The organism is Mycoplasma sp. CSL7475-4, from assembly GCF_024834065.1.
In the GTDB taxonomy this organism is placed as follows: domain Bacteria; phylum Bacillota_I; class Bacilli_A; order Mycoplasmatales; family Metamycoplasmataceae; genus Mycoplasmopsis.
In genome coordinates this window covers 1-57671 of the sequence record NZ_JANUYA010000002.1, presented here as the reverse complement: position 1 = coordinate 57671, position 57671 = coordinate 1, and the positions used below count along the sequence as shown (strand labels likewise).

Sequence of the window (57671 nt, the reverse complement as noted above, 5' to 3'; positions counted from 1 at the left end):
TACGGGAGTGCTTTACATTACAGACTGTGGCAGCTTTAACCCCGAACAGTTAGATCTTGAATTATTAGCAAAAACGAAGCTGTTTTTGATTGAAAGCAACCACCCCCACGACTTAGACCCTTCAAATTTTAAATTCGCAGTGCAAACAAGCAACCAGGGGCACTTTAACAATAAGCAAGCCGAAAAACTCGTTGAATATATCGAACAAGAACTGGGGCGAGATATAAAATCCCAAGTGGTGTGAATACATTCTTCCGCGGGCTTTTTTGATGAACTACAACAATGCGACAAATACGGCAAACGCTTAAAGGCTCAGGCCTTGGAATGTGTGGAATTTTAATGGCACAAGAAAAGAAACTGGAAAACCTAATTAAGCGAGAATTTAAAAAAAGTGGAATCGAGTATTTTAAAACAGTGGGTGGGGAATTTCAAATTAAAGGAATGGCCGACTTGTTTGTTTTTCACGATTTCAACACTTACGCCCTAGAACTAAAACACGACATTTTTAAAAACTCGCCCACGTCGACGCAAATATTACAGTCAAAAAAATACGGCGAGCATGTCGTGTGGGTGTTTGTTGATTTCAATAATGTTGACTATGTAATGGAGCAAATAAAACAAAATAACATTAACGCCTTAAAGCACTATGGCAAAATTCAACGCCTGTACTTTTATGAAAAAATTAAAAACAAAGGAAACAAATAGTGAAAGGGATTTACCTAGCATCATACACGGCCGAGCATCCTAACTATAACATTGACTACCAAGACATTAAGTAAGTCCGAGACATTGGTGGCGATATGTTAAGCGTTGATTTAAGCCCTTATGACTTTATTATTGCGACGCCACCGTGTAATTATTACTCACGGGCAAATTATCGCCGAGAAACGAGCGAATATGCTCAAAGAACGAAACACTTATTGCTAGAAATACTTGCGAAATTAAGGGCACAAGATAAACCTTATATCGTCGAGAATGTTATCAATAAGAAATTAATGCGTGAATTTTTACACCATTCCGGCGAGTATTTGTATTTTGTCGGGCGTCATACATACTGAACTAATATCAAACTGGACCAATTCAAACAAGAAAAAGAACCCCTAATTCAGTCCATAGCGTCAAAGAATAGACAAGGGGGTCGGAATGTGTTTTTAATTGTTGAAGAGTTCCTTGACAAAATACACCGGAGAAATTAAATGACTAAACAACTATATCAATATCAAAAAGACGCGATCAATTTAGCCCTGCGACATGAACGTTATTTACTGGCTTTGGATATGGGGTTAGGTAAAACGTTTTGTGCTGCTAATTGATTAGTCAAAGTAAACGAACAACAATGGAATAAGCCCCTTAATTGCGTTATAGTTTGCGACGCCATAAAATTAGACGACTGGGCCAACGAATTGGCTAATATAGGCCTTAAAAACGTCGTAGTCGTCAATACAACAAAAACCCAGAACCGTTTTTTAGAATTTAGTGACATTGAAGCGACTAATTACATAATCAGCTATGGCAAATTATCGAACGCCATACACAAATGACCTGACATTTTAAAAACTCCATTTAACCTAATAATCGACGAGTCGCAATCACTAAAAAATAAAAGCAGCAAACGAACGCAACGCATTATCTCACGTAGTCCTTTTGTCGAGCGTCTGTTGTTATTATCTGGCGACCCCATTTCGACAAGTTATGCAAATTTATGGCCCCAAATGAAGTTATTGCACTGTTTTGTTGATGGTTTTAATTATTGAGATTTTGAGCGTAGTTTTTGCATTGTTGAATTAGGTTATGGCAGTGGGGGTAAATTCCGAAAAATTACAGGTTTTAAAAACGTCGAGCATTTAATGCGAATATTGTATAAGCGTGCTTATTTCTTAAAAACAGAACAAGTGAAAGAATTGCCACAAAAAAGAAGCATAAATTTACCTGTCAAAGCTTCACAAATTTATAGAAGTATGGAAAAAAACGGCTCACTAATTGAGGAGAATTTCGAAGTGCTGGGCGAGTCAATTATTAAACAATACCACGCATTGAGACAATTAGCCAGTGGCGTAGTAAAAGCCGACGACGGTTCCTTCTATCAATTAGACAATTCAAAAGTTGAGATGGTTAAAATTTTAATTGATTCAAGCACTTACAATTTCACCCTGTTTTATAACTATAACAGCGAACTCTGACACATTAAGGAATCGCTTAAAGATTTAGACATTGCCGTCTTTGAGATAAACGGAGAAAAAAACGAACTTAACGACGCACTAAATTGCTCGAAACGTTTTATCTTGCTAATTCATTATCTCAGTGGAGCAAGGGGAGTGGACGGGCTACAATTTAAAGTCTTTAATCAGATATATTATTCGCCCCCTAATAGTGGGGAAATGTTTAGGCAGAGCATAAAGCGAGTGCACCGAATTGGACAATCTCGCCCAGTGACTTATTACTTTTTATATTGTAAAAATTCAATCGAAGAACATATTTATAAATGTTTAAAACAACAAAAAGACTACAGTACGGAATTATTCGAACAATATTTAAACGAAAGGAGAAACTCTTAATGGTTTGCAAATATCAAATTTATTACGATAACGAGACTAATAAATGATGAGCAGTAAAGTCAGAGGACGAACTTTTAGAAAAAACACGTTTTTCATCTATCGCCCTTATTTATGAAATTAAAAACATAAACGACTTTATTCATTTAGACCAGTTGCAGAATCCATTGCACCGCATTCCCGTCAGGGGAACAAGTGGACTACGCAACGACACAATAAAATCACTAGTAAACGAAGGAGGCCAATAATGGCAATAAATTTCAATAAAACATGAGAACAAAGATCGCAAGAAGCCAAAGAAAACACCAACGGCGGCTCAATTGCAGATGGTTCTTATAAAGCAAAAATAAACAACGCAGCGATTATCATGCACCCAATACACAAATGCGAAGTTATCGACATCGATATGGAAGTAATCAGTGAAGGGAGCGAAAAAGGTAAGACAACCACAAAAACTTTATTTATTGACGAAAATTACAAGAATGTAAAGAAAAGAAAATGAGACGAAGCTGTGCTTGTTGAATTATTAGATTCGCAAGGGCTTAAATTTAACGACAACAGAGAATTGTTGATGGCTCTTTATGACTTGCGAAATACAGTCGTTAATTTAAAAATTTCACGTTCGAAAACATTAGGAACAAACGGAAAGCCTTATGTTAATCGCGAAATTAGCCCATTAAATAATGACAACAATATAACCAAAGAGAGCACCCAAAAAAGCGAGCAACCTAAAACCACGCTTGATGATTTAGGCTTTGACGAGTTAATTGACTAGTGGCAAAGCACACTGTTAACTTAGAGCAAACGCTCGAAGCATTCAGAAAAGAGAATTCATTCGCTGAAAATCACAACAGCAAACTAATAAGAGCATTCAGAAATAAAAACGACGAATTTTTCACATTGTACGAATCAATCGAAAACGAGATGGAGCACTGAGCAGAAAGTGGGGCCTTTCGTGGTCGTGAAGTGATGCTGCCTTGTGATGATATAAATCTTTTTGACGGTTTGATTGAAGGCTTAAAACATTCTAATTTTTGAGTTTACTTTCATAAGAATTTTGAGCGTTTAGGCTTGAAGTCGTTGCGTTGTACGTTTTTAAATAACGAAGGTAATACCAACATTTATGAATATCGTGGGGGAGATGATGAAAATTTCGACGTTTATACGTCTTATGCTGTAAATTCTAATGGAGACTTCCACGACGCTGTTATGTGGCAAGAATACCAAAAAAGCGACCTAATAATTACGAACCCACCGTTTTCACAGTTGAAGGACTTTTTGACATTGTTGGAAGGTTTAAAAATTGATTTTTTAATAATCGTTCCACCTACGTTCATGTTGCTTGCTCCGGCGTTACGTAATTTTAAAAATAATGCTTGAAATCTGGGGTATACAAACGTTGCGGCTGAATTTTTTGACGCTCGGAGCATGGAAAACAACAACTTAAAAATTTCAAAAGGTGGACCGCATTGTTATTGATTGACATCGCTAAAATTACAGAAAATTGTAGAACCAAAAAAAAGCAAAAAACCACCAGTCATTGCTTATGATGAATTTCCCGACATTCTCAACTGCGACACCTACGCAATCGCCAAAGAGCAATTATATAAAAACACGAAAGAGCAACTTTATGGCGTGCCGATTACTTCAATAAATCAATACGACTTTCGCGACTTGTTTGAGATTGTGTGTTGTTTTAGCAGATGCATGTGCCAAGATAAAGCACATATGAAAAAAGCCGTAGTAAACGGAAAGGAAAAATTCGGGCGTCTGATTGTAAAAGCAAAATAATAAGGAGAAAAAATGAAAGCAAATATTGAAAAGGTTAAGAATTTACCCCTAGACGTTTGACTTTATGACATTGAAGTCTTTCGGAAATTTTGATGTGTTGTTTTCATTAATGCCAAAACCTACGAAACTAAAATATTCAAAAGCACCCAACGTTTAGCACTTTCGCAATTCGTACAGTTTAAATTAAAGGGAGCCTTCGTTGGTGGTTATAACTCTGTAAATTATGACAATTATGTGCTGCGTGAAATTTTAGGTGGTTATTCAGGTGTTGAGATTACTAATTGAATAATTAACCAACGCCAAAAACCCTGAGAATTTAGCACTATGAAAACCAATCCTAAATTACCGTTTTTTAGTTTTGACTTGATGCAAATGTTGGGAATTGGGCGTGTAAGTTTGAAAAAATACCGTGGCTTTTTAGGTCTTAGCATTGTTGAAAGTCCTGTGCCATTTACATACGAAGGTGAACTAAGCGATGAACAAATAGACGGAGTAATTAATTATTGTGTGAGCGACGTAAAAAGTACTCTGTACTTATTTATTAAATTCGTCGACCAGTTTATTATTAAGTCGCAAATGATAGTGGACAACGGCTTAAATTCGAATATGCTATCCAAGACAATGGCACAAATCACAGCTAAAATTTTCGAGGCTAATAGTTTACTCGTGCCAAGGTATAAACAATACGACTATAAAGCACCCGAAAACGTGAAAATGTTATACGAAAAAGCACTACCACAATTTAACTGACTAATTCAAAAATTAGAGTCCATGACGTTTTACACCGAATTCGACACAGCAAACTATCAACGCAATCAAGTTAATTTTAATATTGAACACAAAGGGCTAATTTATTCGTTTAAGTCTGGGGGCTTGCATGCTGCTAAAAATATAATAATCGACACTGATAGCAATATCGTCAATAAGGACATTGTTAATAACTACCCCCACTTGATCGGACTTTATAATTTTGGCTCTCGTGCTTCGCATAATATGAGCGAGCGAATTATGGACTTTATCGCCCAAAGAAAGCAAGCAAAAAAAGCAAAAGACACAATACGCTCGAATTACTTGAAAGAGTTAGTTGTGCGATCGTTTGGGGCTATGGAGTACAAATTCAACGAATTATGAGACCCACGCCAACGGATGGCAGTATGTTTAACAGGGGAGTTGATAATGTTCTTTTTGGCTGTTAAATTAAGCCAACACGTCGAAATTCTCCAAGTAAATACAGACGGGGTTATGTACCGTTATGAAACCGAGCAACAAAGAGACAAATGCGAAAAAATCGCCCAAGCCTGGGAAAAAATAACCCTGATGACTTTGGAAACGGACACATTCAGCAAGTTATACCAAAAAGACGTTAACAACTACATTTTAGTAGATGCTTTCAACCCTGAGAATAATAAAACCAAAGGGGCAATGGTTAAATATTGAAAAAAACAATTCCACAACCCCGAATTTAACGCCGTGCGAGGAATGGCGAACAATAACTTAACTGTTGTCGATAAAGCCGTCTACCACTATTTTGTCGATAAAATACCACCACGCCAGACAATCGAAAACGAAAAAGACCCCGTGTGCTTTCAGTTTATTTTTGACATTAAAGGCGATTATACGCATGTAATTACAAACGGCAAAATTATCGACGACCATAAAGTTTTTAGGCTATTTTATACAAAACAAGGGGCCCCAGTATTTAAGGCTTACCTTAGAGAAAATGGCGAGTGAAAAAAAGACAAAGTGGCACTAAGTAGCGAACGCTCAACAATTTATAACGAGAAAGTGCTAAACATTGACATAAACACACTGGACCTTGATTTAGATTATTACGAGAATTTAGCCTGGGAGCGTATTTCGTTATTCGAAAATTCGCCAAATTCTCATGCTACTACCTTAAAAACATCATACCCAGGCGAAAGTTATGAATGCGGGCTTTGTGGTGCTTCGCTCGCCGATGAATTAGTCGTCCGGACAATCTACGACGATGAAATGGAAGTGTGCCGGAGTTGTTATTTCAAAATATAAGGAGTAAAAATGGAACAGTTAGACCGTGAGGCGTTAAATAATTTTTTAAGTGAGTCCCGTTTTGTTATTCTAAACGAGCAAAAACAGCCCCTTAAAAGTTTTAAATTAGAAACAAATCGTCACAATTTAGACGAAGTAGTCAGTGAGAATAACTTGGCTATTTTTCTGGATGATGATTGAATTGTGCTAGATATTGACGGTAAAGACAGCCCTTCGGCTGGTGTGAAAATGATGGAAATAATCGACTATTATGGCTGGCAATGCAATGTCATGAAAACCACACGGGGCTATCACTTTTGATTTAAGAAAAGCAAAGACTTAAAAAACATGGTGGACGTTGTGCTGCCGGTTGGGATTCGTGCTGACGTAAAAGTCAGCGGACATAATGCCTTGGCAGTGATAAAACTAGGTGGCAAATTTAGGGAGTGAGTAAGGTTTTACAAAAAAGTCGACAAATTGCCGACAGAACTTACCCCAATAAACGAGTTCATCTTTAAAGATTTAGAAACGCCTATCGGTTTAACGGAAGGGTCAAGACGGAGTAATTTATTCGGTCGAATTACTTTACTTGCACGCTGGTATTGAAGCAAGCAGCGAGTGTATAACCTATTCCACGCCATTAATAAAGTGCTTTTTGCCAAGCCGTTAGAAACTAGCGAATTAGACGGCTTATTCTCGGGAAGTGATAAGTATTTTGACGAGGACAACAGAGTTTTCTATCAAACTGACGAAAAAGGCGACGTTCGTTTAAACCTGTTTGAGGTTGTCGATTATATACTTCGTTTTTATAAAGTTGTTCGTTATAGTGGTAATTTGTTTTTCTTTTCGGAAGAAGAGTCAATTTATAAATTGAAACAAGACAACGAGATTATGCAAATAATAACAAGCTTAATACCTCATACAAAAATGCTGCACATTAAAGAGATTTTGAATCAATTAAGAATCAGCTCACAAATACCGAACAAGGAAATAGAACCTGACGTGGTAGCCTTACAAAATTGTTATTATGATTTAGCACGTTTTCAACGTATTCCCGTAGACCCTTCGCTCTTTGTAATTAATAAGATAAATGTGACTTATGACCCCAGATATCGAAAAGAGCAAAAAATGCAAACAATAAAAAAATTTCTACTTGATTTATGCAGCGGCAACACAACACACATGCAAATTTTGCTGGAGTTTATAGGCTATTCGCTAACCTCAAACACTGACTACCAGAAAAGCCTTTTATTATACGGACAAACAGCAGCCAATGGAAAGAGTACCTTTTTTGAATTATTGTCATATTTTTATGGAATAAAAAACGTAAGTTATTTAGGCTTCGAGGAGTTAAACCGTCGATTTGCTACTAGTGCCTTAATTGATAAAATGGTAAACATCGGGGCAGATATTTCGACTGATTACATAAGCGAGCCCTCAACATTTAAAAAACTAGTAACGGGGGACATTATTAGTGCCGAATTCAAAGGCAAGGACCGGTTCTCGTTTAAGAACAAAGCGAAAATGATTTTCGCAACTAATAAACTACCGGCCACACAAGACAAAAGCAATGGTTTTTTCCGGCGTTTTTTAATTGTGCCTTTTGATAATGAATTTACCAAAGAACGGGGCAATTTAGACCCTAAAATTAAGGACAAACTTTTAACCCCTTCAAACGCTAACGTCTTGTTCTTGATGGCTGTTGATGCATTGAAGGAATTAGCGAAACGTGGAGAATTTACTAAATCTAACAGCGTACAGCAAATACTTAGCGACTATATCGACTCAAATAATAACGTGAATGTTTTTATTCTTAACGACCCCCTATTTACTGACGAGCAAATTCAAGCCGGCGAGAGTTTTATCAATAAGACCGTAGTGGAAAAATATAACGAATATAAACGCTTTTGCCTTGACTTTTCATATAAAGCGTATTCACTGACTAAATTCAGGGAAGAAGTGTTGCTATATTTTAAACCCCTAAAATTAACCACGAGAAAAATGCAAATAAACGACGGTGTTTTTGACACCTTCCAAAAATTAAGGATGGCTATATAAATGAGCAAAGACATTGAATTAAATTATACAGAGCGAGAATTTTGGACTTGATTGCGATATTCAAATAAAACACCGGAGTTAGTTTTCGCACATGAGTATTTTTCCCACCCTGTGGAAATTCTAGTGCAGGAATTTGGCGAAGTAGTTAACGACCCCAAGCAATGGGGGACAAAGTTGAAAAAGATAAGCAACTACAACAACCTTGACATTATCGACAAAGAAACGCTGGAATTAGTTTATCCCATTTTAAAATTTAAGAAGTTTAAAAAGCGTTTTTGACGTGATTACGCTCTGCATAATTGAATAATGTTCCAATCGCATAAAGTTAACGAAATAAAAGCATTAAATAAACACATAAGAACCTACCAAAAGAATTATGCAAACACAAAAATTGAATTTTTAAAGATAAGAGTAAAAAAATGAAAAACACACGATGGCAGATACGAGCCACTGCGTGAAATAATAGACATGGAGACAAAAAATGACACTTAACACTTATAAATACGATTATTTTACTAGTGAGAGCGTTTGAAAAGGACACCCTGACAAAATTTGCGACACTATTAGCGACTCAATCTTAGACGAAATTATCAGAATAGACCGCGGGGCACGTGTTGCTGTTGAAACTTTCGCAACTAATCACTTGATTATCATCGGGGGAGAAATTACCACATACGCAAAAATAGACTACCGTGAAGTAGCATGGACGGTATTGGAAAAATTAGGCTATACTCGTGATGATTTCACAATTCTTGTAAACATAAACACTCAATCACCCGACATTGCTATGGGCGTGGCAAAGCATTTAAACGACACAATTAAGGCCGGAGACCAAGGGATCGTGTTTGGTTATGCTGTTAAAGAGAGCCACAACTTATTGCCATTATCGTCTGAATTCTCACACCACCTTTTGAAAGAATTAGAAAAATTCAAAGAGAACTCAGTCCTTGCGAATTGGTTAAAATATGACGCAAAATCACAGACCACAGTCGAAACAAGTAAAGAAACAGGCGAACAAAGAATTAAACAGGTAGTTATTAGCGTGCAAACAATCAAGAACGCTGACTTAGATACATTGAAGGGCGTATTGCATAAGTATGTAATTGAGCCCACTCTTAAATTTTTCAATGTTGAGCCAACTGACGACTTTGAGTTCTTGCTTAACCCAACGGGAGCGTTTACAATAGGGGGTCCTTTTGCTGATACTGGTTTAACCGGTCGCAAAATTATTGTCGACAGCTATGGTGGACATGCAAGACATGGGGGTGGCTGTTGGTCTGGCAAAGACTTAACAAAAGTGGACCGGAGTGCAGCTTATTATGCTCGTTATGTGGCTAAAAACATAGTCGCCGCTGGTTTGGCTGATAAATTCGAAATTCAACTCAATTATGTTATTGGAGTGGAGGACATTACAGCCTACCACATCGAAACGTTCGGAACTCAGAATGTACCACATAGTGCTATTCATTCAGTAATTAAGCGATTTTTTAACTTCTCAGTTGATAACATTGTTAAATGACTAAGGGGTCAAAATGTAAATTATGCCGATTTTAGTGTTTACGGTCATTTTCAAGAGCACGCACCATGAGAAAAAACTGACAAAGCCGAAAAAATTGCTGAATTTATCGCACTGCACTATTAAAATAACGAGTTACAACGATTTTAAGCACGTTTTAAGGCGTGCTTTTTCTTTTTATATGTATTTTATCGACTTAATTTATTTATACACTTAAAACGCCTTAAATTTAAAATGAAAAAACCAGCTATTTAAAGCTGATTAAATTTCACGAAAAGCCTGTGCGATTTTGGGGTCATTGATTTTGTGACCTTCTTTTTCCACTATTTCTTTAATTTTTTGTACTTTGTCTTTTCGTTTTAGTTCTTTGTTCGTTAATACTTCCCTAATTAAGAGCACAGCGTTAGCACTCAATGGCTGCGACGCTTCTATAAATGCGTTAATTAATTCGGTAATTGCGTACTCGGCTTGTTTTGTGGTATCTCTTTTAAAAATTGAAAAGATAGAGTCGGTTTTATAAATATCAAGTGAGCCCTTTTCGTTTAGTTCTTTCTGGAAAAGTTTTTTGCGTTTGCGATAAAGTATTGTCTCCATAACAACGACTGCCATTTTTCAGATAACAATTATTCAAGCAAAAAACGAAAGAATTAACTGCGTTATGGTTTTAGAGTTCCACTGTTTGGAATAAAATTCGTCAATAATTATTTCAATGGTCGAACCGTCTTTAAACGGCAAAAATAACAAAATTAAACTGATAACAATCATCGCCAACAATGAGAAAGTAAAGACCAAAATTCGTTTATGTGTGCGTTTTAGTTTTTTGTGTTCGATGATGTACTTGTCAAGGTGTGAATAGTCATTACGCTTCATCTTGTTCTCCTTGCTCTAATTCTTTTATTTTTTCACTTAATAATTGTGGGTTAAATTTCGAATTCTTTTGCTTGATATTTTGCTGATTTTGTGCAGCCAATATTTGGCTAATTTGCGAGTACGCTTCTTGGTCAATTAAATTTTCCCTGCGTAGTCTATCAATTGAATTTTCGGCCAATTTTATAGTCACAAACATTGACGCTGACAAAATGTTTAAACTAATAACGATTAATAAAATCATTGAAATATTGAAAAATGTGAATCCTATCACGTTCAGCCTTGCGTTCTCAATAGTATATCTATCGCCAAAGATTTCTCGCAATTTCTCAATGTGCTCAGTTCCAATGTTATGCTCTTGGGCGTATTGCAAAAATTCTTTCCATCTGTCGTCCTTAACTTCTATGTTTTCAACGATAAAAAACACCTTCGCGAATAAGTTATTGCCGTCATCAGCCAACGCTGAAATTAATAAACATATTGACGTTATTAAGGTCAAAATACTTAACGCAATCAGGACGGCTTTTCAGCGATTAGAAAGTCGTTCAATTCATATGTGCATTATTGCTCTTTTTTATCGTTTGAAGTTGGTGCTTGTTTTTGTTTTTCGGCTTCTTTTTTCTTTTTGTGTTCGTCGTATTTGCGTTTGATGTCTTTTAAAGCTTTACGAGGCGAGCACGCAGCCGAAATAAAAGGCACAGTAGCAACGGCTGAAATAACGCCGGCACTCATTAATCATGTTTTTATTTTCATATTTATTTTTTTCCTTTCATCAATTTTAGGTATTGTTTTTGTTCTTTTTTGCTTAATTCTAAATTGTTGTCAATTTTGGCCTGAATTGCTTTAAACAGTTCTACGTCGTTTTTGCTCCTGTTTCTCATGCTTGCGAATCGTGCTGACAAGAAGCGAGGCAATCAATTGACAAAGACATAAAACTCGATTAATAACTCAACACCCATGACAATGTAAGAAATTGCTTTTTCGGTTCTCGTCATTGTGTCAAAAAACGAATAAATGTCTAAATTTTTGATCGCTTCCAATACATTCGGGTCGTCTACGTTTGGCAAGACAAAATAAATACGCTCAGCACTGGCAGAGATGGTGTGCAATATTCATATAATAAACCCAGTTATCATTTCGCCCCCTTTATTAAATTATATATTAATATTGATATATATCTATAATAACTCATAAAGATATACGCCACAATTATCTAGCTGTCACTTGTCGTCGTTAGCGTATAGGCTCCCGTCGTGTTCGTGTTTTAAAATTCCACTGTTTGATATTGAGAAAAATGAGAGCGAAGTGTTCGAGTGTATGTTGCTCGGGTTGCCAGCGTAGGCTATGAAATATAACGAGTTCGAAGTCGTAATTTGCGAGCGTGAAAACATTTGCGAGTGGTTGAATGATTTATTACCTTCATAATGCAGGGTGATAGTTAGCACATAAACAGCATTTTGCCAGTCACGATGGTTTCAATTTTGCAACGCTCCCGTTAAGTCTAGCGTTCCGGCTTCTTTAATGTATCCGCTGCCACGATATACTAATTTAGGTCTAAAACCGGCACTGGCTTTTAGTAGGTCTATTTCGTGCGATAAATTCGTCAGTTGACTTTGCAATTGTCTAGTGGTAGTGCTTAATTCGTTCACGGTTTGGACTTTTCTATCGTATGTTTTTGCTTTTGTTTCTAACTCGGTAATTTTTGTGCCGTGTTGCGTTAGCGTGGTGTTAGCGTTGTCAAAATTATCATACAAGACATTAACGCTGTTTTTGATTTCATTCACGTTTTGGGCACTGATGATTTTAGTTTCGTCGTCGTAATTTTCTAATCTTGAAAAATTTGACTTATTCGGGAAAGTTATTTTGCTCATTTTCGTCTCCATTCTTGCCAAAGTTAAAAAACTCATAAACATATTCGTGCACCATTGCAGCACCTTCGAAATTTTCATCCAGCACCATTTCGGGCACTTGTCCCATTTTTCGGAATGTGTTAGTTAGTGCGTTGCCGATTTCGAAGTCGTAAAATTTTTTCACTTTGCCTGTTTCTTTTTTAAGTCCTAATTTTCAGCGAATGAATGCTCTATTGTTGGCTGTGGTTAATAAATGATTACCCAATTCGCTCACTATTGTTTTCGTATTCTCGCCGTCGGTAAATTTAAAACGCATATGTGTATGCAATAATTCATTCGCTGCGTTGGGGTCGATTCACATTTTAGCCACTGCGTTGGCTCGTTGCTTGTCGTTATTGTTTTGTTCGTATTGATAACCGAAGGGAATGTGTGCGTTTATTTGATAATTGTCTTGGCTAGTTTTAGCGCTGAGTGTGTCGTTATATTCAAAGGCAACATTCCCCAGATTGTCGAGCCATTGGAATTTGGTTGCGTTAGCCTTGGCGTTTCCAGTGTTTAAACTGGTCTGTTTAAGTGTGGCCGATAAATTGAGAGTGTTCTCGGTGACGGTTTTATCTTTTACACTAATGCAAAAATTCAACTCCTCATCTTGTAAAAGCACAACGTTCAAGTTATCGCTTAAATTGTTAAGTGGTAAGGCTTTATACAGCCAAGGGACATTTGAAAGGTTAAACGGTTTTTGGTCGTATTTAAGATTTAAAAATTTAGGCACGTCGTTGTCTAGGACTAAAAATTTAACTATGTTTTGCTCTCTATAAACTAATAAATTGGCTAAATTAATGCGTTGGCTAAGGTTTAAGTTATAAGGCGAATTATTCCCTTGGTAAAGGCCATTAAAGGCGTGTATTCCGTTATTGTGGACGATAAACAAATAAGGGCTGGAATGTTTGTCCTCTCTAATCGCTAATGCGACAGGGTCGTCGTTTTGTTCTAGGTTCGCAATTGTGCCCAGTTCTCTTGGCTCTTGCTCGATGAATGTTCCGTTTTCGTCGAATTTGGAGTTATTGAAAAAGCTGTAAACCTTTCAGTCGTTTTGATTAGTGAAAACAGGCACAGCGATTTCTGCATCTCCCAAAATTGTCCCCTGTGAAGTGTGGTGAATGTTGTCAATTCCTTTATCAACGGCAAAAATTAGACCATTAGGCGATTTATCAAATGTGCTGAATGTCAACTTAAATAAACGGCTTGAGGTTGCTGTTGTGTTTGCTATATTTGCGACAATATCAACGCTCACATTTGTTCTTATTTTAAAACTCTCCAACTCGAAAAAGTGCTTGCGTTTTAGGTCTGCTTTAAAACTTACACGTTTAACAACTTGTCCGGCGAATTTCAAAATTACAACTAACACATTAAAGTCAGAGATCTCGGTTTCGATTTCAAAATTAAAATTTTGTGGGTCTTGTAATCCTAAATTCAAAAGTTCGGCCGGAATGTCTACTCGTTCGTTATAGTGAAAATTGTGGTTAATAAGTGTAAATCTTCGATGGTCTTTTATGTTTCCTACAAAATTAGGGTGCATGCTTGTAATCGCATTAATTAAATGCTTAACCTGTCTAATATCAGCACTCGAGAATCTCGCACCTCCATACCCATAAAATTGGTCCTCAGGCGTTAATCCGTTGCGGTAGGGATTGACCAGTTTAACTATCGGGTCTATAATTTCAATATTTCAATTGAAAGATTTAGTCGTAAATTCAATGTCTTTGGGTTTAAGTTTAAACTTAATAAATTCCCTAAATAATTCGCCGAATTCACCACGCATTCGCTCGTTTGGTTTGGTTGTATCGCCATTAAAAGTTTCAAATGCTTTATGCTCTTTAATTATTGACGAGAAGCCGAAAGTTTGTGAGCCTTGGGAAATACCTAGCACAGCGTTGCCGTAAAACACATTCTCGTTGTTTTCTTTTCTTGTCATTGTTGATATCAGCATTGAATTAAGGTCACTAATTCGCAGGCGTGTATGTGGGTTAAATTGCTCGTCTTGTTTTCCGATATATACAGGCGAATAATGCACCCATTCGTTTTTGTTGTTTGTGATATTGGTATCGATTTGACCGTATCAAAAATAGCCTTGTTGGTCGTGAATAAGCACGTCAACTTTATTCTCATTATTAAAACTTTCCGAGAATGCTACATCCCTAAAATTGTCGAAATTGTAATCAGCAGGGAATAGAGAAGTAAAAAGCACCCGGACTTGCATATCGCTGTCGCTATTTTCGCCGATAAAATTATTAAATTTTACAAGTTGCAGTGTTTCGTTGATTTTACACATTGCAAAAACATAGCCACTTCGTAATTGCACGACTTTTAAAATTTGGGGTAGAATTTTCCCTTTGTTGTCGTCTTTAAAAAATAATTTAATTTTTGCATTCTTTCAGATATTTAACACCACAGCAACGAACGAATAGGTTATTGACTTAAATGTAAAGTTATACACATAGGCAATTCGCTCTTGGTTATAAAAACGATATAGCAATTTTTTAGTCGCTAATGCTTCCATTAAGTTTTCAATTTCGCCCTCGGTTGCTATTTCTGGAAGTTGTTTCACAAACTCCGAAGCGATTAGCGTATTGTTCACGTTTCAATTTTTAGTGTTGATTTCTTGCTTTGCTATTCGATAATCGAATTCAGGCATAAAGTTAGAAAATAATGGATTTCGGTTTTTTGCGTTAAAGATTGAAGGTCTTTCCGCTGGCTTGGAAACCATAAATTTAGCCAGTGAATCGAACCAACTGTTGTTATTTTTGTTTTTTATCATCGTAGACTCCTTTTGCTTGTTATAAAATTAATTTATGAGAAAAAAATATATTTGGTTAATTGTTAGCATTTTGTTAGTATTGTTAACGCTTTCGGCGCTGCTATTATTATCGTCGTCATATTGAAAAATTACGAAGCTTCACAAAAATAAGTGAGACCCGTATTTCGATTACACATACGAAGCTAATAAATTACGCTACGCATTCACTTCGGATGAAATAAAGGCGAATAATTCGGCAGCTGAGTTAATTATTAAATTTGATGAGATGAATTACAATGCCCACGTAGGCGAAAGTAAGGAAAATAATACTGAGTATTTAGAGATGGCTAAGTTATTACAAAATAGTGGCAACTATCTGATATGGTACAAAGCACAACGCATTCAATTCCACAAAGTCTTTATCGGTTTAACGTCAGTGCTTACAATTGCTTTTGCCAGCGGTTCGTCTTATTCAATTTATAAAACAGTTAAATTATTCAAACGCTAAAAACATACCCCAATAACTGCCTTGTTGATAGTTAACAACAGCATCCTGCGTATAAGGTAAATAAGAAGGGAGAAGCCCCAATTTGTCGGGTGCCAAGGTCTCACGATTTAAGACATAACCAACTCACACAATATCTTTATAAAGTTGTTGTAAATGGTTGAAGTCTTTAAATTTAAACAAGGTATCCAAAGTTTCCACGAATAGTGGATTTTTTTTGTACTCTTGCGAATCGTAAAAATTAATTAAGGTGTCGCTGTTTAGTCCATTGCGTAATTGGTAAGTGATATGCACGCCGTTATCACTGCCCCTAAATTTTCCACTGAATGAATAAACAATATAACGGCCGTCGAATTTATCATCGCCAAACATTAAGTCCACACTCTCGCCCAATTCCAGCAACGGCTTAGTTGTTTCAATTTTTAGTTCTTTGCGTGGTTTAGAATTAAGACGCAGTGAATTGTTGGCTTGTTTGAATAGGTCGTTATACGTTGACAAGTCGTTAAATTGTTCCCATTTGTAAATATCGCCCGTGAAGGTGTTGAGATTGTGAATGCGTTGAATCTCTTGCGAGTTGTCTAGTGTGATTGCTTGTTTGGTTTTAGAATAATAAACAATAAACACGCCGACGTTTTCGTGGTTTCACTCAGGATTTAGCACTATCTCACGACTGTCTTGCTCGTAATAACCATGGTAATTTTTCCCTTGACTTTGCTCTCGTTTACTTACTAACTCGAAGGCTTGGGGCTCGTTAGATTTTCCTAAGATATACCAGGTTGACTTTAATTCGTTATTGCTTTCAATGCTACGTCCGAATGGCTTATCAAGTCAAAGCGACGATGTATTCGCCGAAATAATAAAGTGCTGCTGGTTTGGAATGTTGGCAATTACATTATCGCTCTGCAGTCTTACACGGTTAAAATAACCGTCATAATTTTCTTCGACATTTAAGTCCAAAAGTTGCAACTGGTCCCAATTTTGTGGGCTAATTTTTAGCGATTCGTTATTTTGAAAATCATTTTCAGAGGCAAAATTAATCAACAAAGCCCCCGAATTGTCTTGCGTGAAGTATAAAAAGCTGCGAGTCTGTAAGGCGAAAATTTCCTTCAATACAGAATAAGGACTTTTGCTCGTTGTGTCGTAGGCCGATATGTTTGAATTATCGCTGAAATTTACCACCCCTTTTTTAATTTTGCCGTTTTCATTCAGGGCGTTAATAAATAAGTCCAAAGCATCGCCAGGCGATATATCTATAAAACTAATATCAACGGGCGACTTTTTAGAAAGCCACAAACGCACGTCGACAATTTCCAAGCTCTTGTCTTTGATTTTGTAAGGGTTTAGCGAATAACGACCTTGCGAATTAATTAGACCGGTAAAAATTGCCTTATCGCCGGAATATAAAGTTGCTAAGGCGAAAGTGTCAAGGCTTGAAAATTTTGACGAGTATTCGAAGTGCTCGCCCCGCGCTAATTGCTCGCGATGAATGACATTATTAACGATTAACTTGCTGTAATTTGTTGCATGGTATGAAAAACTCAACTCATTAGAAAAAGCCCAGTTATCGTCGCCGTTAATTCGTAGGGTTAAATTCCCCGAAAAGTCTTTTATTCTCATTATGTGTTAATTCTCCCGTTATTGTTTCCGCTGCGTTCGTGCACTTCCTTGCCGTATCTATCCTCTGACATTGAAAAATTGACAACGGTTGGCGCTGATTGTTTGTCTTTCATTGATTCGCCACCTAATGAACTTACGCCACTCAAAGCATTACCAGCCACAACCGACGCCCCAATTAAGCCACCAATGGCAGCCAGAGCACTAACGCCCATCCCGATAGCAATAGGAGCAGCAAAAATACCAGCTTGGGCGATGGCTTTCGATATACCAATACCGACGTTGCCAATAATTGTCGCAATTTTATAAGCTGTAAAAACTCCCAGTGCTAATTTAAGGGCGTTATTAAGTCCCCCAAAAGCGCTGACGATGTTGCTTATTACTTTCATAAAACTAAGGCCCAGTGCTTTTTTAGTATCGTCGACGGCTTTTCGCATTTCTATTTGCGTCCTGATGCTTTTGGGCATTGCTGCTTGTTGCTCTTTAAGTTTTGCGTTGCCGTTGTTTAGTACTCAATTTAGTCTCTCTTGGGCAGTTGCATTTGCTAGTGTGCTTTTTGTGTTTTTGTCTAAATAAACGCCGATGCTTTGCAAAGTAGTGGCACGGCCCGAAGCGATAAATTGAGTTAAGGCGTCGTTAGCAGTATCAGCAGAATAGCCTAATTTTTCGAAATTATCAGTCAAGGTAAACAATCGCTCGCTTTGCTCTTTGCCAAATCCTTGCTCGTTCATATTAGCGAGCAGTCGCATTTTTGCCATATATTCAGCAATTGCTCCGTCAGCTCCTGAGATTAAAAACGAGCCTAATTTAGCAGCGACAAACATTCCCTTAATGCTATTAATTGAGTTTTTAAAACGCTTTTGAATGTTGTCTAAGTCTCGGCTTAAATTTTTTGCTTGTAATTTAATACTTAGGCTTACGTGTCCTGTTGCCATAATTTGTCCTTTCTTGTCATTGCTCGGGCAAACGATTCTAACGCTTGGCTGTGATTAATGTCTGTGTTAACGGTGGGAAGTTGATATGTTCGTTTTAATTGTTTGTATTCAGTGCTTAATTCACTCTCATTCATTCCACGCACACAGATAACTCGCATTAATAAATTTTTTTCATTTAAGCCATTCAAAAGCGATAAAAACTCTTTGCCTTTAAGTTGTAATAACTCGCTCGCTGTAATGTGATAGTCGTGCCGAAAAGCTGCAAGAATTAAGTCAAGGTCATAGAGATAGTCAATTACAGGAATTATTGCTTTTTTTCTTGTGCTTTTTCTACTTCGGCTAAATCTTGTCCCGTTGCTTGTTTGAATCAAAAACTAAACATTTGGTGGACTATCTCGGGCACATGCACGGCCTTAAATTTTTTATTTATAACGTTAATAAAGTTTTCAACGTCTTTGGGTTTTAACATGATGCCTAAAAAATCACGGTCGGCTTTGGAGTTGAGTGATGGAGCTGGGTTTTGAAAGTCCCCGTACGTGTTTATAAAGCGCTGTAATTTGAAAATACTGTGGGCTGTGGTATCTAAGTTAAAACTTAAATTTTTATCAACCACAAACACGTCAGGCTCGTTTCAATTTTCCAATTCGTGCAGTGTAAATTTTGCCATTAGTCTGCAATGTCCTCAACTACTCACGCGTCATCTTGTGGCATAATATCGATTTCGAATTTTAGCAGTGCGTCTGCTCCACCGCTTGGGGCGTGGTTTTTAAAGTTAATTGTCGCCTTTCCTGAAATTTCGACATGGTGGCCGCTTTGTCGACTGATATTTTTAAGCGATAACTTAATGAATTGGTTGTTAGCAGAAGTAACGTCCCCCAATAATAAATTCATTAGGTATTTGTGTGCTTCCTCTTGGTCGTTATAGTCAAAGCTGACGCTTAAAGATTGCGACGCTCCGGTAGTTATTGAAGTGCTGTGCCCTTTATTGTGAAAATAAACACGGTCTTCCTTTTTGGCACTGTAATTGTGTTTTAGTTCGGTTATAAATTTAATAGCTTGGTAGTTTTTTTCACTGTCGCTGTTTCCTGTTGGAATTGTTGCGATTGATAGTGTTGAGTGGTTGTTAGTCTTAAACATTTGTTTTTTCCTTTCTTGTCATTAAAACTTCGATATTAAAAGCGTATTCTTGGCTTTCTTGATTAAAACGGACTGGCTCAATTTGAAATCAATAGTGGGCTCCGTCGTCGTTTTGGAAAACTTGCACAGAATTCATTCACTTTTGCAAAATTTCAAAGCTGGGCGTCTGTCAAGTTGCTTCGCAAATGTTAACAATTGAACGGATGAGTTCTAACTGCTTGCGATGCGATGATTTGTCGCTAATTAAAGCGATTGACAACTTAACACGCTCCAATGTGTCCCCGTAATATCTCGGTGCGTTTTCCACGGTCTCGTTGCTAATAACCAGCCGATTATTAAAGTGGTCGTCCTCGATAATTTGAAAACTAAAAGGGGGCACTTCGGGGTTCTGTGCTTTGATAATGCTATAAAACTCATTCGCTAATTCGTGTGATGTCGTCATTTAGTCCTCCTTGTTTAGTTTGTGGAATTCCGGAACAAATACTTCCCGTGCATATTTTGCAACGTAAGCGTTGTCGTTTTTTATAATGTATTTTTTTGCCTTTGTCAATGCGTTTGCCCTTGTTCCACGTTTTGAAAATTTGTACTTAATTTTTGCCCCGTCTTTATTTTTACGATAGCCCCGAATTATTGAGAAATATATTCCCCGTTGGTAGCCCTTAACATTCGGACTTAATGAAATTGAGGCGTTAATTCCGTCAGTTGTTGACTTGTATGTTTTTACAATTAAGTCTTTAAGTTTGCCGAATTTTCGAGAATGGGCCCCCGTATTCGTGTATTGTTTGCGTTTCGCAAAAGATGAATCGGGCAACATTTGCAAGGTTTTTGCGTTGATTTTGTTTTGCTTGTCTTGTATAAATTCTCGTGATTTTTGCCCCCCAATTACTCGCATAAAGACTTCACGGTTTGCTTTTTGCTCTAACAATTTCCTAAATTCTTGCGTTAGTTCTTTATCATTTTGGATCGTTATTAATGTGTCAAAATCGTTAGCCATTAAGATATAACCATTTCGTAAATTTTTACGTTAATATTTGCGACGTTGAAGTGGTTCTCATTGTCATATATTCCCCCAAGTCATTTCAAAGCAATTTGACCGTCTGAAAAATAAAAGTGGGCCAAAGAAAGCTGAGAAGAAAAGGAAGAAGACGAGCCGCTCGCACCTGTTTTAGGGGCTGAAATTGTCACAATGTTTTTATTGTCAACATCGTCGTTGATTATTTGACTAAATTGATAACGTGTTTCATTTCCATTAATTGTAAGAGTGAGAGCAATTTGGTACAAAGTGTTCACTTTCATAGTTGAAAGAGCTGTAATAGTTTGGTCGTAGCGTGGATTTGCGACGTTTTTCTCGGCTACTTTTCTAAATTCATAACCGATTCGGCGTTGTTTTAATTTATTTATTTCACCGTCGATATATGACTTAATTGCACCTGATAAAAGGTCCCCTTCTTGGTTAATTTTAAGAACTTCCACGTGTTTGTTTAGTTTTCAGTCTTGGAATCCCATATAAACGCTGCCATCCGCGTCGCCCAATCTGATTGACCTATTTTTTTGCGTATTTTTAAAGTCGTAATAATTTGATGCAAGGTTTGAGTTGTTGCGTAAAGTGTCGATGGTAATGGATGAATTACTTCACTCGCTTCACTTATCATAACCACGAATTTCGGACTTGTGCTCGTTTACATAAGCAGCGATATCTTGCTGGCTTGCTTTTTGGTTAAGATCGTCCTTAGTTGCATAAGTGTCTAATTCGTTGCGATTTACTTTATTGTTTAAGTCACTAACATTTGCCTTATTTTCCAATTGAGAAATTGTTGCGTAATTAGACAATTCGAGTGAATTAAATTTATTATCCACATAATCCTTATTTGCTGCGTCGGATTTATTCACAGGCGTTTCTAAGTTGATGGCCCTATGATTTTGAAAATTTAAATCATTAAAGAATAAAGCCGTGGAATCATTGGCGAATGTGACAACGTTTTTGCCGTTTGTTTTGTTTTTGATTGCGAAAGTTGTCCCGTTATTGACTAACTCGTAATTTTGTGAGCCTTTACTAAATAAAAGCGTAGAATCAACACTCCCGTTTCCTGGCGTTAAACTTAAACCACTCAAAATTCTAGCGTTAGCGTTTAAATTGGTCTCGGTTAAATTGTCATCAGGTATTACTGGTATATTTAACTCATCCATTCTATGTTCTAGGGCTACAACTTTGGCGTTGTTTGTCAGTGTTGTTGCTTTGGTATTTTCTAGCGTTTGGGCTTGGGTTTGTAATTCTTGCGATGTGTTATTTTGCAATTCGCTAAATTTTTCCAAAGTTGCGAAAGTTAGCACTTGCTCTTTAAGTTTTGCAATATCTCCCGAATATTCGGCGTTTTTTCGTATGTATTCACTGCTTAATTGATTAAAACGGTTTAGCGTTTCGTTATCAGCTTCCGTGTTTGCTTGGAGGCTTAATTTTAAAGCGTCGATGCTTTGCGTTTGGTCGATATTTAAACTCTCCACACTCGCCAATTTTTTCACTATTTCTTGTTGTTTGTCTGCTTGCGTGCTTTGTAAGGCTTTCACATTTTGTATTTCGCTATTATTCAAACGAATTGAATTTTGTAATTCTTGCGTTTTAGTGTTTAAAGTTGAAGTGGTTGAATTTAAAGCATCGAGCGAAGTCATAATTTGCGTTTTTGATGTCTTTAATTTTGTAATTTCAGCACCGTTCGAATTAATAGAGTTAATCAATTCGGAATGCTTTGTATCGTTGTTTTGTTGATTTTGTTTTATTTGCTCGCTTAAATTGACGCTTTGCATGGTTAAATTATTAATGCTTTGCACATTTTTGTCAATTTTTTTATCTTGTTGGGCACTTTTACTCTCTTGTTTTTTGCCATTTTGAGTTATCAATTCGCCTAGTTGGTCGGCAGTGCTGGTTATTCTCGTTTCCAACTCTTGTGTTTTTTCGCTCTATAAGGGCGTGCTTTTCGTTAGTTGTGTAATTCTCCAACTTTTCCAAAACATTAGCGTTTAGAGTGTTTATTTGCGTTGTAAGGGCTGAATTATCTGCCTTTGTGCTGTTAATTGTTGAAATTGTCTCGGTTAATTCGTTAGTTTTGTCGCTCAATGTGTTTACGGTTTCGTTTATTCGGTTAACATTTTCAACGCTTGCGAATGCTTCCAACTCAGAATGCTTAACATAATCATCTTTTAAACCTATAAGCGTGCCGTCGATTCTATTTACTTGCTCGACTAATTGTTCGTATTCTAAGTCTGTCGAAAACTCTTCCATTTTTTCCAAAAGTTCAGCCTTTAAGTTTTTCAGATATTGCTGTAAGGTATCGTTATAGATTAATTCCTTAGGTTTTGCCACGCTTTTGCGTGTGTTTATTGTTTTAAGGTATTCAATTGCGTCGCTTTGGGTTTCGATTTCACTAATGTATGTTGCTCGTATTTTAGTCTCTTGTCGGTTGTATTGGTCCTTATCAACGCCAACAATTTGATAAAGTTTCCCGTTGCGATAAATAAGGTCAGCTAACTCAATAGTGTGTGAGGTGTTTAATATCTTAATTGACAACGATTCCACGCCCGGGCGTTCGTTAGTGCCTAAACTTAGGTCCTTGTCTTGCATAATTGAGCCAAAGAAAAGAAAATGCACAAATTGACGGGCTCCACTTAAACCATCATCATTGTTTCGAGTGTATTTAATTAGATAAAACGGTTCACGATAATTTCTCGCATTGGTGTGGTTAAGCATATTTTATTCGTCCTCCTAAAATGCGATAAAGCATTCTGTTATCAATGACCGACCCCCCTTGCATATTAACGTCGGGGTTCATAAAGTAAGTAGCAGCTAAATGCAAGACGGCCCTTTTTGTAATAATGTCATAGGCTCAGGGGTGCAACTCTGGCACACGTCCGTTTTCCAGTTTTAATTCGTAATATTGAGTCCAAATATTAACGTGGGCAATGTCGATAAGTTCAAGCAATTCGTTGTCTCGCTCGTTGTCGGTAATTGCTAAGTTAAGTTTTAAAGAATAGAGTCAAAACTCTTGCTGACTTATTTCATTCATGCTCTACCTCCTTTTTTATGAAAAAAGCCGAAGCTTTTTATTTAACTTCGACGTAGCGAGAATTAACGTGTGGGTCTATTAGTTTGATTTCGCCCCGTGTTTGAATAATTTTTACGCTCATATCTTTATCAAGTTCAGAATATGGGTCGCCAGCTACGGTAATACTTAGACCATAAGCCAATAATGAGTCTTTGGCAAAAATTGCTGCGACTTTTTTTCCTTTCTCGATTGTTTTGTCGGTGTAGTCCTCACTGATTAGAATAGGCACTCCCCTGTAAGTTCTTGCAACAGGGTCATAAAGTTTTTTCCGTGCGTCGTCTACTCCATTCGCTCAGTCAATTTCCAAAGCGTTAAGGGTTGCTGGGTGCATTGCAATCACGTATTTATTTAGCACGCCGTCGCCATATTTCGCTATTAAGTCTTTAAATACTACTTCCAAGTCGTCGAATGTGAATTTGTTAGTTGTGGCTGTTGTTCTTTTGGCTTCTAAGGTAAAACCACCGGTATAAGTTGAAGCGTTAAAAGCTGCCGCTGCGTGGGTAAATAATCCAGCATATAAGGCTTGTCTTAGTCCCCTTCAAATTGAGTTTTTAGCGTCTGCAATTTGTGCAGCTCATGCTTCGTCTCCATTTGATAATGCGTTGTTTTGTTTTAGTTTTCAACCGTAGCGTTTTGGGCTTAGTTTCACTTTAAATGTTTGCCCACCAAAGTCAGGAAGTGCTGCCCCTTCAGCTGTTGCTGTCACGCTTTGTTTTGCTGGTACGTAAATTGCTTTACTTACTTCATCAAGTCCCACAAGGTTTAACTTTTGAGTGTATTCGGTAAATTCTGGGAATATTGCGTTGATTTCGGTAAGAATTCCAGGCATTGTAGTTGTTTCGATAAGTGCCAAGCCTTTCAAGTCGCTAGTTGCGTCCAGTGCTCTTTTCTCTAATGTGATATTTTTAGCGATTAGTTCTAATTCTCTACGGTCGCCTTCGGTTAAGTAGTCAATTGACTTGTTAAACATTTTAATTTTGTCGTTATTTGTTAATTTTTGCCCTTTGGCTGCTTTTTGTTTTAAGTTAATAAACTCTTGCTCATTTAATTCAGCGTCTAAATTTTCAGGGTTGTTTTTGCTTGCTAAGGTTGCAATTAAAGCAGAGCGTTCGTTGCGTTCGTGTTTTAAAGTGTCAACGCTTGCTTTTAATTCGCTAATTGTTTTATTTAATTCGTTAATTTGTGCGTTTTGTTTTTCCATTGTTTCAGTTTCCTTTTCTGTTTGTTCTTGCTCGATAATTTGCTCGGTTTCTACAACCGGCTCAATTTGTTGTTCGTTTGTCATTTCGTTATTCCTTTCGTGTCGCTGGATAAACTCATCCAGGGGAGTTGTGTTGTTGTTATCTTGTGAATATACTCGGCATTTATTTTGGGTGAAAAAACCAGCGTAAACAGGGTCAATGCTTAAAAGTCGCCCCTTCGTGTAGATTACTTCATAGTCTAATTCATCGTTGTTTTCGATTTTGTTAAATTTAGTATCCAAACTTTCAAAAATAAACGAATTAGACTCAACAACGCCGTCGGCTATTCATTTCTCCACTTTATTCAATAATTCATTCGTGGGGTCACTTTTTATTTTTGCGATGATAGTGTTGCCGGTTTTCTCTACGCTCATAGATTTATTTTTTGTGCTGGCTAATAAGTACTCAATACTCATTTTATGGTCTAAATATGAATTTATTGATTGGCTGGCTAAATCTTGTTCGCTGTCGAAAGCATCACTGGCAATTTTTTCTCGGTATTTGTTGCCTAGTACGTCAGTATAGATAGGACTCCAACTATCTAGTTGGATAGTCATTTCGATTGTTTTGTCGTCGCTTTCGTTTTTATTAAATTGCGAAAAATAAACGAATTTTTTATTCATTCCCCTCTCCTTTCGTGTTTTTATCTGGTAGCAGGTTAGCACCTAAAATATTAACCGGCGTAAGCGTTCCGTTGGCTAGCAGTTTATCGCCGTCGGGGTGTTTATCAAAGCCGAGTAATTCGCGCACTTCGTTAGGTGTGATAAAACCGTTATTGATTCCACTGGCTGCAAATTCTTGTATGCTCTTGGCGTCGATGCTTAACAAGTCGACAGGCCGGTAGGTTATTTCCTCGTTGTTTTTTGCCAGTGTCTTTGTGATTTCTTGCGTAATGTTAATTAATAACGGTTTTAGCGAGTTATCGACATAAGCACGGTTTAATTCCACGCTACTGTTGTATTTATTAGGGTCATCGATTCCGAGTTTGGCCGGTGGTATTCCTAAACTGGCTGCAAATTCTCGGCCGATGCTATTGCGTGTTTGGTGGTCGATTTGCATATTGACAAGGTCACCAATTTTGCCCACGTCTCATTTTTGGTCTACCACCATTCCAAGGCTTCCCGTTTGTTTTTGTCTATGTATCATCGCCCGAATAGCATTTTCGGCTTCTTGTCTTTGCTCGGCATTTGTGGCGTCACGAATTTTAACGAGTAAGTTATGGCGTAAATCATAAGTCACAGCACGAGCCAGGCTTATTTCGTTTTCTTTTAACTTGGCGATTGTACTTTTGAAAAGCGTGCGAATGTTAAGACTATCAAAGCCAGGAATTAATTCGTAGTCAATTCACACAATTTCGTCGGCGTAAAGTTGTAGGGGTTTTTCACCCTTAACTCATCAAAAAGTTATTCCAGTTTCGCTTTCGTCCTTTTCAACATAATTCGGAAAAATTGGGTAAAGTTCATCAATTGTGCCGGTCTCGGGATTTCTGACTACTAGAATAGGGGCCTTGCCATAAAGCAATAAGTTCCATATTAATGTTTTTTTAAAAATTCAAGGTGTTTGCGTTCTGTTTGGCGTTTGGTTTAAAAGTCTAACAATTTGCGAATTTGCGATCGGTATTTTTTCGCCGTTGCTTGATAGTTTTAAATGTCTAAAATTTACCTTTCCTATATCGTTAGCGATTAACTGGACGGCTCTAACGCAAAGACCATACATTAAAAATTCGGCAGGATTTAAAGGATTAGACAGCGAATTATTACTATAAGAATTTAACGAAAAACTAAAATCCTGATAACGGTCTACATTATCAGCTAAATTTTTCGGTTTGCGTTTAAATATGTTTTTAAAAAGAGACTTAAATTGTCGCATTTTTACCTTTCTGGGTATGCGATTTTTCTCTTTCTGACTATTGTTTTTATATTGTAATTAAGTGATTATATTATACACCAAAGCGTCCGAATTTGCGAAAACATTATGTCTTTCGCTGACGGTGTTTAATATGGCAATAAAGCCGTCAATACGACTGTTGCTGGTTAGTTTTTTAATTCAAAAAGTCCCAGTGCTTGAATTTGTTTTTTTAATTTGAATGTTTAAAATGTGGTTCATAAGCATCTCGTTATTATCTAAAAAATAAATTTTTTTATTTGATAGTTTAATTTCGAACTGATTAAAGGCCGGATTTAAATAAACGCCCTGTTTTACTTCTTGAATATCTAACTCACTGAAAACATTAGTGTTAATAAGGTGCTGCTTAATGGCAAAAATTTGCCACTTATCGTAGAGCACTTTCTCAATGTTGAATGACATTTTTCACTCTTTCAATTTTTCTACTATTTGCGAATAGTCAACCATCGAACCTTTCGAAATTGTCAAAATACCTTGCTGCACTCAATCACGGTAGCGGGCCTTGTCGCTTAACTCTTTGCGAACCATAGACTCCTCCGGAATAAAGCCGTGAACCTTAAACACATAAATGGGGTCGTTGTCTGGTTGTGGTATTTCCCAGCCGATAGCAATTGCTGTGGTATCGTTGGTGCTTGATAAGTCTAAGCCCACCAAAGCCGGCATAGTTGCCAAAGAGTGCGAAGTTAAATATTCACGCACCAAGGGCTCGCAGGCTTGTTGAGATTCTAAAATTTGCGAAATTGTAAAGTATGCCGAACCAGTGTTGCTCCATATTCCTAGCCTTTTGGCTTTAAACTCGGCCTCAGCTTGGGCCGTGGTAATTGTGGCGTATTCGCTAATTAAATCGTCCAAACTAACACTAACACCTAAGCCAGGGTTGGCTTTAATTCAAAGACTAGAATCACGTCAATTGTCGATGTCTTGTTCGTCTAACTCGGCACAAAATAAAAAAATTGCAAAGTTAGGGTGAATGGTGTCAGGGTCGTTTATTTGCTCGGTTAAAAAAGTTTTGTAATCTTTCTCACGATAAAAGCAGACGGAGTCAATGTTGTTCCCCTTGGTTGTATCGTAGACGATAAGCTGGTTCTTACGGGATAAATTTTTGGAACTTTTCGCACTTTCTTGCATGGTGTTATCTTTGTGCAGGTGGTATTCGGTCAAAATTACCAACGAAGGGTTTTTACCTTCTAAACCCGCCTTATCAAACGGCAGGGCTTTAATTAGTCCCATTTTGGTTGAGACGATCCTTATCGAGTTAAAACGCTCGAATTTGGGCTGTAATTTACGATTGCGTTTAATATAGCCCAGCGCAATGTTGTAGGGTATGTTGCTGCTTTCCTTATGTGGACCGCAAAAATAAACTTCGCTTTTACCGTCGCCCAAAAGTCCCCGAGTAGTTGCTAACGCTATCATCGCCCAAAACGATGACTTCCACTGCTTACGGGCTTCAACGTCGAAAACTTCCGTTGTGATAAGGCTAGTAGGGTCGTGGCGATAAACTCAGCCGAAAACAAAACCGGCCATAAATTTGCGAAAATCAGGAAAGATGAACTGCTTGCTAGTTTCAGGGATGATGATATGCGAGGCGAATGCCTCCAATTTTTCGAAAGTCGTAGTTGTGAAAATAAACGGAAAATCACTCTCAACTTGTGAGCGATATAAAAACAACAAATGGCGAGCAGCTGCAAAAATGACATACTGCGAAAAATTCGCCTGATTGTTTATGACTTTAAGAGCGTAAGACGTGGTAGGGTCGTCGAATTGATGCGTTTCAAAATACGCAAAAACCTTCGACCAGGTCGCATGGTTAAAAATCGTCATCAGCTTCGCTTTCGTTATCGTCGCCAATTAATAAACGACTTAGTCGCTCTTTGGATATTTCAATTTCTAAATTCGCCTTAATGTGGTGCCTGATGCTAATCATAATTAATTCGCTGTCATCACTTTTGGCACTCAGTTTGCCAGTATCGTCAACCACATAGAGCGAGTTGTCGCTTTCTAGGCTAATAATGTCAGAGTTGACTTTTTGAAAACGTTTATATAAAGTCGCTAAATTTTTAAGCGAAAGCGTCACCCATTTTTTTGTGTTGTCGTAAAAAATAATCTCCGAAGGGTCACTTGTATTTCTTAGGCGGTTAATGTCAGCACGTTCCATTGATTCCCGTTCGCCTTCCAGTTGACTTTTTTCTCTGCCTATTTGGTCGTTAATGTAGTCCAGTTCACTTTTTAGACTTTGCAATTTTTGGGGTTTTATAACTTTAAACCAAGTATCAATTGCTTTTTGCTTTTCTTTGAGTTTAGTAATTTGTTCGTCGATAGCATAAAACATAAAGCGACTGCTGAAATTGTCAAGGTCTAATTCAGGGTTGATGGTTTCGAATTCTTGCCTTAGTTGGTTTATTTCTTTTTTGTTTTTTATTTTCATATTCATATAAATTTTAACTCCATAAACGAATATGAATTAAGCACGTGTACGCAATATAGCACAAACAGAGCGAAAAGAGAAATAAAAAAATTTTTTAAGAAAATGGAAGTGAAGGCTATTTTTTCGAATTTTTTGAGGCTAACTCGTTTATTTTTTTATTTTTATATTTTTTATTTAGCACTCTCCCTATTAGACTGCTAATTTATATATATTTTTACTTATTTTTCTAATTCACTATAAAAAATATTTATAAAAAATAATAAAAGTATAGAAATATAGAGAAATAAAGGGCGTTTTTTGCGTTTTTAATTTTTGACCCATTCAAAAGTAGTGAAAATGACCCCAGAAAAAGTGAAAATGAACGCAGAAAAAGTGAAAGCTCGGGGGCTAAAAGTGAAAATGAACCCCGAAAAAGTGAAAGTGCCAGGGGTTGAAAATTTAGCAGTCTCCGTTATTTTTAGCACTCTCGCTTTTAGTCTGCTAAGTTTTTGACCCGTCTTGCTTTCACTTTTCCTGTCGAATTTTCACTTTTTAGGGGGGTTGCTTTCACTTTTCTTGGGGTCATTTTCACTTTTCCTTGCCTCATTTTCACTACTTTTTGACCTTCGGGAGCATTTTCGACCCCTTTTCACTTTAATTTTTGGCCTGAAAAATTTTTTTAAAATGTGGAAAAATGTGGAAAAAACGCGCGGAAAGGTTCGGGGGTGGGTTAATTCGTGACCTTATTTTTTTATCCATCCCCCCTACTTGCACGACTTCAAACCCACAATTATTAACCTAACTGACCACAACAACTTAAACCCTTAACCATTAAAAACGTCAGACATAACACACGCACACGCGCCTGTTTTATATATAGTTAAATAAAAATTTTTGCCGTGGTTTGCATTCGTTATTATTTTTATAATTTTTGTTATCTTTGTTATTTTCGGAGTTATAATCGTAGTAGGAAAGGAGGCGAGAAATGACTAAAAAGTTAATTATCAACCTAAACTTCGCACCTGATATTGAAGGTGCCCTGAATGACTTAAAAGCCCAAGGGATCGCTTCTAGTTTTGTGGCACGTGAAGCACTAAAAGAATATATTCGCAAGCATCATCCCGAAATAGCAACCAAAAACAACTTATAACTATAAATAACTTTATTAAGGAGATTATCATGTTAATAGCAGACTTTTTGCAATTTTGTGAGCGTAAAAATTTATCTAAAAACAGCATTAAAACTTACAAGCGTATTCTTGAATCATTAAACGTTATGGAAAGCACACACGAGCAAATAAAGGCAAAACTTATATCACTAAACCCTGCAACCGTACAATCTTATTACAGTACTTATTGTGAGTTTTTAAAATTTAACAAAGACTACGACAAAGTGGAGGATCTTAAATTAGTGAAATTTCCACCCGCGCCTTATAAATTTTTTCCGGTTCTCGACTTTGACACAATTTATGAATTAACCACCCCAAAAACTAGCAATAGCGAAAAAATTAATTTATTGTCGATGGTCGTGCGTTTTCTCTTTGAGACTGGACTACGCATTAGCGAGTTGTATAAAATGGAGACAAAGTCAGGGCGTCTTTTTGTGTTAGGGAAGGGTTCTAAAATTCGCCAGGTGTTTTATCGTGCCGAGACTTGGAATTATTTACGCCCTTATTTCTTGCGTAATGAATTGCCCACTTATAATCAAATCCTTCGTTATATGCATAAATTGCTTGGCTCTGAATATACGCCCCACAGTTTGCGACGTTCGTTTGCTACGCACATGCTCCAAAATGGTGCCGAGGTTAAAATGGTGCAGCGTCAAATGGGTCACAGCTCTCTCGATACCACTTATCGCTATTATCAGTTAAGCGAAAAACACGCCCGCAATATCTATGACACGTTTATGTCTAAGCGTGGTATGTAAAGGCCTCCATGTGGCTTTTTTTATATTATTAGAGCAAGAAAAAACGCACCTGTCATTTGGTGCGTGTAGATGATTATTACAATATAAAAGGAGAATCCCAAATTTATTTGTGCTTTGGCTTAGTGTTTTTTATTTGTTTAATAATTTAATCAGAAAGGATCAATTCTATTCCCGGAGATTTCTTTGTTTTCGGTCTTTATTGATAGTTGAACGTCATAGCATTATGCATATTGGTATATACCAATTTACACCTTATAATAATATTTATATAGATAAAAGAGTAGTAGTTTTTATTCGATTTATTGGGGCGATTTTTTTCTCGCCCATTTATATTATCAGTTAAAAAAAATAAAAACATAGGGAAACTAAAAAAAACTAATTGCGACATTTTGTAATGTATAGAACAATAAAAAAATTTTTTTAAAAATTTAGTACCTTATGTTTTTTATGGAGTTATAATATTGTCAAGAAGTCGGGAAAATATCCCACCTGAAACCATAGCGTTAAGCGTTAATAAATATCAAATTATTCAATAAATTTATAGAAAAAAAGCACATTATGTGCTAATTAATATTATTAACCTTTGAAAATTGTGAATATTTATTCACTTTTTTTCTTTCTTCTTCGTTTATTTTGACAACGATGGTAAATTCGCCTTTTTGACTTGTTTTATTTAATTCTGCACGCACTGTTTCAACATTGCCTTGATATGTGCTCTCGTGTAATTTAGTTAATTCTCTAGCAACAAATAAATATGCCTTATCTTTTCATATTAATTCAATATCATCTAAAAATGCCACTAGTTTATGTGGTGAAACATAAAAAATATGTGCCGTGTTAAGGCTAAGTTCTTTAATTTGTTGTTGTCTTTGCCCCTTCTTTTCTTTTGGAAAAGCGTGGAAGGTAAAAGTATTTGATAACGAGCTCAACACAAAAGCGCTCACAGCTGCATTTACTCCGGGTATTAATTCAATATCGATATTTTTTTCTTTTGCTAAATTAATTAATTCAAAACCAGGGTCACTAACCATCGGCATTCCAGCATCAGATACCAGCGCAAGAGTTTTGTTTTCATTTAAAACAATGTCAATGATATATTGTGCTGATTTTTGTTCATTGATCTTGCTATAGGTGATTAGTTTTTTATCGAAAATATTGTAAAAATTTAATAGTTTTGAACTAACTCGCGTATCTTCGCAAGCGATAATATCTACTGATTTTAATATTCTTAAGGCACGTAGAGTGATATCTTCTAAATTTCCTATAGGAGTTCCAACAATATAAATTTTACTCATAACACTCCTGTAATTTAACTAGCAGGGCTGCCGCTTGTAAAAATATATTTACATTTGCCGCAATTGAAGCGAAAAAATGTTCAATATTTATGAAAGCCTTTTTGAAGTTAAAATTAACTCCGTTCATTTTTTTAACAAGTTGTTGAAACGGTTTAGGCATTAATTTAGTTTGTTGTCAACTCAATGAGAAAATAAATTTTAAACAACGCAAATGAAACATTAAATCTTCATGTGTATCCTTTTTGTTCATTTTGGTTAAGTGGATAGGCAATAATGTTGGAGTTTTAAATGATGAAATAAAAACATTGATTAGATTTTCGATTTTTTTAAAATCGTAAAAACTTCGATTGTTTAATATTTCATTTTCATCGGTTACAATTTGAGAAAAAAATCATGATTGAGTCTTATCGTAACCTAAATTACTGATAGATTTTTCGATTTCAAAATTATTTTGTCGATTGATATTGATGATAAATGAACGAGATTTTATAGTTGAGAGTAGTTTTTGTGGCATTGTTGTTGTCAAAATAAAAATAACATTTTTGCTGGGTTCTTCAATAGTTTTCAGTAATGAATTAAGAGCGACATTGCTCGCTAATTCAATATTTTTAAAGACAATTATTTTTTTAAAATCGGGTTGTAATTCAGTGAAATTGCTTTGTTCAAAAATATTGGTTATTTCATCTTTTTTTAATCCCTCGCCGTTATTTTTAGAAGCATCAGCAACAATAATGTTGCTATATTGAATGTTTTCAAGTGAATCAATGTTTTGGTTGTTGATTGCATTTATCATGTAAATGATATTATCATCAATATCCATTCCCATTTGGCTTTTCAATAAATAGCAATGGTTGATTTTATTATTTAAAACCGAAGAATCGATAATTCGTTTCAGGTTAGGAGCGATCATTCATAACCTCTATAATATATTTTTTAAATCTCTTATCATTGTTTAATTTGGTTATTAATTCATTAAAGACTATATCAACAGGTTGGTCGGCATTAAGGATAATGAAACGAGAAGGGTCACTATCAATTAAAGCACGATAACCGTTATAAACATTATTGTGAAAAGCGTCGTTTTCATCATCTAACCTATCTTGCTGATTGACTAATCTTAAATTATTCATACGTTCTTTACTTTGTGAAGGTGTTATATCAAGAAAAAATGTTATATCAGGAATTGTATTTTCAATGACTAAATTTGTTAGTGTCTTGGTGTATTCTATTCCCAACTCACGAGCATATCCTTGATAGGCAAAAAAACTATCAACATAACGATCGCAAATAACAATTTTATTTTCTTTTAAAGCAGGTCAAATAACTCTTTCCAAATGGATTCTACGACTGGTGGTATATAAAAGAGCTTCCGAAACAGAACTTAATTTTGAATTTTTATCAAGTATTATTTCTCTTATCTTTTCGGCTTCGACAATGTCTTTTCCGCCCGGTTCTCTTGTTGTAATAAATTTTAATTGCGGGTAATTTTTGTTTAAATACTCTGCTAATTTATTGATTAGTGTAGTTTTTCCACTGGCATCTGGGCCTTCAAAAGTTATGAACATAAAAACTCCTTAATTTCTATTTTTAATTGCTTGTTTGATAGTAAATGTGTCAAGGTACTCTAAATTAGAACCCATTGGCATTCCTATTGCTGCTCGTGAAACCTTAATTTGTTTGTTAGCTAGCAATTTCAATAAATGCGTTGTAGTAATTTCGCCTTCTAGTGAAGGTGAAATAACAATAATTACCTCGTCAAAATTGTGTTTCTCGATGTAGTCGAATAATTGAGTATATGAATACTCATTTTCTTTTTTTGTTTGCCCTTTCGCACTCATTAAGTAAGGCAAAACAAAATAGTAACCTAAAAAAATACCCATATCATCTATTTTGTTCAGTGTTGTTACACTCTCGACAATCATTAAAGTTTTATTTTTAATTGGCTCATCGCAATTTAAACATTTACCATCTTCACGAATAAAATTGCAATCGCTACAAAATTCAATTTTTGTTTTGATATCTAAAATATTTTGAGCTAATTCTTGTGCGAACTCAAAATTCTGGTTTAAAACAAAATAAGTAAATTTTTCTGCTTGTTTTTTAGATATTCCAGGTATTTTTTTTAATATTTCATTTGCCTTTTCTATGGTTTTGATTTTCATTAAAAACCAAAACCACCTGGCATTTGTGGCATTAATTTTTCTTGTTCTTCATCAATTTTTGCAAATAATTGATTAATCACAAGTTTCATTAAATCTTCTAATGTTTGTGGGTCTTCGGGATCGACTAAGTCCTCGTCGTTGATTTTTATCGAAACTATTCTTTTGTTTCCGGTGGCAACTACTTCTAAACCATATTTTTCTTCTTTAAATTCAGTTGAATGAAACTCTTCAGTTTTATTTTCAATCTCTTTTTGCATTTTTTGCAATCTTCTTAACATATTTTGGTCCATTATTTACTCCTTATTAATTTTTTAATTCCTCAAATAACATTCTTGTTGGGGTTAAATTTTTGTCAAACTCAACAGCGCCCAGCTCGATTGGTTTAGGTCTTTGATTTGAGTTGAATAATTCTGTTATTTTTTTACCAGCTCTTTTTAGTTTTGCTAAATCGCTTACTAAGAAAATGTGTTTGTGTGAGTCAAAATATTGCTCCATAAAATTTTGAAACAATGATTTTTTTGCCACATCTTCAAGATATTTTAAAGCACCTTTGTCCTCTTTTAAACCAAAAAGCATAAAGTTTTTTCCGGCTGAATATAATCTTGTCTCTTTTAAAGCTTCAGCAAAATTTCTTTGATATTCATCAAGATGAATGTGTGAAAGAATGTTGATTTGATTTTTATATTTATCAAGTGCATCTCTATCTGAAATATTCAATAAATTAATCAAAAATTCTTCATCAAGATTATCCATATAATCTTTTTTATTTCTATATTCTATTTTGAAATTAGGAATGATTTTAATTGCCGCAGTATCGCTTATACTATCACTATCAATTGAGTATTCAGCTGTCGAAATTAAACCATCATCATCAATGAATTGTTCGCTTTGCGACAAAATGTCGTTATTGATTTCCTGTGTATTTTCCATTTGGTCGTTTGCTTCAATTAACATCTCTTGTGTTTGTTCTAAAGCAATTTTCACTGTGTCTTGTAATTTATCTTTTTGCATTGTTTTTTCCTTTTGAACTTTATTTTCTTGAAGAATATTTTCAGTGTCATTTTGAATATTTTTTTCAATAAAATTATTGGAATTTTGCATTGAATTCGCAATTTTGATTAATGTGAACTCAATCAATTGAAATTGAGTTTCTGAATAAGTTAAATCCTTCATTAATTTGTAAATTGCATCACTAGCGTATACGGCATAGTTAATATCAATAATGAAGTTTTCTAAATCTTTTTCATTCAATAACTCTAGCAACTTAGGATCATAAGTTTTATTGAATATTAAGAAATCTTTAAGTGCACCCGAGAGTCCAATTACGAATTGATTCGGGTCCAATCCTCCATTTTTTAACTCTTCAAATAATTCTAGTGCGTCTTTTATTTTACCTAAAAACAAGTTATTTAAAATAGAAACTAAATTGCTATTTGATGATATACCAAATGCATAAGTAATATCTTCTAATGAGATATTGCCATTTCCGTAAGCTAATGCTTGGTCGGCTATCGAAAGTGCATCTCTCATACCGCCCGCAGCTAGTCTAGCAATATAATTTAACGCCTCTTCCTCAAATGTTATTTTTTCATCTATTAGCACTTTGCGAAGTTGTTCAACAATAACGCCTAGAGTGATTTTTCTAAAGTTATATCTTTGCACTCTTGATAATATAGTCAAAGGTATTTTCTGAGGGTCTGTTGTTGCTAGGATGAAAATAGCATGCAGCGGTGGCTCTTCTAATGTCTTTAACAATGCGTTAAAAGCACCCTTAGACAGCATATGAACCTCATCGATGATATAAACCTTATATTTACTATTGGCCGGCTGATTTTGTATTTTATCACGCAAATCTCTGATTTCTTTAACTCCATTATTAGAAGCAGCATCCATTTCGATAATATCAAAATTAGTATCTGTGTTATTTAAACAATAATCACAAATTTTTGTTAAATCAGCCTCGTGCGAACAATTTAGTGTGGAGGCAAATATTTTTGCAACCGATGTTTTACCTACTCCCCTAGGTCCAGCAAATAAATAGGCATGAGAAATTTTTTGATTTAAAATAATGTTTTTTAATGTTTGAACAATGTGGTCTTGTCCCTTAACCTCATCAAATGTTCTTGGACGGTATTTTCTATATAACGCTTTATAAATCATTGTCACCTCCAAATCTATATATTTAATTATAATGAATATGGACTTTTTAATCTTAAATATCATTAAATATTTGTTTAAAAGATTAAAAATATAGGAGATGTCCACATATCTTTGATATTGACAAATAGTTATTTTATTACTAAATCTAAAAACAACAAATAATCAAAATCAATAAAAGTTGTAATATATAAATATAATAATAAAAATTAAACGGAAAGAGGAATAATGAAAAAAACAGTACTAATCGTAATTGATGGTCTAGGCCTTGGCAAGAAATATCCTGGTAATGCCTTTGATTTAGCCAAAACACCAGTTCTAGATAAATTTTTAAGTGAGTATCCACACTCTGTCATTCAGGCATCCGGCCAATATGTTGGTTTGCCAGCAGGACAAATGGGTAATTCAGAAGTTGGTCACTTAAATATAGGAGCAGGGCGTGTTGTTTACACAGGTTTAAGTCTAATTAATCACGCTATTAAAACTGGTGATTTTGATAAAAATTCAGTGATTTTAAAGACAATTAACGACGTAAAAAGCAAAAACAAGACTCTTCACTTGGTTGGATTACTAAGTGATGGTGGGGTTCATGCACATGAAGACCACTTATTCGCATTGATTGAATTAGCACACAAAAATGGAGTAAAAAATGTTTCTATTCACGCAATAGGTGATGGACGTGATGTTGCGCCTAAGTCAATTTTAAATTCTATTGACAAACTAGAAAAATTAACAAACAAATACTCATACAAAATATCATCAATCGGTGGTCGTTATTATGGTATGGATCGTGACAAAATGTTTGATAGAGTACAAAAACATTTTGATGCTATTACTGGTAAAAGCGAACATAAATTCAGTGATGTTAAAGAGTACGTTAATGATATGTATGCTCAAAATATAACAGATGAATTTATCTTACCGGCGATAAATGAGAATGGTACATTTGTTAAAGAGGATGATTCGGTAATATTTTTCAATTTTAGACCTGATCGTGCTAGACAGTTATCACACTGTTTTATTGGTTCAAAATTATTTGATTATTCAGTAAATAACTCAATAAAAATTGATAATTTTGTGTCAATGATGAAGTATGAAGGGATTGACTCGCAAGTTGCTATTGAAGAAATGCAAGTAGTAAATCCTATTGGGGCAGTAATTGCTAATGCGGGCTTAAAACAATTAAGATTAGCTGAAACCCAAAAATACTCACATGTTACTTACTTTATGGACGGTGGAGTTGATGTTGTTTATCAAAATTCAGATAGAATCATGGTTGATTCATTGAAAGTAAAAACATATGATTTAGCTCCAAAAATGAGTGCTAAAGAAATAACAGATAAATTAATCGAACACGGTGCGGAAAATGATTTAGTAATAATGAATTACGCCAATCCTGATATGGTAGGACATACAGGTGTTCTTGATGCCACTATCCAAGCAATTGAGTGATTAGATTTACAATTAGGCAGAGTGTTAGAATGAGCTATTAAAAACAATATTACACTATTCATTACAGCAGATCACGGTAATAGTGAAGTAATGATTGATGCAAAAGGTGGACCAGCAACTAAACACACTGATAATCCTGTAATGCTTGTAACTACTGACAAAACTTTAACATTAAAAGATGGAATATTGGGTAATATAGCCCCAACTATTTTGAAATACATGGGAATTGAAAAACCAATCGAAATGACCGAAGAGGCACTTTATTAATGGGTAAAATTTTTAAAAGAGTGGCTTTTAGTGAAATCAAAAATACATTTTATGATTTCGCTAAAGAAGAAATAAATATCGAAACAAAACAATCGATTTTAGAATACACAAAAGAGGGCATGCTCTTTGTTCAAACAACAACTTCTCCTTTATTTAACTTCGATAATAATATTTCTCAAAAATTAATCTCATTGGCTAGCGAAACAAATTCCAGATATATTATTGCTAACAATGGTGCCGAAATATTTGATGCTAAAGACAAAAAATACTTAAAATTCACAACAATAGATAAAAGTATTATTGAAAAAATATTGATGTTGGTTGCGAAAAACGATTGTGCTATTGACTTTAATTTTCTAGTTGATTTTGATTTAACAGACTCGAACGAAATCGTGTTTAATAATACAAACTTGAATAGAAATAATAGCGAAGTATTATCAATTTCAATTAGTGCAAAACCGGATGTACTTTCTCAAATACACAATAAATTATTGAAAAATAACCTAAAAATTGAAATGGTTTTCAATAATGATAGTATTGACATTACCGCCAAAAATGTTTCATTGCAGAACTCAATTGATTATTTGATCAATAAAGTATTGAATGCTGATATTAATGATTCGATGGCTATTGCTTACAGTGAAAAAGATTTAGCAACATTCAACAAAATTGGTTTTCTATACGCAGTTGATGATGCTCCAAAATCCGTTAAAGATAGTGTAAAACTTTTTACATCAGCTACTAATCAAAATGGTGTTGGCGAGGCATTTATGGACTATTTCTATCGTACAAGAATGAAATTTGAAATTGCGGAAAAAATTCGAATTCAAAAGTTAAAAAAAGCAAAAGAAGAAGCTAAAATCAATCGTCAAAAAGAAAATAGAGCAAAAATAAGCAATGATTAACAAAATAGTGTCAGTTTTTCTGACACTATTTTGAATTAAAGTGGCTAAAAATTTGCATAAGTCGTGCACAATATTTTAAATCCCTATCAATATTAATATTTAAATGAGATAAATTGTTGTAAAATAGAAAAATATGAAATGAGAATTTAAATCAACCGAAATGCGAATAGCTGAAAAAACGCTAAAAAAAATTAATCAATACGAACCATTAATTGCTAATTTATCTGATGATGAATTAAAAAATAAAACATTGCAATTTAAATCACGCTTAGCAAACGGAGAATCGTTAGATTCTATGCGTGCTGAGGTGTTTGCTGTTTCCAGAGAAGCAACTAAAAGAGTTTTAGGTAAAAGACCATACGATGTTCAAATGATAGGCGGTTTATTGCTAGATTTATCGTCTGTAGCTGAAATGAAAACTGGTGAAGGTAAAACAATTACTTCTATTGCTCCAGTTTATTTGAATGCTCTTTTAGGTAAAGGGGCAATTGTTTCGACAGTTAACGAATATCTATCGGAACGTGACGCCTTGGAAATGGGTGAAGTTTTCAATTGATTGGGTATGAGTGTTGGTATTAACAAAGCACAATTAGACTCTGAATCAAAAAGACAAGCTTATGCAGCTGATATTACTTACTCTGTTCACTCAGAATTAGGTTTTGACTATCTAAGAGACAACATGGCTGACAGTATGAGTGAAAAAGTTCAACGTGGACTACATTTTTGCTTAATTGACGAAGCTGACTCTATTTTAATTGACGAAGCCAAAACACCTTTAATTATCTCCGGAGGAGAAGGGGAAGACACAAGAGAATATTATTTAGCCGATCGTTTTGTGCGTTCATTAACCGAAGATGATTATGAAATTGATGAAGAATCTAAAGCAATTTCATTAACTTTTAGTGGTATTCAAAGAGCTAACGCTTATTTTGGTTACAAAAATCTATATGATATTGAAAATTCTGAAATGATTCACCGGATTCAAAACTCATTAAGAGCACACAAAGTTATGCGCGAAAATGTTGAGTATATTGTTCGTGATGGCAAAATTGAACTTGTAGATGCTTTTACAGGGCGTGTAATGGAAGGAAGAGCTTACTCAGAAGGTTTACAACAAGCAATTCAAGCAGCCGCAGGTGTTGAGATTGAAAGTGAAACTAAAACATTAGCTACAATCACATACCAAAACTTCTTCCGTATGTTCACTAAACTTTGTGGGATGACCGGTACTGCGAAAACTGAAGAACAGGAATTTATAGACATTTATAACATGCGTGTCAATGTTGTTCCTACCAATAGACCAGTAATTAGGGAAGATTTGCCGGATTCGATTTTTGCCACAGCTTTAGGTAAATGAACAGCCGTTACTGAAAAAATTAAAGAATTATACGCAAAAGGCCAACCAGTATTAGTTGGTACTGCTCAAATTGAAGACTCAGAAATACTGCACCACTTTTTATCTCAAGCCATGATTCCGCACACTGTTTTGAATGCTAAACAAAACGCTTCAGAAGCTGAAATTATTGCTAATGCAGGTCAAGTTAAATCAATAACTATTGCTACAAACATGGCGGGACGTGGTACTGACATTAAACTTTCGCAAGAGGCTAAAGATTTGGGAGGTTTATACGTAATTGGTACCGACAGAGCTGAAAGTCGTAGAATTGACAACCAACTTAGAGGACGTAGTGGTCGTCAAGGTGACCCTGGAGTTTCTAAATTTTATGTTTCTTTAGACGATCAATTAATGCGTAGATTCGCCAACTATGAAGAATTTAAAGAACAATACGCCGATAAAGGCGATAGTGAAATTACAACTAAATCGTTAATAAAAGGCTTTATTGCTGCTCAGAAGAAAATTGAAGGTTTCAACTACGATTCACGTAAAAGTGTTCTACATTACGATGATGTTATTCGTCAACAACGTGATTTATTTTATGCGCAACGTGATTTAATTTTAATCAATCAAGATATTGAATACATTATTGAAAGAATGATGAAAAACGCTATCAACACAATTGCAACTAATCCAGAATTTTTAACTAAAACAGGTACGTTTATTTATGAAAAATTAGAAAATTATTTAAACACTGAGTTTTTAGGTCGTGGTGTTAGAAATAAATTTATTTTAGAAGAACTTCAAAAAATTCACGAGAGTGATATGAAAGAATATTTGACTGAAAATATATTGAAAATGTATAAAAAATGACGTCAAAATGTAATCAATCTAACTAGTGATGATTATCTATTCTACAAAGAAAAAAATATTGTTTTAGAAGTAGTTGATCGCTATTGACAAAACCACATTAATACAATGGATAAATTGCGCTCGAATGTTAATTTAGTGCAATATTCACAAAAAAACCCATACCAAGTATATACTGAAGAAGGTAGCAAACACTTTACCCAGATGTTAAATAGAATTGCGACTGATGTAACTAGAAAAATATTTGCTGACCGTGAAGGTGCAGATCTTCTTGTACCACTAGAAGTTTTACGGGACCCATTGTATTCTCAAATTAAAAGCACTCTAGATTTTGCACCCGAAATGAGTGAAGAGGAAATCGTAAACACAGTTTTACAATATTACTACGATATAAAACAAAGCACTCAAATTACTCCGCCAGAGCAAAATAATCCAACCCCAGCCAATATGGATGATTTATTTACTCAGGCAGCGAAAAAAATTGTTGACCTAGATCAAGATTAAAACGATATAAGGTTTTAAGTTTAGCGACGCATAATACTGAATTTATAATTCTAAAAATAAAAATTAACATTCTCGAAATGTTAATTTTTCATTCATATTTTGGAGACACAAAACAAATCAAATAATAGGAATGACCATAGTTTTTGCAAAGCAACATACATGATGAATATTGAAGAGAAACTTCAAAAAGCAAACATTTAAAATGGTTTTATACAATAAATTCTGCAAACATGCATCTGCCAAATTTGAAAAATTAGAAACCAATACCAATGAAGCAAAAACAAAAAAATAATAATTTCATCGAACATAATTAAATTAGAGAAACCGCCGACACTGATAAGAATTTATTATTCATGTAGAAGACATTACAGTTATGAATTTAACAATTTTTGATTTAACCTCAAATGACAATTATTGATATGTTTCTATCAATTCGCATAAATCAAAATAAATATTTAGATTTTAACTAATATTGATACATAGATAATGAATAAACACTTACACAACGAAATGTGTATGACTTTTTATTAAGATATTTATTGCTAGGGTTAAAACAGTGTTAATAATAACTATGATAGTATTATTTTGTCTTAATTTAATATCTGAATATTTCCTTTGTTTTGTTCAAAAAATAATGTAACATATAAATGTGTGATATAAGTGGAACAACCGACTTGCGAGCATTGCCACACATTAATAAAATAAGGTTGCTTTAGATAACTAAGGGCGGGGGCTGTTGTTGGCTATTAACCTGTCATTTTTTTTATGATTAAAATAAATGATGAGAACTTTAAACTAATAATTATAAAATTAGAAAATATTTATAAGAAATTGTTTTCGGAAAAACAAATAATCAATATTTATGTCAATAATATTGAAGACAATAACGATATAAAAACACATCTAATTCATATTAAAAAAGAACATATTCCACATCTTTTGGGATTGCAATACTGAAAAAAAGCATTTAAAAGAAATAACACAATGAGGGATGATCAATTTTTGGAATATTTTTTCAATATTTTAAAAAATGAAAATAACCCAAAAACTAAATTAGAAAAAATACTGATTAATAATCCGTCATCTATTGGTGAAAATAATAGAAAAAAATATTCTATTAGTTCTTTTTTTGATTTTTTAATACATAGAATAATTGCCACTCGTTCATTTTTTGATTTGATTTATACCATGAGTTGTGAATTTGCTCAATTCTATTTTAGTTTTTCAACTAAATCTAATTCATTTTATTATGCTTGACAAGGCAAAAAAATCGGAATATTTGAATTAGAATGTATAAGTCTTAATAAGAATTATACTTATGAAACTTATATTTTAAAGTCATTGAAAATGATGCAAAAAAGAAACGAAAAAAATTATAAAATGTGTAATATCAGAAATATATCAATTAAATAAAAATGCCAGAGTAGTATACCTCTGTGCATTTTTTTGATTGTCAAACGCATAGTTGGATCGGCATTGCCCCCTTTTTTATGCATTTATTTTTATTTTATCTTCTTTGTTTTTTAGAACGGAAATAATTGATAATTTTTTTGATTTCGTAAGCGAAAACCAGTATAAGTCCTAAAGTAATTGAACTTGCTATCAATTCAGGAGCTTGTGTTAAATTACCCATTCTAAAATATTGTGCTATTTGTGGAACTAATCCAATTAATAAAATTGTGAATGCGGAAAATGAAACAGCTGATCAAACTAATCAATATTTTCTTATTGATGATACAAAAATTGATTTATCACTCATTAAATTAATAGTGTTAATACCACACGCTAAACCGAGCGTAATAAAGCCGGCTGATGAAGCGTATTGACCGACGTCTAAGCCGTTTTTAATTGCTAACTCGGCACCAATTACATACGAAACAAGCGTTGCAAGACTCAGTAATAAAGACTGTCATAATAATTCTTTACCCATTCCCCGAGAAAATAAACTCTCTTTTTTGTTATATGGGTCCCGATTCATTACATCTTTATCGCTGTTGACAAATCCTAGAGCAATAGCTGGTAATCCGTGTGAGACTAAATTAATTCATAGTAATTGACTTGCCCCAAAAATATAAAACTCGTTATTTACGCCAAAATATTTTTTATAAGCAAGAAAGAAAGCGACCATTCCGACTAGCATAACTATTGTTTCAACAAGTGATGACACCAGTAAATTCATGATTACAATTTTGATTTTATCGAAAGTCGAACGACCATTTTTAATGGCACCTACAATTGTGTTAAAGTTATCATCAACTAGTATCATGTCGGCAGCCTGTTTAGAAACATCAGTGCCAGTGATACCCATTGCACACCCTATATCAGCAACCTTAAGGGCTGGTGCGTCATTGACCCCATCCCCCGTCATTGCGACAACTTTTTCGTGTGCCTGTCATGCTTGCACGATTCTGAGTTTATCTTGTGGATTAACACGTGCGTAGACAGAAATTTTAGTTATTTGACTTCTTAATTCTTCATCACTCATTTTTGTTAATTCTTCACCGGTGATACTCAAATCACCTTCATTATAAATTCCCAAATCTTGAGCAATTGCTTTGGCTGTGACAATATGATCTCCGGTTATCATAACAGTTTTAATACCGGCCTTTTTTGAAATTAAAACACTTTGTTTTACATTGGCACGTGGTGGGTCAATCATAGCGATTAAGCCAATAAATTCTAAGTTATTTTCGTCATCAAAGCTTATTTGGTCACTATTTATTTTTTTACGAGCAACAGCTATAACTCTATAAGCTTTCTTTGCTCATTCATCGTTGATTTGAGTTATTTGTGAGTGATTTATGTTGACGGATTTAGAAATTATTATATCAGGTGCACCTTTTGTAATCATATATTTTTGACCGTCAATGATAGTCAAAATTGAGTGCATTTTGCGTTCACTATCAAATGGTAAGGAATGTAAAATTGAATTTTTGGCAATTAAATTTTCTTTTGTAATGCCCAAATCATAAGCAAATCTTAACATTCCAGTTTCAGTTGGATCTCCAACTTCATTAAATGTTTTGCTTTTTTCATCGTAGTTTATGTAAGCATCACTACATAAAGTTACATACTGAGCCAACGTATTAAAACTATTATTTTCGTTAGCTTTTGAAAGGAATTGATTTGAATTTAAATCAAATGCTTCAACAACCTTCATTTTATTTTCGGTTAATGTTCCGGTTTTGTCAGTACAAATTATTGACGTAGAACCCAGTGTTTCAACAGCTAATAAATTTTTAACCAATGCTTTTTGCTTAGTCAGATTTTTAACACCGACAGACAATAACACTGTGGTGAATGTTAATAAACCTTCCGGAATAGCAGCAACAGCTAAACTTATTGCAGTCACTGTTGAGTGTGTATACACGTCTAAATTAGTTCAAGAACCACTTATTAAATTATTCAATAAGACCTGAATGCCTAAACTAACAAATAATAAAACGATTCCACCAATTCCAAATAACTTACTTAATTTATTCAATTTGAATTGTAAAGGAGTACTGCTTTTTTGTTCTTTTTGTATTAAGGAATTTATTTTACCAATTTCAGTATTAATACCAGTGTTTTGAACAAATGCCTTGGCGCTACCTTTGATTATATAAGTTCCTGAATAAAGAATATGTGTGTTTTCGGCTAATGTTAAATTATCTACTTTATCCCAATTGGCTTTTTTATTAATAGCAAGATTTTCGCCAGTTAATGAAGACTCGACAACATATAAATTAGCTGATTCAATTAGTCTACAATCAGCATTAATTGTGTCACCAGCAGAAAAAATAATTAAATCTCCAGGAACTAACTCACTTGCTTTTATTTTTTGGGCAATCCCATCACGAATTACATTAGCATATGTTTCATTGATTTTTTCTAGTGCCCTTACTTCTTTGTCGGATTTGACTTCTTGGTATGCTCCGAGCAATGAATTTAGTGCAACAACTAATAAAATAATCCCTGGTTCAACATATGAAATAGTTAAATCAATGCTATCTTTTTTGCCACTTATATGTTCGTAGATAGCTAAACCAAGCGAAATCATTGCTCCTATTAAAAGCAAAATAATCATTGGGTCAATGAATTGTTTAAAAAAGGCAATAAAAGGATTTACTTTTTTGCTTTTTTGCAAAACATTTTCACCATATTGTGCTCTCGCTTTTTGCACCTGTTCGGTAGTTAAACCTGTGTATTTTGTTGCTTTATTTTTGTCCATATACCTCCTCTATTTTTTAATGAGATTATTATAAATAATAATCTATGATATTAAAAAAGTTATAAAAAAAATGGCGGAACAGAGAGGATTTGAACCTCCGCGGGTGTTGCCACCCCTACAGCATTAGCAGTGCCGCCTCTTCAGCCTCTTGAGTACTGTCCCGTTTTGCTTATTTATTATAATAAAAAATTTTTTTCAACAAAGAAAAAAATCAAATTTAAGATATTTTTATAAATCGAACTATTTTTAGTATTTTTTTTAAAAAAAGTAAATATACTCATAAAAAATTGTGTATTTACTTATTTTTAGTGAGAAATAACAAATAAAGTGATGACAATGAAGAAAGAGTTAGTTCATTTAAAACGATGTTTGCAAACTCGTTTTGCGAATATCATTTATTATAAGATACTGATTCAAATACTGAACCAACGGTCGTTATTTTACCTTGCTTTAAGCCCGAAACATCCACTAGAAAATTAAAAACTTTTTCATTCATTTGAGTAGTAGCAATAGCTACTGAAGAAGATACAATATTTTTGGCTGTTATTTTATATCCTGCTTCTTCGTTAATTTCGTTGATACAACACTCAATAGGTAATTGATTTTCTTCAATACTGCCCGTTACCGGAGAAGGATAGCATTGATCTCAACTTATTTTTTCTTTTATTTCTGGAAGCGGTTGATAATGTATCATAAATTCGTATTGGTCTCCATTGTGACGATAAAGTAGGGCAGCAATAGAATCAACGCTTTTGCGTTGGCAATATGTGAAACCTTTTTGAGATTTATATACACTCATTCACTCATTGGAAAATAACTTCTCGTTTTTGTTCATAAAATAATTTTACAAAATAAAAAAAGTTTCAACGAAACTTTATTAAACTAATGCTAATTCTTTGATTTCTTTATCTAGTTTTCTTAATTCAGCTATATCTCTATTTGCGACCGCTTCATCAATTTTTTGTATATATTTATCATATTTTTCTTTTGCTTCAGGATTTTGTTCTTTAGAACTTTTGAATACATTTTTAAAAGTAAGTAAATTGTTTACAAGAGTTTCAATTTCTAAGTATTGCTGTGCAATTTTTACTTTAACTAATAATTTTTCAGTACTATTAATCACTTCTTCTTTTGTGTGATCTTTTTTCGCTATAACAGCTTTTGAAGCGTTTATTTCTTGTTCTAAATTTGTTATTGATTGTAAATTTTGCTCTTTAAATGAGTTTTCATCGTTAGTGAATGGTCTTAATTTATTTACAGTAGTTTCACTGATTTTGATTAACTCATCCAAGTATTTTTCCTCGCTGCTTTTTTTTGAACTGCAACCAGCAGATAAAGCAACAATTGGGAATGCTGTAACACTCAATAATTTAAATATTTTTTTCTTCATAATTACTCCTATTATCTAATAATACACATTATTTTTTATTTTGATTTTATATATTCTAAAATAGAATCTTTTATTTTCTCGTCAGCCAAGGCATAATCGATTGTAGCTTTAACAAAACCTTCCACTGAACCTAAGTCATAGCGAACACCATCAAATTCATACGCATAAATTTTTTGGTTATATTTTTTGACAAGTTCATCAAAAGCGTCAACTAATTGAATTTCATTTTTGCCATCGTATTTGATGTTGGCTAAAATATCTAAAATTTCAGGGTTAAAAACATAACGTCCTAAAATTGCTTTATTCGATGGCGCTAATTCAAGTTTAGGTTTTTCAACTGCATCCGCTATTTCAAAATATTTGTTATTACGTTCGTTTTCGTTAAGTGGTTTAACAATTCCATACTTATTGATATCCGAATCTAAAACGCTTTGAACTCCTAAAATATTGCTTTGATTTTCGTTATAAAAATCAATCAATTGTTTTATTGCTGGCACTTTTGATTTAATCAAATCATCACCTAAAATTACTGCGAAAGGTTCATTATTTATCATTTCTTTAGCAACTGCCAAAGCATGTCCTAAGCCGTTTTGCTCATGTTGAATAATAAATTTTATTTTGTCTTTTCTATTGGTTTGTTGAACAATTTTCAGTAAATTATCTTTATTTTTCTTGTTTAGTTCATTTTCAAGTGCTTCGTTTTTATTGAAAAAATCTAATATATTTTTCTTACGCTCACTTATGATCAAAATTATTTCTTCAATGCCAGAGTCTAAAGCCTCATCGACTAATAAGTCAAGAGAAGGTCTGTTTAATATTGGAACTAACTCTTTATGAATTATTTTAGTCATTGGTAAAAATCTTGTTCCTCATCCGGCAGCGGGAATTATTAATTTTCTAACTTTTGCCATTATTTTCTCCTAAATGAATTGCTAATCATAGTGCATACTGTGATGTTTGAGTTACTTTATGTTTGGTCAGTGGTTCAATTTTAATGATGTCACCTTCTTGAATGTTATGCAATTTTTCATCTGCATCCATGATCGTTGCTTGACCTTTTAATAGAGCGACAAGTTCTATATTTTCATTTTGCATTCATGATGTTTTAGCGTTGAACGAGTGAATGATTTCGATTTTATGTTGCTCGTCATTGAATATTTGTTGAAATATTTCTTTGCCTTGATTTTTTACACTTAAATATTCAATTTCACTCTGACTTAAATATAAATTTTTCACTAACTCAATTATATTTTTCATAGATATATTTTACTAGTTATTGAGAGTTTGCCGAATTATTATTCGATAAAGTTATTTAATATATAATTTAAATTATGAATTTAAAACAAAAATTAATTTTATATTTAAGTGCAACTGTTTTCTTTATTTTGACAAGTATTACTTCTGTTGTCTTTTTAGTTTTGAAAACATCACTCATATGGTCGATTATGTTTACATTAATTTTATGTTTTAGTTTGTTACTTTTGGGATTGTTTTCTATAACAAGCATAAAATCTTATATTAGTCTGCAAAATAAAATTAAGTCATCTTATGAGAGATTTACTGATGAAATACTCGAATTTAATCAGTTAGGTACAATTATTTATGATTTTTACGGAAACATAGTTGATTGTTCACAATTTATTCGCAAACGCTTTGGCGATAAACTAATTGGCACCTCATTGACTTCGTTTTTCGAAAGTATTAATATTAATTTTGACAAAAAAAATCGTGAATATGAGTTTCAACATAATGGCAATTTTTATATAGCGAATATTTTTGATTTAGATAATTATGTTTCAATTAAAGATATATCACTACAAAAACGCACGCTATTAATGTATGACGAAGAATTGAGTGTTATTGGTGAGTTAGAAATTGATAATTACGCTTTATATCAATCAATATTGAGTGAAGATCAATTGTATAAATTAAATCAAAACGTGATTTCAATGCTCGATGGTCTGGTTCAAAAATATAATTTAATATTTCGTCAATATAACTCAAATGGTAAATTTTTAATCATTACCAATAAAGGATCGCTTGACAAAATGATCCAAGTGCAATTTGATTTTTTCAAAAGTTTGCACAATATTCTTAAGACGCAAAATAATAACATTATTGTTTCTATATCAGCTGGTTTTGCTTATGGTTCTAATAATTACATTTTAAAAACAGATTTAGCTAAAACGGCACTTTTACAAGCTCAAGGACGAGGTGGAGATCAAGTTATTGTAATTTCTCCGCACTCGCAGCCAACTTATTTTGGTTCAACAACTGAAATTTTACCAAGTGTGGACAGGACACGTATTCGTGCGTTTACTAAAGTTGTTGAACAAACATTGAGCAATAGTGCAATTGATAAAGTAATTGTTTATGGTCATGCTGTTGCCGATTTGGATGCGTTAGGGAGTGCAATCGGTGTGATTTCTTTAGCAAAAGCTTACAATAAAAAAGCATATATTTGTTCTTCAACACAAGACGAAACCACCAAAAAAGTACTCAAACAATATTGAGATGTTATTGGCGAATATATCATTAAACCTCAACAAGCAAACAAAATTAGTGACGAAAATACTGTTGTTTTCTTTGTTGACAATGCGCATCCAACTCGTACAGATAATCCTGAAGCGATTAAAAATATTAGTTCAAAAAATATATTTATCTTAGATCATCACCGGATGAAATTATCAATAGATTTCGCCCCCAAAGAAAATAGAATTGTGGCAACAACTTCTTCATCTGCTAGCGAATTGGTGACTGAAATGTTAATGTTTGCTGACAAAAAAATTAAACTAGATTTAATCACGGTGCAAATGTTATTGAATGGAATTTGTTTAGACACATTGCAGTTTCAAAAACACGCAACATCCAAAACATTTGAAGCTGCTAGTTGATTAGAAGCGCGGGGCGCTAATTCCACAACAGCAGCCAATGCATTAAAAATTAATGCTGAAACTTATGATAAAGTTAATGAATTATTAGCTTCTTTAGAAGAAGTAAAAGAAGGTTTTTTCTTAGCTTATGCAGATATCCCAATGCCCGACGATATAATTTCAATTGCAGCTGAGGAAATTTTAAGAATTGATGGGCGTCGTGCTAGCTTTGTTGTCGCACGACAAGAAAAAGGCGATAAGTATAAATTATCAGCCAGAGGTATTGATACTAATGTGCAAATCATTTGCGAAAATGTCGGCGGCGGTGGCGGATTTGCAGCTGCTGCGGCAATATCGACAGATGATTTAGAAACATTTATCAAAAACATCAAACAAGCAATAGTAGGAGTGAAATAAAATGAAAGTTATTTTAATTAAAGATTCAAAACATGGTAAAGCCAACACAATAGTGGAAGTATCTGATGGCTTTGGTGCTAATTTTTTAGTTGCCAAAGGTTTTGGAGTTCCATATAACGAAAAAACAAAATATCAATTAGAAAGACGTTTAAGCGATTTAACAGCCAACGAAATGGAATTACGTTCACAGGCACTAGAATTAAAACAACAATTAGAAGCGGATAAATTAGTTTATGAATTAGACGCTTTAATTGACGCACACGGCAATTTAATTGTTCATAAATCTATTTCAACAAAAGATATTAACAAAGATTTAGTTAAAAAAGGATATAAATTAGATAAATACGCAGTGCAAAAAGTGCACATTGTCTCAAACGGCTTACACGAGATTGATATCGTTGTTTACAAAGATATCGTTGCCAAATTTAAAGTAGAGGTAAAAGTTAATGTCAAATAATAATTATCCTTCCAGCGAGATGCCTTCGTCCGGTATAAAGCGTTCTAAATATATTAATGTTGCGTATGAATACGCAGTTTTAGGTTTAATTTTATCGAATGAAAATTTAGCAGATAATATTATTCCATTTATGCAAGAAGAAGACTTTGGCGATTTATCTTGTCGTCAACTTTTCAGCATTATGTCTGGTCTTTATGAAGCAGATAAAAATATCAATAACGATACAATTTTAGCAACTGCACAGGCCAACAATATTCCGCTAGTTAACACACAATTATTAGTCAATGTTTACTCATCTAATGGTCTGCGTTCGAATATTCAAATGTATCTTGCCGAATTAGAACGTTTGACACGTTTAAGAACTTTGGAATTTGAAATCGACCAAATTAAAGCGACATTGCAAAATAATCGCAAACCAATCAACCCACAAGACATGATCACTAAAATTCAGGAGTTGTTGCAAAAATTAGACAGCGCCAAAAAAGGTGGCGATTTCCATACAACTCAGGAAGTTAGTGATAAATATTTTGAAAAATTACAAAAATTACGTGCTTCAAACGGCCAAGAAATCAGTGGAATCAGAACTGGTTATACTGATTTAGACCGTATAACACAAGGTCTTCATAGTTCGGAATTGGTCGTGTTAGCTGCTCGCCCTGGTATTGGTAAAACCGCATTTGCTTTGAATATCGCAATCAATGTTGCAAGACAAAAAAAGAAAGATGACCCTAGCCGTAAAAATAGAGTGGCATTTTTCTCTTTGGAAATGTCACCTGAACAATTAATGGGTAGAATTTACTCAATTACTACTGGCGTTGAACAAAATAAATTGAAAAAACCACAAGATCCTAAAAATGGTTTATCTGACGCAGATATTATCAAAATAACCAGTATAAAGAACAATTTTATTGACAAAATGCAACTTTTCATTGACAATACATACGACAATGATATCGACACAATATTATGAAAATGCCGCCGTTTACACAAAAAAGAAAAATTAGACTTAATTGTAGTCGATTATATGCAATTGATTGCCGGTGGTAAAGGACATCGTGGCGAGAATCGTCAATTAGAAATCACAAGAATTTCACGTAATTTAAAAACACTTTCACTAGAATTAGAAGTTCCGATCATTGTTCTTTCACAACTTAATCGTCAAACAGAAACACGTGAAGACAAAAGACCGATGTTAGCCGATTTAAGGGAATCAGGTTCGATTGAAAATGACGCCGACATTGTTATGTTCTTATATCGTGAAGATTACTATAATCGCAAGAACAAAACTGATACTGACCAACAATTTAACGGTAAAATGGGTGAACCCGTTCAGTTAATTATTGCTAAACACCGTGCCGGTGAAACCGGTGTAATTAATTTAAGAATGCTTTTACATTTAGGTCGTTTTGAAAACTTTGAATTTTATAAAGGCATCGACATTGATGAAGGTAATGAATAATGGATCGAATAATAATTATTTTGATACCTGTACTTATTGTATTATTAATTCTTTCTTCAGTCTTTTCAAGTTGCGAAACCGCTTATTCAACTCTTAACCCAGGAAAATTAGAAACAATGATTGACCGCAAGGAATTTGGGTCAAAAATCATTAAAAAACAATATAACTTTTTCAATCGAATGTTAGCACTGATTTTGATTTGAAACAATATTGCTAATATCGGTCTTTCATCGGCGCTTTCATACGTAATGTCAAAATCGCTGATAGGGAATGCCAGTGAATATTCTGCACTAATTTCAACAGCTGTTTTAACTCCTATTATTGTCATTTTAGGGGAAATAATACCCAAGTTAATTGCCAAGTCACATCCTGAAAAAGTTGCAAAAATATTTTGCTACCCTTTACAAGGTCTATATTACTTATTTTTCCCAATTATTTGATTAATTAGCAAAATAAGTAAAGACATTTATGTTACTAACACCGAACAGGATGTTAAAAATTTAATTGATGTAGCCCACACTGAAGGTATTTTAGAAGCTAATGAAAGTATCATGGCACAAAATGCACTAGATTTAGACACAACCAAAGTCAGAAGACATTTTGTAAAGCTTAAAGATATGTCTTTTGTGTCTTATAAAGCAAATATTACCGAAGCGCTCAATGTATTTAAAGAAACAAATTATTCACGCTTGCCAATTGAAAAAAACGGTGAGTTCTTGGGTATTGTATTGCTTAAAGATATTTTCTTTTTAGAAAAAGGGAAAATTATCGATTATATGAAAACTATACCGACAATTAGTGCTAATTCTACTTTAGCAATTGCTCTAGAAACTTTACGTTCGCAAAGAGCACAAATGGCCTTCGTAACAAACAACAATTCCTCACGTGAAGTTTTAGGTATTATTACTATTGAAGATATTTTAGAGGAAATTGTCGGCGAAATATACGATGAATACGATGAAGAAGAATTAAAAGATTTCTTCGAGATTAGTTTAGAGTTATTTAGAGTTAATGGTGCCGTTAAAATGCGTGAGTTAATTTCGCGCATGAATCTAGATTTCGAAATTGATGACAAATTATTGAATTTAAATGTACAAAATTTTGTCAAAAAAAATAATAATGGCAAGCTTACAAAGTCAACCAAAATTGAGTTTCAAGGTGTGTTTTTTAAAGTTATCTCAGCACCCAATAAAAAACAAAAACATTACCTTTTTGAAGTTGAAATCGGAACACAAGCACCAGTTAATGTTGAGGCAACTGCAGAATTTTAAAATAGGTAATCCTATTTTTTTTATATGGAATTTTATTTCCACAAATGAATAAATAATTTAGAGATGCTTTTTTATCCAGTAAAAAAGCTAAATTGTGCAGTAAAAATGAGCTTTTTCAGTCTAAAAACGAAGTTTTTTAAAAAAACGCAATTTTTCATTATATATTAATTTGAGAATTATTTTAAAAATAAATTATTTTTTTTGTGGAAAAAGTTTTATACTTATTATGAAATATATGAAATTGTCTCGGTACGAGTTAAGTCGCTCAAAATAATCATCTCGTATTTTTTCTATATTTCAAAATCGATTGCTAATAAAAATTGCTCGTTTTATTTTTAGTGATCACTCGCACACGTTCGTTTACTATTCATTTTCGATAATAACTTATCTTAATTTTTATTTCTTTCTATATGAAATCTACAAAAGTTTTCGATAGTTTCCTCCTATTCGATTAATTACAAATTTGTTTTCCTTTTCGTTGTTTATTATCGCTAATAAAACTTTCTGTTTTATGTTTATTATGAATAATATTAAACAAGTCTTTGATTAATTGACTTGTTTTTAATTTGCTTTAATTCAATAAATATTGAAATTTAGTCAATTTTTACTGTAATGTATTGATAATATTAAATGTATTTGCGAAATATAACGTTTTCAATGTATAATATGAAAACTTATTAAATAAATATTTTAAATTAATAAAAGAGGTATAAATGAGTATTAAATACGATAAATATATATCGTCATATTTTCATAAAACTGAAAAAATAATTGAAACATTTAATCCACAAAATACTATAAAATTGCAGTTTTTTCAAAGAAAAAACAATGTTATGGTTGCTGGTATGAATGAGGTTCTAGATTTATTAAAAAACAATACTGATACAAGTAAATATACAATCAGATATATTCCTGATGGCGAAATAATCAATAATTTAGATATCGTTTTAGAGCTAGAAGGACATTATCAAGATTTTGGTAAATACGAAGGGATGATTGATGGTATTTTAGCTCGTTCATCAACTATTGCTACAAATATGAATCGCTGTGTTAAGGCCGCTAATGGAAAAGATGTGATTTTTATGGGCGATCGTGCTGATCATTGACTTCTACAAGAAATTGATGGCAAGGCAGCTCATTTAGGGGGAGCATCATCAATGTCAACTGAGGCACAAAGCGTTGTTCAAGACACAGATTCCACATTTGGTTCAATACCACATTGTTTAATTCAAAATTTTGATGGCAATACTGACGAAGCAATGAAAGCCTACGCAAAGTTGTTTCCTGATGAAAAAATAATTTCTTTGGTTGATTATCACAATAACGTTATTCGTGAGTCTTTGAGTTCATACAAAGCAATAGGTAAAAGTTTGTGGGGTGTTCGTCTAGATACTTCTAAAAACATGAAAGACCATATGTTTGATAACGAAGAAGATAATCCTGAATTTTACGGTGTTAATATTGAACAAGTTAAGAGATTGCGTAAAGCATTAGACGCCGAAGGTGCTAACGATGTCAAAATTGTTGTAAGTAGTGGTTTTACTGCCGAAAAAATTGCAAAATTCGAACAAGCGAACGCGCCTGTTGATGCGTATGGCGTTGGCCAAGGCATTTTTTCTCCTGCTATATCATACTCAGCTGATGCAACAATTTTGAATGGTCATCAACAAGCAAAAGAAGGGCGTGGCTATCGTGAAAATCCAAAATTAGTAACTTACAAAGGTGAATTTTAAAATGGATGCATTTTCAATTACAATAGTTGTCCTTCTAAACTTAGCTTTAATGATTTTTGGTTATTTTATTGGCTCGCTCAATACGTCAATCATAATGTCGAGAAAATTTAAAAAAGATGACGTTCGAAATCACTTTTCAAAAAACGCTGGAGCAACTAACTCATTGAGAACCTATGGTAAAAAGTTTGCTTTAATTGTTTTTGTCTTTGATTTTATGAAAGTAATCATTCCGACATTAATTTTTGCCGGTTTAGAAAATCATTTATTTCCCGAATTCGCTAAAGAATATTGAATGAGCCCACAATCAATTGGCCTTGGGGTCATAATCGGTCATTGCTTCCCTGTCTTTTTCAATTTTAAAGGCGGCAAAGGTGTTGCTTGTTCATCAGCATTTATTTTGTCTATTAATCCAGTTTTATGATTAATTGCTTTTGTTGTTTTTTTCAGTATAGTTTTAATTTCTAGAAAAGTTTCCTTAGGATCGATATTAACATCAGCAATCATTGCTCCGTTGATTTTTATTCCTTGATTTACACAAGGTATAACTGGATATTGACTGAATTTTGTTAATTTATCAAACAACATCAGTATTTCACATTTGCAATCTCACTGATATGTATCACCAGTTTATTTCTTAATCGCTGCAATCCTAGTTATTATCTTACACCGTAGTAATATTGAAAGATTATTGAAAGGTACTGAGTCAAAATTAGGTTCAAAAAAAGTTAAATAATTAGACCACAAAAACCCGAATCGTCTAGATTCGGTTTTTTATCGCAATTTATTTTGGTTTTTAATCTAAATCAAATTTAAAGACAATTATTAAATTAATTTTTATTTGGACTTATATTTTTGATATTATTTACTAGGTTGACTCCTTTTAATTCAACCAAAATTTAATATGTATTAGGAATGGTTAGATAAGACAAGCCATTCTTTTTATTTCTTCGAAAATTTTTTGCATTTCCTTATAGATTTCAATACTAACTTCATAAGTATGTTGCATTAGCGGATTTAAATCGTAGTTTTTTTCTTCTAATTTGTGTATCACGTTATATAAATTAATCGCAAATATTCTGCTGTTTTTGTAGAGTTCATACATAGGTTTTGAAAACATCTCGGTAGATGATATTTTGTACTGTAAGCAAAATTTTTGAAAATCATTTAACTCATCACCTTTTAGTATTAAAGTGTTGAAAATAATGTTGTTGATGCTTATTTTAATTTCGCCTTTACTATCTATCATTATTCGTGCATCATCATCGGGTCAAATTTTCAATTTTTGTCCTTTTTCATTCACTGCAACATAATACTGATTTTGATACTGAAATGTCGAAGCATAAGCTTTTCTTTTAATTTATAGATAGACTTTGTGTTCGTTTTTCGAAGTGTCGCATGTCCTAAAAATATTTTGTTTATGAGCGTAAAATTTATTGTTTCATTGATGAAAATCATTGATTAAAACTTCCTTGTTTTTATTAAAATCCGTTATTGTTTTAATGCCTAAATTTTTAAAATGGATAGGGAAAAATCGTTGTATTGCGTCGTTAGTGCGCTCAACAAGAGGCTTAAATATAGCTACACTAGAAGATTCAACTTTTATGTTCTTTTTACTCATATTTTCTACAAAAGGTGTGTTTTTCGCTTCATTTCCGTAAAAAGTTCTTCTTTTATCAGTTCTTATTAAGACTGGAAAACCTCATTTCGAAAA

General features: G+C 33.9%; 58 protein-coding genes and 1 tRNA gene (1 of these 59 running past the window's edge). 25 read left to right on the top strand and 34 right to left on the bottom strand.

Annotated elements, in window-relative coordinates:
* From NXS15_RS01310 to metK, 11 genes are all read left to right on the top strand, one after another.
* Window positions 1-340, top strand: the 3' portion of a protein-coding gene (locus tag NXS15_RS01310) for an MBL fold metallo-hydrolase (RefSeq protein WP_259290078.1). It extends 428 nt beyond the left edge of the window; only the last 340 of its 768 coding nucleotides appear in the window; its start codon lies beyond the left edge, outside the window; the stop codon is at window positions 338-340.
* Window positions 340-705, top strand: coding sequence for a hypothetical protein (locus NXS15_RS01305; protein WP_259290077.1), 366 nt, complete (start codon window positions 340-342; stop codon window positions 703-705). The genes NXS15_RS01310 and NXS15_RS01305 overlap by 1 nt, the downstream gene beginning before the upstream one ends.
* A 95-nt stretch (window positions 706-800) precedes the next feature.
* Window positions 801-1196, top strand: a complete 396-nt coding sequence (locus NXS15_RS01300; RefSeq protein WP_259290076.1) for a hypothetical protein — start codon at window positions 801-803, stop codon at window positions 1194-1196.
* On the top strand, window positions 1197-2555 hold the full coding sequence (locus NXS15_RS01295; RefSeq protein ID WP_259290075.1) for a DEAD/DEAH box helicase: 1359 nt from the start codon (window positions 1197-1199) through the stop codon (window positions 2553-2555). It abuts the gene before it with no gap.
* A complete protein-coding gene (locus NXS15_RS01290) occupies window positions 2555-2800 on the top strand; it encodes a hypothetical protein (protein WP_259290074.1) in 246 nt (81 codons plus the stop codon). The genes NXS15_RS01295 and NXS15_RS01290 overlap by 1 nt, the downstream gene beginning before the upstream one ends.
* Window positions 2800-3327 carry a hypothetical protein gene (locus NXS15_RS01285; RefSeq protein ID WP_259290073.1) on the top strand — a complete coding sequence of 176 codons (528 nt, stop codon included), beginning with the start codon at window positions 2800-2802 and terminating at the stop codon, window positions 3325-3327. The genes NXS15_RS01290 and NXS15_RS01285 overlap by 1 nt, the downstream gene beginning before the upstream one ends.
* Window positions 3327-4343, top strand: coding sequence for an adenine-specific methyltransferase EcoRI family protein (locus NXS15_RS01280; RefSeq protein WP_259290072.1), 1017 nt, complete (start codon window positions 3327-3329; stop codon window positions 4341-4343). Before NXS15_RS01285 ends, NXS15_RS01280 begins: the two co-directional genes overlap by 1 nt.
* Window positions 4344-4355: 12 nt before the next feature.
* The gene (locus NXS15_RS01275; RefSeq protein ID WP_259290071.1) at window positions 4356-6371 is read left to right on the top strand and encodes a hypothetical protein; all 2016 of its coding nucleotides are present in this window, start codon (window positions 4356-4358) and stop codon (window positions 6369-6371) included.
* A 9-nt stretch (window positions 6372-6380) separates the two neighbouring features.
* Complete coding sequence (locus tag NXS15_RS01270) at window positions 6381-8408, top strand: phage/plasmid primase, P4 family (RefSeq protein WP_259290070.1); 2028 nt, start codon at window positions 6381-6383, stop codon at window positions 8406-8408.
* Complete coding sequence (locus tag NXS15_RS01265; RefSeq protein ID WP_259290069.1) at window positions 8409-8900, top strand: hypothetical protein; 492 nt, start codon at window positions 8409-8411, stop codon at window positions 8898-8900. It begins immediately after the preceding gene.
* Window positions 8890-10050, top strand: coding sequence for a methionine adenosyltransferase (metK, locus tag NXS15_RS01260; protein ID WP_259290068.1), 1161 nt, complete (start codon window positions 8890-8892; stop codon window positions 10048-10050). Before NXS15_RS01265 ends, metK begins: the two co-directional genes overlap by 11 nt.
* A 135-nt stretch (window positions 10051-10185) precedes the next feature.
* Here metK and NXS15_RS01255 read toward each other — a convergent pair whose 3' ends face one another.
* The 6 genes from NXS15_RS01255 to NXS15_RS01230 are packed head-to-tail and all read right to left on the bottom strand — an operon-like array spanning window position 10186 to window position 15459.
* The gene (locus NXS15_RS01255) at window positions 10186-10794 is read right to left on the bottom strand and encodes a hypothetical protein (protein WP_259290067.1); all 609 of its coding nucleotides are present in this window, start codon (window positions 10792-10794) and stop codon (window positions 10186-10188) included.
* The gene (locus tag NXS15_RS01250; RefSeq protein ID WP_259290066.1) at window positions 10784-11353 is read right to left on the bottom strand and encodes a hypothetical protein; all 570 of its coding nucleotides are present in this window, start codon (window positions 11351-11353) and stop codon (window positions 10784-10786) included. Before NXS15_RS01250 ends, NXS15_RS01255 begins: the two co-directional genes overlap by 11 nt.
* A complete protein-coding gene (locus NXS15_RS01245) occupies window positions 11353-11544 on the bottom strand; it encodes a hypothetical protein (RefSeq protein WP_259290065.1) in 192 nt (63 codons plus the stop codon). Before NXS15_RS01245 ends, NXS15_RS01250 begins: the two co-directional genes overlap by 1 nt.
* Before the next feature lie 2 nt (window positions 11545-11546).
* Window positions 11547-11927, bottom strand: coding sequence for a hypothetical protein (locus NXS15_RS01240; protein ID WP_259290064.1), 381 nt, complete (start codon window positions 11925-11927; stop codon window positions 11547-11549).
* 42 nt (window positions 11928-11969) lie between these two features.
* Window positions 11970-12662, bottom strand: a complete 693-nt coding sequence (locus NXS15_RS01235; RefSeq protein WP_259290063.1) for a hypothetical protein — start codon at window positions 12660-12662, stop codon at window positions 11970-11972.
* Window positions 12637-15459, bottom strand: a complete 2823-nt coding sequence (locus tag NXS15_RS01230) for a hypothetical protein (RefSeq protein ID WP_259290062.1) — start codon at window positions 15457-15459, stop codon at window positions 12637-12639. The genes NXS15_RS01235 and NXS15_RS01230 overlap by 26 nt, the downstream gene beginning before the upstream one ends.
* 34 nt (window positions 15460-15493) lie before the next feature.
* On the opposite strand from NXS15_RS01230, the gene NXS15_RS01225 reads away from it, so the two are divergent.
* A complete protein-coding gene (locus tag NXS15_RS01225; protein WP_259290061.1) occupies window positions 15494-15946 on the top strand; it encodes a hypothetical protein in 453 nt (150 codons plus the stop codon).
* Here the strand turns inward: NXS15_RS01225 and NXS15_RS01220 are convergent.
* From NXS15_RS01220 to NXS15_RS01155, 14 genes are read right to left on the bottom strand one after another with little or no spacing between them, the layout of a single operon-like run.
* Window positions 15932-17560 carry a hypothetical protein gene (locus NXS15_RS01220; protein WP_259290060.1) on the bottom strand — a complete coding sequence of 543 codons (1629 nt, stop codon included), beginning with the start codon at window positions 17558-17560 and terminating at the stop codon, window positions 15932-15934. The two genes, NXS15_RS01225 and NXS15_RS01220, sit on opposite strands and share 15 nt — an antisense overlap.
* The gene (locus NXS15_RS01215; protein WP_259290059.1) at window positions 17560-18492 is read right to left on the bottom strand and encodes a hypothetical protein; all 933 of its coding nucleotides are present in this window, start codon (window positions 18490-18492) and stop codon (window positions 17560-17562) included. The genes NXS15_RS01220 and NXS15_RS01215 overlap by 1 nt, the downstream gene beginning before the upstream one ends.
* A complete protein-coding gene (locus NXS15_RS01210) occupies window positions 18474-18863 on the bottom strand; it encodes a bacteriophage Gp15 family protein (RefSeq protein WP_259290058.1) in 390 nt (129 codons plus the stop codon). The genes NXS15_RS01215 and NXS15_RS01210 overlap by 19 nt, the downstream gene beginning before the upstream one ends.
* Window positions 18797-19159, bottom strand: coding sequence for a hypothetical protein (locus tag NXS15_RS01205; RefSeq protein ID WP_259290057.1), 363 nt, complete (start codon window positions 19157-19159; stop codon window positions 18797-18799). Before NXS15_RS01205 ends, NXS15_RS01210 begins: the two co-directional genes overlap by 67 nt.
* Window positions 19159-19629 carry a phage tail tube protein gene (locus NXS15_RS01200; protein ID WP_259290056.1) on the bottom strand — a complete coding sequence of 157 codons (471 nt, stop codon included), beginning with the start codon at window positions 19627-19629 and terminating at the stop codon, window positions 19159-19161. The genes NXS15_RS01205 and NXS15_RS01200 overlap by 1 nt, the downstream gene beginning before the upstream one ends.
* Window positions 19622-20071, bottom strand: a complete 450-nt coding sequence (locus tag NXS15_RS01195) for a hypothetical protein (RefSeq protein WP_259290055.1) — start codon at window positions 20069-20071, stop codon at window positions 19622-19624. The genes NXS15_RS01200 and NXS15_RS01195 overlap by 8 nt, the downstream gene beginning before the upstream one ends.
* Window positions 20072-20623, bottom strand: a complete 552-nt coding sequence (locus NXS15_RS01190; RefSeq protein WP_259290054.1) for a hypothetical protein — start codon at window positions 20621-20623, stop codon at window positions 20072-20074.
* On the bottom strand, window positions 20623-22566 hold the full coding sequence (locus NXS15_RS01185; protein WP_259290053.1) for a hypothetical protein: 1944 nt from the start codon (window positions 22564-22566) through the stop codon (window positions 20623-20625). Before NXS15_RS01185 ends, NXS15_RS01190 begins: the two co-directional genes overlap by 1 nt.
* Window positions 22490-23371, bottom strand: coding sequence for a hypothetical protein (locus tag NXS15_RS01180; RefSeq protein WP_259290052.1), 882 nt, complete (start codon window positions 23369-23371; stop codon window positions 22490-22492). Before NXS15_RS01180 ends, NXS15_RS01185 begins: the two co-directional genes overlap by 77 nt.
* Complete coding sequence (locus NXS15_RS01175; RefSeq protein ID WP_259290051.1) at window positions 23364-23687, bottom strand: hypothetical protein; 324 nt, start codon at window positions 23685-23687, stop codon at window positions 23364-23366. The genes NXS15_RS01180 and NXS15_RS01175 overlap by 8 nt, the downstream gene beginning before the upstream one ends.
* A gap of 37 nt (window positions 23688-23724) precedes the next feature.
* Window positions 23725-25590, bottom strand: a complete 1866-nt coding sequence (locus tag NXS15_RS01170) for a phage prohead protein (RefSeq protein WP_259290050.1) — start codon at window positions 25588-25590, stop codon at window positions 23725-23727.
* Complete coding sequence (locus tag NXS15_RS01165) at window positions 25583-26836, bottom strand: phage portal protein (RefSeq protein ID WP_259290049.1); 1254 nt, start codon at window positions 26834-26836, stop codon at window positions 25583-25585. Before NXS15_RS01165 ends, NXS15_RS01170 begins: the two co-directional genes overlap by 8 nt.
* A gap of 57 nt (window positions 26837-26893) precedes the next feature.
* Window positions 26894-28693, bottom strand: a complete 1800-nt coding sequence (locus NXS15_RS01160; RefSeq protein WP_259290048.1) for a terminase TerL endonuclease subunit — start codon at window positions 28691-28693, stop codon at window positions 26894-26896.
* Complete coding sequence (locus NXS15_RS01155; protein ID WP_259290047.1) at window positions 28680-29303, bottom strand: hypothetical protein; 624 nt, start codon at window positions 29301-29303, stop codon at window positions 28680-28682. Before NXS15_RS01155 ends, NXS15_RS01160 begins: the two co-directional genes overlap by 14 nt.
* Window positions 29304-29633: 330 nt before the next feature.
* On the opposite strand from NXS15_RS01155, the gene NXS15_RS01150 reads away from it, so the two are divergent.
* The 3 genes from NXS15_RS01150 (at window position 29634) to NXS15_RS01140 (ending at window position 31202) form a co-directional block, all read left to right on the top strand.
* The gene (locus tag NXS15_RS01150; protein ID WP_259290046.1) at window positions 29634-30104 is read left to right on the top strand and encodes a hypothetical protein; all 471 of its coding nucleotides are present in this window, start codon (window positions 29634-29636) and stop codon (window positions 30102-30104) included.
* A gap of 157 nt (window positions 30105-30261) precedes the next feature.
* Entirely contained in the window at window positions 30262-30426 is a 165-nt protein-coding gene (locus NXS15_RS01145) for a hypothetical protein (protein ID WP_259290045.1), read from the top strand.
* 29 nt (window positions 30427-30455) lie between these two features.
* Window positions 30456-31202, top strand: coding sequence for a tyrosine-type recombinase/integrase (locus tag NXS15_RS01140; protein WP_259290044.1), 747 nt, complete (start codon window positions 30456-30458; stop codon window positions 31200-31202).
* Between the two features lie 563 nt (window positions 31203-31765).
* Here the strand turns inward: NXS15_RS01140 and rsmI are convergent.
* Genes rsmI through dnaX form a run of 6 tightly spaced genes read right to left on the bottom strand, consistent with a single transcriptional unit; the run spans window position 31766 to window position 36819 of the window.
* Complete coding sequence (rsmI, locus tag NXS15_RS01135) at window positions 31766-32497, bottom strand: 16S rRNA (cytidine(1402)-2'-O)-methyltransferase (RefSeq protein ID WP_259290043.1); 732 nt, start codon at window positions 32495-32497, stop codon at window positions 31766-31768.
* Window positions 32490-33407 (bottom strand): DNA polymerase III subunit delta', encoded by a 918-nt coding sequence (locus NXS15_RS01130; protein WP_259290042.1) that lies wholly within the window; start codon window positions 33405-33407, stop codon window positions 32490-32492. Before NXS15_RS01130 ends, rsmI begins: the two co-directional genes overlap by 8 nt.
* Window positions 33394-34062 carry a dTMP kinase gene (gene tmk, locus NXS15_RS01125; RefSeq protein ID WP_259290041.1) on the bottom strand — a complete coding sequence of 223 codons (669 nt, stop codon included), beginning with the start codon at window positions 34060-34062 and terminating at the stop codon, window positions 33394-33396. Before tmk ends, NXS15_RS01130 begins: the two co-directional genes overlap by 14 nt.
* Window positions 34063-34071: 9 nt before the next feature.
* Entirely contained in the window at window positions 34072-34659 is a 588-nt protein-coding gene (locus tag NXS15_RS01120) for a toprim domain-containing protein (RefSeq protein WP_259290040.1), read from the bottom strand.
* A complete protein-coding gene (locus tag NXS15_RS01115) occupies window positions 34659-34949 on the bottom strand; it encodes a YbaB/EbfC family nucleoid-associated protein (RefSeq protein WP_259290039.1) in 291 nt (96 codons plus the stop codon). The genes NXS15_RS01120 and NXS15_RS01115 overlap by 1 nt, the downstream gene beginning before the upstream one ends.
* Window positions 34950-34962: 13 nt before the next feature.
* A complete protein-coding gene (gene dnaX / locus NXS15_RS01110; RefSeq protein ID WP_259290038.1) occupies window positions 34963-36819 on the bottom strand; it encodes a DNA polymerase III subunit gamma/tau in 1857 nt (618 codons plus the stop codon).
* A gap of 225 nt (window positions 36820-37044) precedes the next feature.
* On the opposite strand from dnaX, the gene gpmI reads away from it, so the two are divergent.
* The 4 genes from gpmI (at window position 37045) to NXS15_RS01090 (ending at window position 43563) form a co-directional block, all read left to right on the top strand.
* Entirely contained in the window at window positions 37045-38535 is a 1491-nt protein-coding gene (gene gpmI, locus NXS15_RS01105; protein ID WP_259290037.1) for a 2,3-bisphosphoglycerate-independent phosphoglycerate mutase, read from the top strand.
* A complete protein-coding gene (locus NXS15_RS01100; RefSeq protein WP_259290036.1) occupies window positions 38535-39440 on the top strand; it encodes an HAD family hydrolase in 906 nt (301 codons plus the stop codon). The genes gpmI and NXS15_RS01100 overlap by 1 nt, the downstream gene beginning before the upstream one ends.
* Before the next feature lie 133 nt (window positions 39441-39573).
* Window positions 39574-42150 carry a preprotein translocase subunit SecA gene (gene secA, locus NXS15_RS01095; RefSeq protein WP_259290035.1) on the top strand — a complete coding sequence of 859 codons (2577 nt, stop codon included), beginning with the start codon at window positions 39574-39576 and terminating at the stop codon, window positions 42148-42150.
* Window positions 42151-42915: 765 nt separating this feature from the next.
* Entirely contained in the window at window positions 42916-43563 is a 648-nt protein-coding gene (locus NXS15_RS01090) for a hypothetical protein (protein ID WP_259290034.1), read from the top strand.
* A gap of 94 nt (window positions 43564-43657) precedes the next feature.
* On the opposite strand, the gene NXS15_RS01085 is transcribed toward NXS15_RS01090, so the two are convergent.
* From NXS15_RS01085 to NXS15_RS01060, 6 genes are all read right to left on the bottom strand, one after another.
* Complete coding sequence (locus NXS15_RS01085; RefSeq protein WP_259290033.1) at window positions 43658-46360, bottom strand: cation-translocating P-type ATPase; 2703 nt, start codon at window positions 46358-46360, stop codon at window positions 43658-43660.
* Window positions 46361-46431: 71 nt separating this feature from the next.
* Window positions 46432-46522, bottom strand: a tRNA-Ser gene (locus NXS15_RS01080).
* 133 nt (window positions 46523-46655) lie between these two features.
* Window positions 46656-47195, bottom strand: a complete 540-nt coding sequence (locus NXS15_RS01075; protein WP_259290032.1) for an NUDIX hydrolase — start codon at window positions 47193-47195, stop codon at window positions 46656-46658.
* A 42-nt stretch (window positions 47196-47237) separates the two neighbouring features.
* Window positions 47238-47750: a hypothetical protein gene (locus NXS15_RS01070; protein WP_259290031.1), complete on the bottom strand. Its 513-nt coding sequence runs from the start codon at window positions 47748-47750 to the stop codon at window positions 47238-47240.
* Window positions 47751-47785: 35 nt separating this feature from the next.
* Window positions 47786-48661 carry a UTP--glucose-1-phosphate uridylyltransferase gene (locus NXS15_RS01065; RefSeq protein WP_396888594.1) on the bottom strand — a complete coding sequence of 292 codons (876 nt, stop codon included), beginning with the start codon at window positions 48659-48661 and terminating at the stop codon, window positions 47786-47788.
* On the bottom strand, window positions 48648-49007 hold the full coding sequence (locus tag NXS15_RS01060) for a hypothetical protein (protein WP_259290030.1): 360 nt from the start codon (window positions 49005-49007) through the stop codon (window positions 48648-48650). The genes NXS15_RS01065 and NXS15_RS01060 overlap by 14 nt, the downstream gene beginning before the upstream one ends.
* Window positions 49008-49081: 74 nt before the next feature.
* On the opposite strand from NXS15_RS01060, the gene NXS15_RS01055 reads away from it, so the two are divergent.
* From NXS15_RS01055 to plsY, 6 genes are all read left to right on the top strand, one after another.
* The gene (locus NXS15_RS01055; protein WP_259290029.1) at window positions 49082-51040 is read left to right on the top strand and encodes a DHH family phosphoesterase; all 1959 of its coding nucleotides are present in this window, start codon (window positions 49082-49084) and stop codon (window positions 51038-51040) included.
* A 1-nt stretch (window position 51041) separates the two neighbouring features.
* Entirely contained in the window at window positions 51042-51497 is a 456-nt protein-coding gene (rplI, locus tag NXS15_RS01050) for a 50S ribosomal protein L9 (RefSeq protein ID WP_259290028.1), read from the top strand.
* Window positions 51487-52956: a replicative DNA helicase gene (locus tag NXS15_RS01045; RefSeq protein WP_259290027.1), complete on the top strand. Its 1470-nt coding sequence runs from the start codon at window positions 51487-51489 to the stop codon at window positions 52954-52956. Before rplI ends, NXS15_RS01045 begins: the two co-directional genes overlap by 11 nt.
* Window positions 52956-54227 (top strand): CNNM domain-containing protein, encoded by a 1272-nt coding sequence (locus tag NXS15_RS01040; RefSeq protein ID WP_259290026.1) that lies wholly within the window; start codon window positions 52956-52958, stop codon window positions 54225-54227. Before NXS15_RS01045 ends, NXS15_RS01040 begins: the two co-directional genes overlap by 1 nt.
* A gap of 713 nt (window positions 54228-54940) precedes the next feature.
* Window positions 54941-55960, top strand: coding sequence for a nicotinate phosphoribosyltransferase (locus tag NXS15_RS01035; RefSeq protein WP_396888592.1), 1020 nt, complete (start codon window positions 54941-54943; stop codon window positions 55958-55960).
* A gap of 1 nt (window position 55961) precedes the next feature.
* Window positions 55962-56693, top strand: a complete 732-nt coding sequence (gene plsY / locus NXS15_RS01030; RefSeq protein WP_259290025.1) for a glycerol-3-phosphate 1-O-acyltransferase PlsY — start codon at window positions 55962-55964, stop codon at window positions 56691-56693.
* A gap of 183 nt (window positions 56694-56876) precedes the next feature.
* Here plsY and NXS15_RS01025 read toward each other — a convergent pair whose 3' ends face one another.
* Entirely contained in the window at window positions 56877-57260 is a 384-nt protein-coding gene (locus NXS15_RS01025; protein ID WP_259290024.1) for a hypothetical protein, read from the bottom strand.
* 57 nt (window positions 57261-57317) lie between these two features.
* A partial coding sequence (locus tag NXS15_RS01020) for a hypothetical protein (RefSeq protein WP_259290023.1) occupies window positions 57318-57671 on the bottom strand: 354 nt, incomplete at its 5' end.